Origin of the sequence: Rhizobium sp. Root491 (assembly GCF_001427205.1) — a bacterium.
In the GTDB taxonomy this organism is placed as follows: Bacteria; Pseudomonadota; Alphaproteobacteria; order Rhizobiales; family Rhizobiaceae; genus Agrobacterium; species Agrobacterium tumefaciens.
The window spans coordinates 782,810-839,684 of sequence record NZ_LMFF01000001.1 but is presented as its reverse complement, the minus strand read 5'-3'; the positions used below and the strand labels follow the sequence as shown (position 1 = coordinate 839,684).

At 59.4% G+C, this 56,875-nt stretch carries 54 protein-coding genes (1 of these 54 only partly in view); 31 read left to right on the top strand and 23 right to left on the bottom strand.

The features are described from left to right. The 12 genes from ASD46_RS04195 to ASD46_RS04140 form a co-directional block, all read left to right on the top strand. On the top strand, positions 1–142 hold the 3' portion of the coding sequence (locus ASD46_RS04195) for a DUF2007 domain-containing protein (protein ID WP_003515173.1). 89 nt of this gene lie to the left of the window's left edge; the window shows 142 of its 231 coding nt (coding positions 90–231); its start codon lies off the left edge, out of view; the stop codon is at positions 140–142. A 6-nt stretch (positions 143–148) separates the two neighbouring features. Further along, on the top strand, positions 149–949 hold the full coding sequence (locus ASD46_RS04190) for a tRNA1(Val) (adenine(37)-N6)-methyltransferase (RefSeq protein ID WP_025592531.1): 801 nt from the start codon (positions 149–151) through the stop codon (positions 947–949). An 87-nt stretch (positions 950–1,036) separates the two neighbouring features. After that, positions 1,037–1,906, top strand: coding sequence for a S49 family peptidase (locus ASD46_RS04185; RefSeq protein ID WP_025592532.1), 870 nt, complete (start codon positions 1,037–1,039; stop codon positions 1,904–1,906). 20 nt (positions 1,907–1,926) lie between these two features. Next, on the top strand, positions 1,927–2,121 hold the full coding sequence (locus ASD46_RS04180) for an NfeD family protein (RefSeq protein WP_003515179.1): 195 nt from the start codon (positions 1,927–1,929) through the stop codon (positions 2,119–2,121). 100 nt (positions 2,122–2,221) lie between these two features. After that, complete coding sequence (locus ASD46_RS04175; RefSeq protein ID WP_013635520.1) at positions 2,222–3,184, top strand: glycine--tRNA ligase subunit alpha; 963 nt, start codon at positions 2,222–2,224, stop codon at positions 3,182–3,184. Between the two features lie 78 nt (positions 3,185–3,262). Continuing rightward, entirely contained in the window at positions 3,263–3,814 is a 552-nt protein-coding gene (locus ASD46_RS04170) for a LemA family protein (protein ID WP_025592535.1), read from the top strand. An 84-nt stretch (positions 3,815–3,898) separates the two neighbouring features. Further along, entirely contained in the window at positions 3,899–5,176 is a 1,278-nt protein-coding gene (gene aroA, locus ASD46_RS04165) for a 3-phosphoshikimate 1-carboxyvinyltransferase (RefSeq protein WP_025592537.1), read from the top strand. A gap of 23 nt (positions 5,177–5,199) precedes the next feature. Continuing rightward, the gene (locus ASD46_RS04160) at positions 5,200–7,137 is read left to right on the top strand and encodes a DUF2207 domain-containing protein (protein WP_060641857.1); all 1,938 of its coding nucleotides are present in this window, start codon (positions 5,200–5,202) and stop codon (positions 7,135–7,137) included. 98 nt (positions 7,138–7,235) lie between these two features. Beyond that, positions 7,236–9,389 (top strand): glycine--tRNA ligase subunit beta, encoded by a 2,154-nt coding sequence (glyS, locus tag ASD46_RS04155; protein WP_060641856.1) that lies wholly within the window; start codon positions 7,236–7,238, stop codon positions 9,387–9,389. Between the two features lie 41 nt (positions 9,390–9,430). Beyond that, positions 9,431–9,775 carry a type II toxin-antitoxin system RelE/ParE family toxin gene (locus ASD46_RS04150; RefSeq protein WP_025592539.1) on the top strand — a complete coding sequence of 115 codons (345 nt, stop codon included), beginning with the start codon at positions 9,431–9,433 and terminating at the stop codon, positions 9,773–9,775. Between the two features lies 1 nt (position 9,776). Beyond that, positions 9,777–10,091, top strand: coding sequence for a DNA-binding protein (locus tag ASD46_RS04145; protein WP_003515190.1), 315 nt, complete (start codon positions 9,777–9,779; stop codon positions 10,089–10,091). Then, positions 10,091–10,576, top strand: a complete 486-nt coding sequence (locus tag ASD46_RS04140; RefSeq protein ID WP_025592541.1) for a DUF523 domain-containing protein — start codon at positions 10,091–10,093, stop codon at positions 10,574–10,576. Before ASD46_RS04145 ends, ASD46_RS04140 begins: the two co-directional genes overlap by 1 nt. Positions 10,577–10,635: 59 nt before the next feature. Here ASD46_RS04140 and ASD46_RS04135 read toward each other — a convergent pair whose 3' ends face one another. The 3 genes from ASD46_RS04135 to purD all read right to left on the bottom strand — a co-directional run bounded on the left by ASD46_RS04135 (position 10,636) and on the right by purD (position 14,728). After that, positions 10,636–12,459, bottom strand: coding sequence for a methyl-accepting chemotaxis protein (locus ASD46_RS04135; RefSeq protein ID WP_060641855.1), 1,824 nt, complete (start codon positions 12,457–12,459; stop codon positions 10,636–10,638). Between the two features lie 327 nt (positions 12,460–12,786). Next, complete coding sequence (locus tag ASD46_RS04130) at positions 12,787–13,299, bottom strand: plant virulence effector HPE1-like domain-containing protein (protein ID WP_035197896.1); 513 nt, start codon at positions 13,297–13,299, stop codon at positions 12,787–12,789. Between the two features lie 157 nt (positions 13,300–13,456). Further along, positions 13,457–14,728: a phosphoribosylamine--glycine ligase gene (gene purD / locus ASD46_RS04125; protein WP_003515194.1), complete on the bottom strand. Its 1,272-nt coding sequence runs from the start codon at positions 14,726–14,728 to the stop codon at positions 13,457–13,459. Between the two features lie 201 nt (positions 14,729–14,929). Here purD and ASD46_RS04120 point away from each other — a divergent pair, with 201 nt between their 5' ends. From ASD46_RS04120 to ubiA, 4 genes are all read left to right on the top strand, one after another. Further along, positions 14,930–17,254 carry a Tex family protein gene (locus tag ASD46_RS04120; protein WP_025592547.1) on the top strand — a complete coding sequence of 775 codons (2,325 nt, stop codon included), beginning with the start codon at positions 14,930–14,932 and terminating at the stop codon, positions 17,252–17,254. A 167-nt stretch (positions 17,255–17,421) separates the two neighbouring features. After that, complete coding sequence (locus tag ASD46_RS04115) at positions 17,422–18,678, top strand: SAM-dependent methyltransferase (protein ID WP_003515197.1); 1,257 nt, start codon at positions 17,422–17,424, stop codon at positions 18,676–18,678. Between the two features lie 233 nt (positions 18,679–18,911). Beyond that, entirely contained in the window at positions 18,912–19,712 is an 801-nt protein-coding gene (locus ASD46_RS04110; RefSeq protein ID WP_003515199.1) for a MipA/OmpV family protein, read from the top strand. Positions 19,713–19,832: 120 nt separating this feature from the next. After that, positions 19,833–20,786, top strand: coding sequence for a 4-hydroxybenzoate octaprenyltransferase (gene ubiA / locus ASD46_RS04105; protein WP_025592552.1), 954 nt, complete (start codon positions 19,833–19,835; stop codon positions 20,784–20,786). A gap of 77 nt (positions 20,787–20,863) precedes the next feature. On the opposite strand, the gene ASD46_RS04100 is transcribed toward ubiA, so the two are convergent. Next, entirely contained in the window at positions 20,864–21,430 is a 567-nt protein-coding gene (locus ASD46_RS04100) for a DUF6101 family protein (protein ID WP_003515202.1), read from the bottom strand. 366 nt (positions 21,431–21,796) lie between these two features. Between ASD46_RS04100 and ASD46_RS04095 the strand changes: the two genes are divergently transcribed. Further along, positions 21,797–24,235 carry a DUF1217 domain-containing protein gene (locus tag ASD46_RS04095; protein WP_025592554.1) on the top strand — a complete coding sequence of 813 codons (2,439 nt, stop codon included), beginning with the start codon at positions 21,797–21,799 and terminating at the stop codon, positions 24,233–24,235. Positions 24,236–24,315: 80 nt separating this feature from the next. On the opposite strand, the gene ASD46_RS04090 is transcribed toward ASD46_RS04095, so the two are convergent. Further along, on the bottom strand, positions 24,316–25,266 hold the full coding sequence (locus ASD46_RS04090) for a LysR substrate-binding domain-containing protein (RefSeq protein ID WP_003515204.1): 951 nt from the start codon (positions 25,264–25,266) through the stop codon (positions 24,316–24,318). Positions 25,267–25,470: 204 nt separating this feature from the next. Here ASD46_RS04090 and ASD46_RS04085 point away from each other — a divergent pair, with 204 nt between their 5' ends. Then, positions 25,471–25,764: a DUF1127 domain-containing protein gene (locus ASD46_RS04085; RefSeq protein ID WP_060641854.1), complete on the top strand. Its 294-nt coding sequence runs from the start codon at positions 25,471–25,473 to the stop codon at positions 25,762–25,764. A gap of 207 nt (positions 25,765–25,971) precedes the next feature. Here the strand turns inward: ASD46_RS04085 and ASD46_RS04080 are convergent, their stop codons facing one another. The 7 genes from ASD46_RS04080 to ASD46_RS04050 form a co-directional block, all read right to left on the bottom strand. After that, positions 25,972–27,345: a glutamate--cysteine ligase gene (locus tag ASD46_RS04080; protein WP_025592557.1), complete on the bottom strand. Its 1,374-nt coding sequence runs from the start codon at positions 27,343–27,345 to the stop codon at positions 25,972–25,974. A 173-nt stretch (positions 27,346–27,518) separates the two neighbouring features. Then, positions 27,519–28,256: a 16S rRNA (uracil(1498)-N(3))-methyltransferase gene (locus ASD46_RS04075; protein ID WP_025592559.1), complete on the bottom strand. Its 738-nt coding sequence runs from the start codon at positions 28,254–28,256 to the stop codon at positions 27,519–27,521. A gap of 20 nt (positions 28,257–28,276) precedes the next feature. After that, entirely contained in the window at positions 28,277–29,782 is a 1,506-nt protein-coding gene (locus tag ASD46_RS04070; protein ID WP_025592560.1) for an inorganic phosphate transporter, read from the bottom strand. A gap of 161 nt (positions 29,783–29,943) precedes the next feature. Beyond that, positions 29,944–30,384 (bottom strand): NUDIX hydrolase, encoded by a 441-nt coding sequence (locus tag ASD46_RS04065; protein WP_013635535.1) that lies wholly within the window; start codon positions 30,382–30,384, stop codon positions 29,944–29,946. A 274-nt stretch (positions 30,385–30,658) separates the two neighbouring features. Continuing rightward, the gene (locus tag ASD46_RS04060) at positions 30,659–31,429 is read right to left on the bottom strand and encodes an HAD-IIB family hydrolase (RefSeq protein WP_025592562.1); all 771 of its coding nucleotides are present in this window, start codon (positions 31,427–31,429) and stop codon (positions 30,659–30,661) included. Then, positions 31,426–32,772 carry a glycosyltransferase family 4 protein gene (locus ASD46_RS04055; protein ID WP_004432251.1) on the bottom strand — a complete coding sequence of 449 codons (1,347 nt, stop codon included), beginning with the start codon at positions 32,770–32,772 and terminating at the stop codon, positions 31,426–31,428. The genes ASD46_RS04060 and ASD46_RS04055 overlap by 4 nt, the downstream gene beginning before the upstream one ends. Before the next feature lie 102 nt (positions 32,773–32,874). After that, positions 32,875–33,648 carry a FadR/GntR family transcriptional regulator gene (locus tag ASD46_RS04050; protein ID WP_004432249.1) on the bottom strand — a complete coding sequence of 258 codons (774 nt, stop codon included), beginning with the start codon at positions 33,646–33,648 and terminating at the stop codon, positions 32,875–32,877. 290 nt (positions 33,649–33,938) lie between these two features. Here ASD46_RS04050 and ASD46_RS04045 point away from each other — a divergent pair, with 290 nt between their 5' ends. Next, positions 33,939–35,213, top strand: coding sequence for a DUF3422 family protein (locus tag ASD46_RS04045; RefSeq protein ID WP_025592566.1), 1,275 nt, complete (start codon positions 33,939–33,941; stop codon positions 35,211–35,213). A gap of 9 nt (positions 35,214–35,222) precedes the next feature. On the opposite strand, the gene ASD46_RS04040 is transcribed toward ASD46_RS04045, so the two are convergent. Continuing rightward, entirely contained in the window at positions 35,223–36,122 is a 900-nt protein-coding gene (locus ASD46_RS04040) for a LysR family transcriptional regulator (RefSeq protein ID WP_004432244.1), read from the bottom strand. Between the two features lie 98 nt (positions 36,123–36,220). Here ASD46_RS04040 and ASD46_RS04035 point away from each other — a divergent pair, with 98 nt between their 5' ends. The 3 genes from ASD46_RS04035 (at position 36,221) to glcF (ending at position 40,268) form a co-directional block, all read left to right on the top strand. Continuing rightward, entirely contained in the window at positions 36,221–37,669 is a 1,449-nt protein-coding gene (locus ASD46_RS04035) for an FAD-binding oxidoreductase (RefSeq protein WP_414889907.1), read from the top strand. Between the two features lie 91 nt (positions 37,670–37,760). After that, positions 37,761–38,963 (top strand): glycolate oxidase subunit GlcE, encoded by a 1,203-nt coding sequence (gene glcE / locus ASD46_RS04030; RefSeq protein ID WP_013635540.1) that lies wholly within the window; start codon positions 37,761–37,763, stop codon positions 38,961–38,963. A 3-nt stretch (positions 38,964–38,966) separates the two neighbouring features. After that, entirely contained in the window at positions 38,967–40,268 is a 1,302-nt protein-coding gene (glcF, locus tag ASD46_RS04025; protein WP_025592572.1) for a glycolate oxidase subunit GlcF, read from the top strand. 150 nt (positions 40,269–40,418) lie between these two features. Here glcF and ASD46_RS04020 read toward each other — a convergent pair whose 3' ends face one another. Continuing rightward, the gene (locus ASD46_RS04020; RefSeq protein ID WP_013635541.1) at positions 40,419–41,078 is read right to left on the bottom strand and encodes an outer membrane beta-barrel protein; all 660 of its coding nucleotides are present in this window, start codon (positions 41,076–41,078) and stop codon (positions 40,419–40,421) included. 263 nt (positions 41,079–41,341) lie between these two features. Then, positions 41,342–42,115: a L,D-transpeptidase gene (locus tag ASD46_RS04015; RefSeq protein ID WP_025592574.1), complete on the bottom strand. Its 774-nt coding sequence runs from the start codon at positions 42,113–42,115 to the stop codon at positions 41,342–41,344. Positions 42,116–42,352: 237 nt separating this feature from the next. On the opposite strand from ASD46_RS04015, the gene ASD46_RS04010 reads away from it, so the two are divergent. Further along, positions 42,353–42,982 carry a DNA-3-methyladenine glycosylase I gene (locus ASD46_RS04010; protein ID WP_025592575.1) on the top strand — a complete coding sequence of 210 codons (630 nt, stop codon included), beginning with the start codon at positions 42,353–42,355 and terminating at the stop codon, positions 42,980–42,982. Then, the gene (locus ASD46_RS04005) at positions 42,979–43,422 is read left to right on the top strand and encodes a hypothetical protein (protein WP_025592576.1); all 444 of its coding nucleotides are present in this window, start codon (positions 42,979–42,981) and stop codon (positions 43,420–43,422) included. Before ASD46_RS04010 ends, ASD46_RS04005 begins: the two co-directional genes overlap by 4 nt. A 15-nt stretch (positions 43,423–43,437) precedes the next feature. On the opposite strand, the gene ASD46_RS04000 is transcribed toward ASD46_RS04005, so the two are convergent. Beyond that, on the bottom strand, positions 43,438–44,481 hold the full coding sequence (locus ASD46_RS04000) for a YeiH family protein (RefSeq protein ID WP_060641853.1): 1,044 nt from the start codon (positions 44,479–44,481) through the stop codon (positions 43,438–43,440). A gap of 82 nt (positions 44,482–44,563) precedes the next feature. Here ASD46_RS04000 and ASD46_RS03995 point away from each other — a divergent pair, with 82 nt between their 5' ends. Then, positions 44,564–45,481, top strand: a complete 918-nt coding sequence (locus ASD46_RS03995; RefSeq protein ID WP_004432220.1) for a LysR substrate-binding domain-containing protein — start codon at positions 44,564–44,566, stop codon at positions 45,479–45,481. A 51-nt stretch (positions 45,482–45,532) separates the two neighbouring features. On the opposite strand, the gene ASD46_RS03990 is transcribed toward ASD46_RS03995, so the two are convergent. Genes ASD46_RS03990 through ASD46_RS03980 form a run of 3 tightly spaced genes read right to left on the bottom strand, consistent with a single transcriptional unit; the run spans position 45,533 to position 46,790 of the window. Further along, on the bottom strand, positions 45,533–46,297 hold the full coding sequence (locus ASD46_RS03990; protein ID WP_060641852.1) for a hypothetical protein: 765 nt from the start codon (positions 46,295–46,297) through the stop codon (positions 45,533–45,535). A 6-nt stretch (positions 46,298–46,303) separates the two neighbouring features. Beyond that, complete coding sequence (locus ASD46_RS03985; RefSeq protein WP_019564243.1) at positions 46,304–46,573, bottom strand: type II toxin-antitoxin system RelE family toxin; 270 nt, start codon at positions 46,571–46,573, stop codon at positions 46,304–46,306. Next, entirely contained in the window at positions 46,557–46,790 is a 234-nt protein-coding gene (locus ASD46_RS03980; RefSeq protein WP_004432214.1) for a DUF6290 family protein, read from the bottom strand. The genes ASD46_RS03985 and ASD46_RS03980 overlap by 17 nt, the downstream gene beginning before the upstream one ends. Positions 46,791–46,946: 156 nt before the next feature. On the opposite strand from ASD46_RS03980, the gene hisS reads away from it, so the two are divergent. Genes hisS through hisG form a run of 4 tightly spaced genes read left to right on the top strand, consistent with a single transcriptional unit; the run spans position 46,947 to position 50,676 of the window. Next, positions 46,947–48,470, top strand: coding sequence for a histidine--tRNA ligase (gene hisS / locus ASD46_RS03975; protein WP_025592581.1), 1,524 nt, complete (start codon positions 46,947–46,949; stop codon positions 48,468–48,470). Between the two features lie 4 nt (positions 48,471–48,474). Next, a complete protein-coding gene (locus ASD46_RS03970; protein WP_026330619.1) occupies positions 48,475–48,843 on the top strand; it encodes a VOC family protein in 369 nt (122 codons plus the stop codon). Between the two features lie 16 nt (positions 48,844–48,859). After that, positions 48,860–49,987 carry an ATP phosphoribosyltransferase regulatory subunit gene (locus ASD46_RS03965; RefSeq protein WP_060641851.1) on the top strand — a complete coding sequence of 376 codons (1,128 nt, stop codon included), beginning with the start codon at positions 48,860–48,862 and terminating at the stop codon, positions 49,985–49,987. After that, the gene (gene hisG / locus ASD46_RS03960) at positions 49,984–50,676 is read left to right on the top strand and encodes an ATP phosphoribosyltransferase (RefSeq protein ID WP_025592586.1); all 693 of its coding nucleotides are present in this window, start codon (positions 49,984–49,986) and stop codon (positions 50,674–50,676) included. The genes ASD46_RS03965 and hisG overlap by 4 nt, the downstream gene beginning before the upstream one ends. Before the next feature lie 62 nt (positions 50,677–50,738). On the opposite strand, the gene ASD46_RS03955 is transcribed toward hisG, so the two are convergent. The 4 genes from ASD46_RS03955 to groES form a co-directional block, all read right to left on the bottom strand. Further along, positions 50,739–51,185, bottom strand: coding sequence for a DoxX family protein (locus ASD46_RS03955; protein WP_013635551.1), 447 nt, complete (start codon positions 51,183–51,185; stop codon positions 50,739–50,741). Positions 51,186–51,445: 260 nt separating this feature from the next. Further along, complete coding sequence (locus tag ASD46_RS03950) at positions 51,446–51,880, bottom strand: hypothetical protein (protein ID WP_025592588.1); 435 nt, start codon at positions 51,878–51,880, stop codon at positions 51,446–51,448. Between the two features lie 740 nt (positions 51,881–52,620). After that, entirely contained in the window at positions 52,621–54,255 is a 1,635-nt protein-coding gene (gene groL, locus ASD46_RS03945; protein WP_004432205.1) for a chaperonin GroEL, read from the bottom strand. A 74-nt stretch (positions 54,256–54,329) separates the two neighbouring features. Next, on the bottom strand, positions 54,330–54,626 hold the full coding sequence (gene groES / locus ASD46_RS03940; RefSeq protein WP_003494080.1) for a co-chaperone GroES: 297 nt from the start codon (positions 54,624–54,626) through the stop codon (positions 54,330–54,332). A 369-nt stretch (positions 54,627–54,995) separates the two neighbouring features. On the opposite strand from groES, the gene ASD46_RS03935 reads away from it, so the two are divergent. Both ASD46_RS03935 and ASD46_RS03930 read left to right on the top strand, forming a co-directional pair. Then, positions 54,996–55,844: a TIGR01459 family HAD-type hydrolase gene (locus tag ASD46_RS03935; protein ID WP_060641850.1), complete on the top strand. Its 849-nt coding sequence runs from the start codon at positions 54,996–54,998 to the stop codon at positions 55,842–55,844. A gap of 43 nt (positions 55,845–55,887) precedes the next feature. Continuing rightward, on the top strand, positions 55,888–56,868 hold the full coding sequence (locus tag ASD46_RS03930; RefSeq protein ID WP_004432194.1) for a bifunctional riboflavin kinase/FAD synthetase: 981 nt from the start codon (positions 55,888–55,890) through the stop codon (positions 56,866–56,868). The last annotated feature ends 7 nt before the right edge of the window (positions 56,869–56,875 follow it).

The following is a 56,875-nucleotide window of genomic DNA, read 5'->3' as shown; positions in this document are numbered from 1 at the left end:
CGATCAGGCAATGAGCATTCTGGAAGGTTCGCTCGGTCTTTTGCCCCGCCGGTTCCTGGTGGAGGAAGACCGCGCCGGTGAGGCCCGCCGCATTCTCGTGGATGCCGGTCTGGGCGACGAATTGCGCAACGAAGAGGCGTAAACGAACGTGGGCGGTGAGATTTCGGAAACTTTGGATGCGTTTCACCGGGGCCGTTTTCACATTCTCCAGCCCAAGGGCAGGGGGCACCGCGCCGGCATGGACGCCATGCTTCTTGCCTCGATGGTGGCGGACGAGCGCGCCTGCCGTATAGCCGATCTCGGCGCGGGCGCGGGCGCGGCAGGTTTCGCGGTCGCCACGCGGCTTGAAAAGGCCGAAGTGACCCTGTTCGAACGTTCGCCGGAAATGGTGGAATTTGCCCGCCGCAGCCTGGCATTGCCGCAAAATGCCGCTTTTTCCGCCCGTATCAGCGTGTGTGAGGCCGACGTGACGCTGCGTGGCAAGGCGCGCGTCGAGGCCGGTCTGCCGGACGGGCATTTTCACCACGTCATCATGAACCCGCCCTATAATGATGCAGGTGACCGCCGCACGCCCGATGCGCTGAAGGCTGAGGCCCACGCCATGACAGAGGGCCTGTTCGAGGACTGGATCAGGACCGCAGGTGCTATCACGGTTCCAGGCGGGCAGCTTTCCCTTATTGCACGGCCGCAATCGGTGGCGGAGATCATTGCCGCGTGTGGCAGCCGTTTCGGCGGCATCGAGATCACACTCATCCACCCACGCCCCGGCGAGGACGCGGTGCGCATGCTCGTAACGGCGATCAAGGGGTCGCGGGCGCGGCTGTCGTTCCGGGCGCCGCTCGTCATGCACGAGACCGGCAGCCATGCCTTCACGCCCATCGTGGATGACCTGAATAATGGCCGCACCGCCTATCGCCGTAATGTAAAGGCAATCGGGCCTGGCCTATAAATTCGCCGTTCCTCCGGCCGCAAACCATTGTGTTTTGCAGGGCAATACATACATCCGTGACGAACAGGCAAATGCTGCGAGGAGTGAATTGTGGGTTTTCTGAAGTATCTGGTGCCGAAACGCTTTCGCAAAAAAGAACTCGTCATCCCGGTTGTGCGCATGCATGGCGCCATCATGGCTGGCGGCAACCAGTTCCGCCCCGCTCTCAATCTTGCCTCCTATGCACCGCTGCTGGAAAAGGCCTTTGCCATCAAGGACGCGCCAGCCGTCGCCATTTCCGTGAATTCTCCCGGTGGCTCGCCGGTGCAGGCGCGAATGATCTATAATCGCATCCGCCAGCTTGCCGAGGAAAAGGACAAGAAGGTCCTGATCTTCGTTGAGGATGTGGCGGCCTCCGGTGGCTACATGATCGCGCTTGCCGGCGACGAGATCATCGCCGACCCCACCTCCATCGTCGGTTCGATCGGCGTCGTTTCCGGTGGTTTCGGTTTCCCCGAAATGTTGAAGAAGATCGGGGTGGAGCGCCGCGTCTATACCGCCGGCGAGAACAAGGTCATCCTCGATCCCTTCCAGCCGGAAAAAGAGGGCGACATCGAATATCTGAAGTCGCTTCAGGTCGAAATCCACAATGTTTTCATCGATATGGTCAAGATGCGCCGCGGTGCAAAATTGAAGGGCGATGAGACGGTCTTCTCCGGCCTGTTCTGGACCGGTATGCGTGGCCTGGATCTCGGCCTGATCGACGGCTTGGGCGACATGAGGGAAGTTCTGCGCCGCCGTTACGGGACGAAGGTCAAGCTTCAGCTCGTCACCGGCGGGCGCTCGCTGTTCGGCAAAAAAGTGCCGGGCGTGAATGCGGCACTCGGCCTCAATGCCGAAAGGCTTGCGGCAGGCGCCGTCTCGGGACTTGCGGAAGTTGCCGAAGAAAAGGCATTGTGGTCGCGTTTCGGTCTATGATGTCGCAGGAATAGGGCCTTATGGCGCAGCTTATTACAATTGTTCTTCTGGTGGTGGGATCCGTCATCCTCTACCGCCGCTTCGTTCGCGATGCGGAAAAGCTTTCGGCAAAATCGAAGCAGCGCGAAAAGGAACGCGAAACCGGCGCCATCGGCACGCTGATCAAGGATCCCGAAACCGGCGAATACCGCGTGAAGCGTGAGGATGAGACGTAAGCCGGTGTCTCCACGCATAAATCCTTGACCCCTTCGCCATGCCGTGGCACCAGTCCGCATCCGAAGTAAGTCAGTGCTTACTTATCCTCACAACGCCGCGATGACTGCAATGACCGATATTCCAGACCATATGAACCCCAAGCGTTCCTTTCAGGCGCTGATCCTGACGCTGCACAATTACTGGGCCGACAAAGGCTGCGCGGTGTTGCAGCCCTATGATATGGAAGTGGGCGCTGGTACGTTTCATCCGGCAACGACGCTGCGCGCGCTGGGCCCGAAGCCGTGGAAGGCTGCCTATGTGCAACCCTCGCGCCGGCCTTCTGATGGTCGCTACGGTGAAAACCCCAACCGTTTGCAGCATTATTACCAGTATCAGGTCATTCTGAAGCCCAACCCTTCCAACCTTCAGGAACTCTATCTCGGTTCGCTGAAGGCCATCGGTCTCGATCCGCTGCTGCATGATGTGCGCTTCGTTGAAGACGACTGGGAAAGCCCGACGCTCGGCGCCTGGGGTCTCGGCTGGGAGTGCTGGTGCGACGGTATGGAAGTGTCGCAATTCACCTACTTCCAGCAGGTCTGCGGCATCGAATGCTCGCCGGTCGCTGGCGAACTGACCTACGGTCTGGAGCGTCTGGCCATGTATGTTCAGGGCGTCGACAATGTCTACGACCTCAACTTCAACGGCCGCGAGGGTGAAGAGAAGATCTCCTATGGTGACGTCTTCCTGCAGGCCGAGCAGGAATACTCCCGCCATAATTTCGAATTTGCCGACACCGGCATGCTGCATCGCCATTTCATCGACGCGGAAAAGGAATGCCTGGCGCTTCTCGCCGCGGGCGCGCCGGGTGATGATGATAATCAGCGCCTGCATAAATGCGTGTTCCCGGCCTATGACCAGTGCATCAAGGCAAGCCATGTCTTCAACCTGTTGGATGCGCGCGGCGTGATCTCGGTGACGGAACGCCAGAGCTATATCCTGCGCGTGCGCACGCTGGCAAAAGCCTGCGGCGAAGCCTTCCTGCTCACGGATGCGGGCGGGTTGAACTGGAACAGGGCCGCCTGAACCTTTATGTAAGGCGGGGCAACAGTCTAACGTGCGGGTGCCGTTGCGGCGCTCGCGCCTCTTGAGGAGGGGTCGGGAATGTTCATCACGCTGGCAATCATCGCGGCAATCGCGCTCTATGTCGTCTTCATCTATAACGGCCTCGTCAAGGCGAGGCAGATGAAGGAGGAGGCGTGGTCGGGCATCGACGTGCAGTTGAAACGCCGCGCCGATCTCATTCCCAATCTCATCGAGACCGTGAAGGGCTACGCGGCGCATGAAAAAAGCACCTTCGAAGAGGTGATTGCCATGCGCAACCGGGCCCAAGCCGTGCCGGCTGGCGATGTCGAAGGCCGCGCCCAGGCGGAAGGCATGCTGTCGCAGGCGCTCGGTAAGCTCTTTGCGCTCGCTGAAGCCTATCCTGATCTGAAAGCCAACACGAACTTTCTGGAATTGCAGCGCTCGCTGGAAACAATCGAGGGCGAACTGCAGATGTCGCGCCGTTATTACAATGGCGCCGCGCGCGATCTGAACGTCAGGGTGGAAAGCTTTCCATCCAATCTGATCGCCGGCCAGTTCGGTTTTGCCAAGGCACCTTATTTCGAGATCGACAACCCGGCCGACCGCGCCGTGCCGACCGTGAAATTCTAAGGCCACCGTTCCCAGGGTCCAAATCCTCCCGCCGACATTCCTGTATTCCGGCTCTCTGCCGCATTCTTTGACAAGACGACGATCATGATCGAACTGACCATCACCCCGCCCGGCCACCCGCTTTCCGGCAAGGTAGAGCCACCCGGCTCCAAATCCATCACCAACCGCGCGCTTCTGCTGGCTGGCCTCGCCAAGGGAAAAAGCCGCCTAACCGGCGCGTTGAAGAGCGATGATACGCTCTATATGGCCGAAGCCCTGCGCGCCATGGGCGTTAAGGTGACAGAACCTGACGCCACGACCTTCGTGGTGGAGGGTACAGGCGTGCTTCAACAGCCGGAAAAGCCGCTTTTTCTTGGCAATGCCGGCACAGCCACTCGGTTCCTGACTGCGGCTGCAGCACTGGTGGATGGCGCCGTCATCATCGATGGCGACGAGCACATGCGCAAACGCCCGATCATGCCGCTGGTGGAAGCGCTGCGCGCCCTCGGCGTCGAAGCGGATGCGCCGACCGGCTGCCCGCCAGTTACCGTGCGGGGCAAGGGCATGGGTTTCCCGAAGGGCAGCGTCACCATCGATGCCAACCTCTCCAGTCAGTATGTGTCGGCACTTCTGATGGCGGCCGCCTGCGGCGACAAGCCTGTCGATATCATCCTCAAGGGCGAGGAAATCGGCGCGAAGGGTTATATCGACCTCACCACATCAGCCATGGAAGCTTTCGGTGCGAAGATTGAGCGAGTTAGCAACGCCATCTGGCGCGTGCATCCGACAGGTTACACGGCAACCGATTTCCACATCGAACCGGATGCATCCGCCGCCACGTATCTGTGGGGCGCGGAACTTCTGACCGGCGGTGCGATCGACATCGGCACGCCCGCCGACAAGTTCACCCAGCCGGATGCCAAGGCCTATGAGGTCATGGCGCAGTTTCCGCATCTGCCCGCTGAAATCGACGGTTCGCAGATGCAGGACGCCATTCCGACCATCGCCGTTCTCGCCGCGTTCAACGAAACGCCAGTACGTTTCGTCGGCATTGCCAATCTGCGTGTGAAGGAATGCGACCGCATCCGCGCCGTCTCGCTCGGCCTCAACGAAATCCGCAACGGTCTGTCACATGAGGAAGGCGACGACCTGATCGTGCATGCCGACCCGGCGCTGGCCGGTCAGACGGTCGATGCCTCCATCGATACTTTTGCCGATCACCGCATCGCCATGAGCTTTGCGCTGGCGGCGCTGAAGATCGGCGGCATCGCCATCCAGAACCCGGCCTGCGTTGGCAAGACGTATCCGGGCTACTGGAAGGCGCTCGCCTCGCTCGGCGTCGACTATAACGAAAAGGAAAGTGCTGCCGAGCCGCAGCACTGAAACCGGCTGGAGGAGACCGCCCCGTGAAGACCATCGCCGCAAGACTTCTCGCGCTGCTTGTCTTCCTGGGCGCGACCTGCCCGGCCTTTGCGGAAGAATTCATCCGCTCCTATCATTCCGTCGTCGAGGTTGCGAAGAGTGGCGAACTGACGGTGACGGAAACCATCACCGCCCGTGCCGAAGGCCAGAACATCAAGCGTGGCATCTTCCGCGATTTCCCGCTTTATGCGCTGGATGCGAATAACCGACGCACCAAGGTGGATTTTAACGTCGTATCGGTGGAGCGAGACGGCGCGCCGGAGAGCTGGCGCACCGAGAATATCGATGGCGGCATCCGCATTTATACCGGCAGCGCCGACCGTTTTCTTCCGACCGGCGAGCATATCTTCCAGATCACCTACACCACCGCCCGGCAGATCCGTTATTTCAGCGACTATGACGAACTCACCTGGAATGTCACCGGCAATGGCTGGCAGTTTCCGATGGGTGAGATTTCCGCCACCATCACTTTGCCACAGGGCGTGAAGGCCACCGATACTGCCGTTTTCACCGGTCCACTCGGTGCCAAGGGCAAGGATGCGCGCATTTTGAGCGAAGGCAACGAGGTGTTTTTTGCCTCTACCCGCCCGTTTTCAGTGGGCGAGGGCATGACAGTTGCCGTGAAGTTACCGAAGGGCGCCATTGCCGCCCCCGACTCCTCCCAGGAGGCAGGTTGGTGGCTACGTGACAATCTTGCCATCCTGCTTTCGGGCGGCGGGCTTTTCGCAGTGCTGCTCTATTATCTGCGAGCATGGTTCGCGGTCGGCCGTGATCCGGCCAGGGGCGTAGTCGTGCCGCGCTGGGATGCACCGGAGGGGCTTTCGCCGGCTCTGGTCAATTACGTTGATAACAGGGGTTTTTCCGGCGCAGGCTGGACAGCGCTGTCCGCCTCCGCCCTTGATCTGGCGGTCAAGCGTTATGTCGTTCTGGAGGATCTGAAGAACTCCATCGTCATCCGCCGCACGCAAAAGCAGGCTGGGGCGGAGTTGCCGAGCGGGCAGAAGACGCTGTTGTCCTCCATCGGTGGTCCGGGCGAGACGCTCACCATCGACAAGGCGCATGGAACGGAAGTCGAAAAAGTCGGCAAGCAGTTTCGCGCGGCGATAGAGAAAGAGCACCGCGGCAAATATTATCGCAGCAACGCCGGTTACATCGTTTTCGGCATCTTCTTCAGCGTCGCCATCATCGTCGCGACGCTGGTGTTCGGTGATCTCGATGAAAGCGCCATTGCCGCCGTGCTGGTCTTCGGCTTTTTCGCCTTCTTCTTCAGCATCCTGTCGATCGGCATCGGCCGACAGTTCTCGCGTGGCGCGTCGTTGAGCAAGCGCATCGGCGGCATCGTCATGCTGGCCTTTGCCGGTTTTGTGGCTTTTTCGGTCATTGGCGGCATTGCCACACAGATCCTGCTGGATGTGACGCATGACACCAAGTCGCTGGCGCTGGCCGCCATTGGCGGCATCGTGCTTACCAACGCGCTGTTCCTGTTCCTGATGGGTGCGCCGACGCCGCTCGGCCGCAAGCTGATGGACGGCATCGAGGGCCTCAGAACCTATCTGACGCTGGCGGAAAAGGACCGGATGAATATGGCGGATGCCCCCGCCATGTCGCCGCAGCATTTTGAGACATTGCTGCCCTATGCGGTCGCGCTCGGCGTGGAAAAACCCTGGAGCCGTACCTTCGAGACCTGGCTCGCGACAGCCGCCGCTGGTGCCGCCGCGGCAAGTTATGCGCCCGGCTGGTATTTGGGCAGCAATTACGGCAGCTTCGGAGACCGGATTGGTGGGTTCTCCACTTCCATGGCGAATACAATCGCTTCCACCATTCCACAGCCTGTCAGCTCATCTTCCTCCAGCTTTTCAGGTGGCGGTGGCGGTGGTTCTTCCGGTTCGGGCGGCGGCGGCGGTGGTGGTGGCGGCTGGTAACGTCCACCGGCGGTAATTTAACCGATAGCTGATGACTTTTGCCGCTGGTCTTGCTAAGTCCGCGACACTCTTTTGCAACAGATTAAAGTCCTTATCCCATGCCCGATCTTCTGCTTGAACTTCGCTCCGAGGAAATCCCCGCACGCATGCAGCGCAAGGCGGCGGGCGATCTGAAGAAACTCGTCACTGACGCCTTGGTGGAGAGAGGGCTGACCTATGAGGGTGCGCGCGAATATTGGACGCCGCGCCGCCTGACGCTGGATATTAGGGGCCTCAACGCCCGCTCCGCCGATGTGCGTGAGGAAAAGAAGGGTCCGCGCACCGATGCCAACGAAAAGGCGATTGAGGGCTTTCTGCGCGGCGCTGGCCTTAATGATGTCTCCGAGGCTCAGGTCGTTTCCGATCCGAAGAAAGGCGATTTCTACATCGCCATCATCAACAAGCCCGGCCGCCCGGCGGAAGAGATCATCGCCGAGTTGATGCCCGGCATCATCCGCTCCTTCCCCTGGCCGAAATCCATGCGCTCCGGCCCGGCCTCCATGCCGAAGGGTTCCAGCTATGCCGGCATCGAAGGCAAGGGCTCGGAGAGCCTGCGCTGGGTGCGCCCGCTGCAATCCATCGTCTGCCTGTTCGGCCCCGAACATGACGAAACCCAGGTCATTCCCTTTGTCATCGACGGCATCGTCGCTGGCAACGTTACCTATGGCCACCGTTTCCATGCGCCGGGTCCGATCACCGTGCGCCGTTTCGAGGATTATGTCTCGAGCCTTGAAAAGGCGAAGGTCATTCTCGATGCCGACCGCCGCAAGGATATCATCCTGCACGATGCCAAGGATCTGGCATTTGCCAACGGCCTTGAGCTGGTGGAAGACGAAGGCCTGCTGGAAGAAGTCTCCGGCCTTGTTGAATGGCCGCAGGTGCTGATGGGCACTTTCGAGGAGGATTACCTGCAAATCCCGGCGGAAATCATCCGGCTGACCATCAAGACCAACCAGAAGTGTTTTGTCACCCGCAATCAGGGTGCGGAAGAGGGTCTTTCCAACCGCTTCATCCTGATCTCGAACATCGAGGCAAGCGACGGCGGCAAGGAAATCATCCATGGCAACGGCAAGGTCGTCCGCGCCCGCCTGTCGGATGCCCGCCATTTCTGGAACCGTGACCAGGGCGATCTGCCTGATCTGGAGACGCTGAAGGATTCGGCTGCGAAATTTGGCCTCGATCTCAAGAAGCCGCTCGACCAGCGCATGGCCAAGCTCGATGCGCTGAACGTTACCTTCCATGCCAAGCTCGGCACTCAAGGGCAGCGTGTGGCCCGCATTCGCGAACTGGCCAAGGCTCTGGCCCCCGTCGTCGGTGCCGATGCTGCTCTGGTGGACCGCGCCGTGGTGCTGGCGAAAGCCGACCTGCGCACCGAAGCCGTCGGCGAATTCCCCGAGCTTCAGGGCCTGATGGGCCGAAAATACGCAACCTTGCAGGGCGAAAACGAAAGTGTCGCCGCGGCGATCGAGGATCACTACAAGCCGCAGGGTCCCTCCGACCGCCTGCCAGCCGACAAGGTGGCGATTACGGTTGCTCTCGCCGACAAACTCGACACGCTCGTCGGCTTCTGGGCCATCGATGAAAAGCCTACCGGTTCGAAGGATCCCTTCGCACTGCGCCGTGCGGCGCTGGGCGTGGTTCGTATTCTGCTTGAAAAGAACGTGCGCCTGCCGCTCTTGAGCGTCGCGAAGGATACTGACCTTCTCTCCTTCTTCCACGACCGCCTGAAAGTCTATCTGCGCGACCTCGGCGCCCGTTACGATCTGATCGACGCCGTCCTGACGCCGGAATCCGACGACCTGCTGATGATCGCCCGCCGTGTCGAGGCGCTGACCGCCTTCATCACCGGCGAAGATGGCCGGAACCTGCTGGCCGGTGCAAAGCGCGCCACCCAGCTTCTGGCCGCAGAGGAAAAGAAGGGCACCGTGGTTGCGAACAGCGTTTCAGAAGAACTGCTGAAGCTCGACGCCGAAAAGGCGCTTTACGCGGCGATCAAGACCGCTTCCGCCGATGCCGCAAAGGCCGTCGAGACGGAAGATTTCCGCTCCGCCATGCAGGCGCTCTCGACGCTTCGCGCGCCCGTCGACAAGTTTTTCGAGGATGTTCTCGTCAACGATGAGGACGCGGCCATCCGCGCAAACCGTCTGGCGCTGTTGAAGGCCATTCGTGAAGCCACCGGAACGGTTGCGGATTTCTCGAAGATTACCGGCTGAGACAGGCTTGCCAATGGTAATGTTTATGTTACCATTGGCCCATGAAGGTCGTTGAATATCTGGACCCGAACGGATCGAGCCCATTTGGGCGATGGTTCGTAAAGATCGAGGCGCTTGCCGCGTCGAAGGTAACGATTGCCGTGACCCGGATGGGGCAGGGCAATCTCTCCAACGTAAAATCCGTTGGCTCCGGTGTTCTCGAATACCGGATCGATTATGGTCCCGGATATCGTGTCTATTTCGGTCGTGACGGCGATGAGCTGGTGATCCTGCTGATTGGCGGAACCAAGGCCCGGCAGCAGAACGACATCGAAGCGGCCAAGGCCTTCTGGCAGGATTATAAATCCAGAAAGGGCGCCCGAAAGGGTGCCGGGACGGGTGAGTGACATGGCGCTAACGCGGGAATTCAAACAGACAGTCAAGGCGAGGGCGGAAAAAGACCCAGCCTTCCGGGCGGCTCTCTTGTCGGATGCTGTGGAACTGTTGCTGGAGGGAGATGTCGAAACCGGCAAGTCGGTATTGCGAGATTTCATCAACGCCACGATCGGTTTCGAGACTTTATCCAAACACGTGGATGTGCCTGCGAAAAGCCTGATGCGCATGTTCGGCCCGAAGGGAAATCCCCGGGCCGATAATCTGTTTAGTGTCATTCAAGCGCTTCAGAAGAACTCGGGTATACATCTCGCTGTCGCAGCGGCCTGATGATCACCAAAATCCTAATCAGCGCCTGTCTCCTCGGCCAGGCGGTCCGCTATGACGGCAAGGGCAAACCTCTCGTCCACCCGGCGATAGACCGCTGGCGGGATGAAGGCAGGCTGGTGGCGATCTGTCCGGAAATGGCGGGCGGCATGTCCGTGCCGCGCCCGCCGGCAGAAATCGAGAAGGGAGCTTCCGGTCTCGATGTGATGGAAGGCCGCGCCCGGGTGCTGGAAGTAACCGGCGGCGATGTCACGGCGGAATTTATTGCCGGTGCGGAAAAGGCGTTGGCCCTTGCTAAAGCCAATGGCTGCACGCACGCGCTGTTGATCGACGGCAGCCCGTCCTGCGGATCGGTCGCGATCTATGACGGCTCGTTCTCCGGCATCAAACATGCGGGCAATGGCGTGACGGCGGCGCTGCTTGAAAGAGCGGGAATTACGGTCTTTTCGCCTGCCGATATCGACCGGCTGGATACTCTGACACGTTGAAACAAAAAAACGCCGGAGTTCCCTCCGGCGTTTTCGTTTATCCATCACCTCAGCGTCTATCACCCCGCCATGCGCATCTGCTCTGCCATGCCGTGGGGTTGGTTGCCGGAGGAGACGCGGAAGCCGCGGATGAGGTTCAGTAGCTCTTCGGTATCGACGGCCAGCGCTTCCGCCGAAGCCGTGGTCTCTTCCGCCATCGCCGCATTGTGCTGGGTGGCGACGTCGAGCTGGTTGAGCGATGTGGAGATAGAGCGCAGCGTCGTGTCCTGTTCGGCCGCCGAATGGGCGATCTTGCCGACGATCTCGTTGGCGGATTTGATCTGGTCCGAGATGCGTTTCAGCGCGTCACCGGCTTCGCCGACAAGACGCACGCCGTTTTCCACCTGGTTGGAAGAGCGGGCGATCTGGTCCTTGATCTCCTTGGCGGCGGCGGCAGATTTCTGCGCCAGTTCGCGCACTTCCTGTGCCACCACGGCAAAGCCCTTGCCCGCTTCCCCGGCACGCGCCGCTTCCACACCCGCATTCAGTGCCAGAAGATTGGTCTGGAAAGCGATGTCGTCGATCACGCCGATGATGTTCGAAATCTGATCGGAAGATTGTTCGATGCCGCTCATCGCCGCAATCGCTTCTTCCACCACCCGGTCGCTGCGCATCGCTTCGGAACTGACTGTCGTGACGCGCTTGGCGGCGTCGGCTGCACCTTCAGCCGTCTGGCGCACCGCAACCGTCAACTCGTCGAGCGCGGCAGAGGTTTCCTCGAGATTTGCCGCCTGGCGTTCGGTGCGCTGCGAAAGCTCGTTGGAGGCCTTGCGGATTTCTTCCTTCGAGCCGCCGATATCGATGCTCTTGGAATTCACCTTGGCCATGGCGGCGTCGAGATGGGTCAATGCCTCGTTGAAGTTGTCGCGCAGCGCGGCGTAACGGTTGCCGAGATCGGCGCAACGCACGGTCAGATCACCGCCGGCGAGTTTTTCCAGCGCCTCGCCAATGGTGGTGACGACACGCGCCTGCAATGCGGCCTCGTCGCGCTGCATGTCGAGGTTGTTCTGGCGCTCGGCGTTGAGCTGCTGCTGCTGTTCTTCCTCCCGGCGCTGCATGGCGTGGCGCTCCCGCACCTTGTCCTGAAGCGAGGCCGTGGCCTTCGCCATCATGCCCACCTCGTTGGTCAGCCCGGTATGGGGTATGGTGAGCGAGACGTTCTCATTGGCGACTTCACCCAGCGCCCTGTGAATGTCGCCGAGCGGCTTCGAGATCCCCCGGATAACGTAGAAGGCGGCGGCAAGTGCCAGCACGAAGATGGCGGCACCGATGGACAGCGCCCTCATCACCTCGCCACGAACCTGGGCATTCAGATCATCGATGTAAACGCCGGTCACGACCACCACCTGCCATGGCTCGAAAGCAAGGGCGTAGGAGCTTTTGGCGTAGTCATTACCTTCCATGCCGGGCTTCGGACCGTAGAAATCCGTCTGGCCGCCGCCGTTGCGGCCAAGCCGTACGAGCTCGTCACGATACTGGAAGCCCTTGCTGTCCGGCTTGCCCTTGTAGTTCTCGCCGACACGCTTCGCGTCGGGATGGAATTTCATCGTCACGTCGTAGTCGTAACCGAACAGATAGCCATCCGGGGTGAACCGCATGGCGCTGACGGTGGCGAAGGCCTGCTTCATGGCGTCTTCGCGTGAAAGTGTCCCGGCCTTTTCCTTGTCGTGGAAGGATTGCAGGATGGAAATGGCGGATTGCACCTGTGTCCGCAGCATGCCGTAGCGTTCTTCATAGATCGCGTCGGTGGCGGATTTCAGCTGGTAAAACGTTGCTGCTGCGAAGGCGGCCATAAGGGCCACCACGAGCACGATCAGCTGACGGGAAATGGAAAGATTCTTCATGGGCGCTCACAAGCTTTTGCGTCGCGAGCCGGAAAAAGCCGCGCGCTGCCGAAGTTTCGAAAATGGGAAGGCGCCTGATGCGCTGTGATCAGCCTGAAAGCGAAAGTCCGCTCCAAGCCCTCATGTCGTGCTGCATCGCACTATGAGGTCACTTAGCGGCAAAAAATTTGAATAAATATTTAATTAGCAAAAGCTTTATGAGCGTGCTTGGCAGAATAATGGATGCATAATTTATTATTCACCGGATGGTTGCCGTGCACTTCGAAAAATGCAGCGATGACGCGATTATTTGACTTTTGTCATCAAAGACGCCGCCGACACTGTCGGTCAATTGCCGCGCAATTTGAAATCCTGGAAATCGGGTGCCGCCATTGCTGATGCGCTTGACGGTGCCGTGGCATTGGCCGCCGAAATTGTCTTCGTCGCTGCCGTGGTCGCGGTCATGTCTATGCCTGCTGGCGTGGCTGCCGTTTCCTGGGGGGGAGTGCCAGCTTCACCCTCATCATAGGTGGCAATTGCGGTGCCGGGAGTTTCCTGCGGCATCCACGCGGGGTTGGTGCTGACGAAGGTGACGGGCGCGCCGCCAAGCCAGGCTTCGGTGCGTACCAGCGTGCGCTTACCCTCGATTTCACGCATTTCCGTGTGCTGCGTGCCCGGCTCGATGGAGGGGATGGCAAAGCCCTCGGGGGCAGGGTTGTCCTTCACGGGCTGGCAGCGGGCGCAGTCGAGGCGAACGAAGCTGCCATTGCCGGTGTGGGTGCCGTTTACATATTCGATGGAAGACGCCATCGCAGACCCGCCGGTCAGCGCGACAACCGCTGTCAAAAGAAGACGACGCATCGAAAAACCCCCGAAATGACGGCGCAGCCTCACGATCGAGACAGAATGCGCCCTTCAATGTTCGGCAGATATTATCGGTCTTTCGTTTCCATCAGGTCAGCAAACTTGGTAAAAATTGAGCGAAATCTGCGCTCGGGCCGCTGTATGCCTTGAATGGTCAGACTTTTTCGCGTGCCACGGCCTGCCAGCCGATATCGCGACGGCAGAAGCCGTTTTCCCATTCCACCTTGGCCGCCAGCGCATAGGCGCGCGCCTGCGCTTCCGTCACGTTCTTGCCAAAGGCGGTGACGTTCAGCACGCGTCCGCCCGTCGCCACCAGTCTGCCGTCCTTCAGCGCCGTCCCGGCATGGAACACCTTTGCCTCTTCGCTGGCATCGGGAATATGGGCAATGGGCGTGTTCTTGTCGTAGGCACCGGGGTAACCCTTGGAAGCTAGAACAACCGTCAGCGCCGCATCGTCGCGCCATTCCGCTTCTACCTTGTCCAGCGTGCCGGTAGCAGTGGCGTAGAGGATCGGCAGCAGGTCGCTCTTGAGGCGCATCATCAGCACCTGACATTCCGGATCGCCGAAACGCACATTGTATTCGATCAGCTCGGGGCCTTTGGCGGTGATCATCAGACCGGCGAAAAATACGCCGGAGAAGGGATTGCCGTCTTTCGCCATGCCAGAAATCGTCGGTTCGATGATTTCTTTCATGGTGCGCTCCACCATGGCTGGTGTCATCACCGGGGCGGGGGAATAGGCGCCCATGCCGCCGGTGTTGGGGCCGGTGTCGCCATCACCCACGCGCTTGTGGTCCTGGGCTGTTGCCAACGCCAGCGCGGTTTTGCCATCGGAAAGGCAGAAGAAACTGGCTTCCTCACCGTCGAGGAAAGCTTCCACCACAACCTCGGCGCCGGCAGCGCCAAAAGCGCCGTCGAAACAGTCGTCGATGGCGGCAAGCGCTTCCGCCTCGCTCATGGCAACCGTTACGCCCTTGCCGGCGGCAAGCCCGTCGGCCTTGATGACGATGGGTGCGCCCTGTTCACGGACATATTGCTTTGCGGGTTCGGCGGTCTTGAAACGCTGATAAGCCCCGGTTGGAATATCGTAACGGGCGCATAGATCCTTCGTGAACCCCTTGGAACCCTCAAGCTGAGCGGCTGCTTTCGAAGGCCCGAAGGTGGCAATATCAGCCGCACGCAGATCATCTGCCAGACCGGCAACCAGCGGCGCTTCCGGTCCGACGACGACGAAGTCGATCGCCTTTTCCCTGGCAAAGGCGATAACGGCGGCGTGGTCTTCCACGTCAAGCGAAACGAGTGTCGCATGGTCGGCGATGCCGGGATTGCCGGGAGCGGCATAAAGTTCATCGAGCAGGGGAGACTGGGCGATTTTCCACGCCAGCGCATGTTCGCGTCCGCCGGAACCGATCAACAGAACTTTCATGGTCAACACCCCTGCAAATTCGCCTTTAACCTTGTTTGAGGGGCGTTAAGGGCAGGGGGGCGAAAGGTCAAGGAGAAAGCGCCGCAAATGCCCGTCTTTCCCTCGAACTCAGCCTTTCCTGTGGAATCGTTGCCGCCTCTTGTTGTCACGCCACAATCAGACATTATGTTCGCCGCTCCAGATGTGACATCAGAGAACCCCATGACCGCAGATAATGCCCGCCTCGCCACGCTCATCGCCTCCGAAATCAACGCCCGCGCCGATCAGGTGAAGGCGGCAGTGGCGTTGCTGGACGAGGGAGCGACCGTGCCCTTCATCGCCCGTTACCGCAAGGAAGCGACGGGAGGGCTGGATGATACCCAGCTTCGAACGCTTGCCGAACGCCTCGTCTATCTGCGTGAACTCAATGCGCGCCGCGCCTCCATTGTTGATACCATCAACGGTCAAGGCAAGATGACGGACGCCCTGATGGTCAAGATCATGCAGGCGGGCACCAAGGCGGAGCTGGAAGACCTTTATCTGCCCTACAAGCCGAAGCGCCGCACCCGCGCCGAAATCGCCCGCGAGCGCGGTCTCGGTCCGCTGGCCGAAGCGATCTGGGCAAACCGCGCAGCCGATCCGGCAAAGCTTGGCGAGGCCTATGTGCAGGGCGAGGTGGCGGATGTGAAGGCAGCGCTTGAAGGCGCGCGTGACATCGTGGCGGAAACCATGACGGAAAACGCCGATCTTCTTGGACGCCTGCGCGACTATATGCGCCAGAACGCCATTTTCCGCGCCAAGGTGGTCGACGGCAAGCAGGCGGCAGGCGAAAAATTCTCCGATTATTTCGATCATTTCGAGCGCTGGGCGACAGTGCCGGGACACCGCGCGCTGGCCATGCTGCGCGGCTGGAACGAGGAAATTCTGACGCTGACCATCGATGTCGATGCGGATGATCCCTCTCCGGTCAAACCCGCGCAGCGTACCGTCGCGGCCGCCTTCGATATCCGCAATGCCGGCCCCGCCGATCAATGGTTGATGGAAGTGGCAGGCTGGACCTGGCGGGTGAAGCTCTCCATGTCGCTTTCGCTCGATCTCATGCGCGAATTGCGCGAACGTGCGGAAGAAGAGGCGATCAATGTTTTCGCCCGCAATCTCAAGGATTTGCTGCTGGCCGCACCGGCGGGCTCACGCGCCACCATGGGGCTCGATCCGGGCATCCGCACCGGCGTCAAGGTGGCCGTGGTGGATGGCACCGGCAAGCTGCTCGACACCACGACGGTCTATCCCTTCCAGCCGAGGAACGACGTGCGCGGCGCGCAGGCGGAACTGGCCATGCTCATCCGCAAGCACAATGTCGAGCTGATCGCCATCGGCAACGGCACGGGCAGCCGTGAGACGGAAAAGCTGGTCGCCGATCTGCTGACACAGATGCCGGCTTTGGCTTCCGGCGCAAAGCCCACCAAGGTCATCGTTTCGGAGGCGGGCGCGTCAGTCTATTCCGCGTCGGAACGGGCGGCGGCGGAATTCCCCAATCTCGACGTGTCCCTGCGTGGCGCGGTGTCCATCGCCCGCCGCCTTCAGGACCCGCTGGCCGAACTGGTGAAGATCGAGCCGAAATCCATCGGCGTCGGGCAGTATCAGCACGATGTCGATCAGGGCCGTCTTAGCCGTTCACTCGACGCGGTCGTGGAAGATGCGGTGAATGCCGTCGGTGTCGATCTCAATACCGCCTCCTCGCCGCTTCTGGCGCGCGTTTCCGGCCTCGGTGCTTCGATTGCCGATGCCATCGTCGCACACCGCGACCAGACCGGCCCCTTTGCCAGCCGCAAGGAGCTGTTGAAGGTGCCGCGCCTTGGCCAGCGCACCTTCGAGCAATGCGCCGGCTTCCTGCGTATTCCCAACGGCAAGGAACCGCTGGATTCGTCCTCCGTGCACCCCGAAGCCTATGGCGTTGCGAAAAAGATCGTTGCCGCCTGCGGTCGCGACCTGCGCACGCTGATGGGTGACAGCGCCACGCTGAAGGGGCTGGATCCGAAGCGCTTCATCGACGAACAATTTGGCCTGCCCACCGTCAAGGACATCATCGCCGAACTGGAAAAGCCCGGCCGAGACCCGCGCCCAAGCTTCAAGACGGCGACCTTTGCTGACGGCGTGGACGAGATCACCGATCTGAAACCGGGCATGTTGCTGGAAGGTACTGTCACCAATGTCGCCGCCTTCGGCGCTTTCGTGGATATCGGTGTGCATCAGGACGGGCTCGTGCATGTCTCGCAGCTGGCCGACCGTTTCGTGAAAGACCCGCATGAGGTCGTGAAAGCGGGTGATGTCGTCAAGGTCCGTGTCGTGGAAGTGGATGTGAAGCGCAAGCGTATTGCCCTCACCATGCGTAAGGACGGCGGCGAGGCGGCACCCCAGCCAATGCGCGAAAAGGGCAATGCGGGCGCCATGCGCCACGCGAATTCCAAACCGCAGGGACACAACGAAGGGTCGCAATCCGGTGGTGCTCTTGCTGCGGCTCTGGCCGAAGCGATGAAGCGACGCTGACCTCCGGTTGAAATGATTTCTATGGAAAAGCCCTGCCGGAAACCCCGGTGGGGGTTTTTGCTTGATGAAATCGTTCAATTTTTTTGAAATAAGACTATCTTGAAACTTGTGCCGAAAGGAATACGGTCAGAAAAATTGATAAGTGAGACTTAGCAATTGGGGGTGCCATGGCGTCGTCTCTGCATGTTCTTCTCGAAAAGATAATCAAGAACGGTAATCTTGTCGTCAATAGCCCGGGTGGTAGCCGTACATTTGGTAACGGTACCGGAACAAGGGTGGTTCTGAATTTCACCGACGAAGCTGCCATGCAGGAGATCGCTGCCGATCCTGCGCTGAAACTCGCCGAAATTTATATGGAAGGCCGTATGCAGGTCGTCGAGGGCGACATCTACGACTTTCTGGCGCTGGTTAAAAGCAACACGCTAAGCGAGGCGCTGTCCTTCGGCATGGTGTGGCGTGGTATGGCCCGCATCATCGCCGCCCGCATCAGGATGCATCTGCCGGTAAACCACAACAAGAGCAACGTCGCCCATCACTACGATCTGAGCGCCAAGCTGTTCGACATCTTCCTTGATGAGGACTGGCAATATTCCTGCGCCTATTTCAATCCGCCGGGCATCAGCCTTTATGAGGCGCAGGTCGCCAAGAAGCGGCACATCGCCGCCAAGCTGATGACGGAGCCGGGCCAGAGCGTGCTGGAGATCGGGTCCGGCTGGGGCGGCATGGCGATGTATATTGCCGAAAGTGCAGGTGCCGATGTGACCGGCATCACGCTCAGCGAGGAGCAACTGCGCGTTTCCCGCGACCGTGCAGCAAAACGTGGGCTTGCCGGCAATGTTCGTTTCGAATTGCAGGACTACCGTTACCTGCCTGCCTCGAAGAAATTCGACCGTATCGTCTCTGTCGGCATGTTCGAACATGTCGGGCCGACCCATTACCGCGATTATTTCGACAAGGTGGCGGAGGTTCTGGACGACAAGGGCGTGATGGTGCTGCATTCCATCGGCCAGCCCAGTCCGGCACTGGCGACCAATCCCTTCATCGAAAAATATATTTTCCCCGGTGGTTACATCCCCTCGCTTGCCGAGGTGCTGCCGGCCATCCAGAAGTCGGGGCTGCTGGTGAAGGATATCGAAATCCTGCCCATGCATTATGCGCATACGCTGCGGCACTGGCGCGAACGTTTCGTGGCGCGCAAGGCAGAGGCGGTAGCACTTTATGACGAACGTTTCTTCCGCATGTGGGAATTTTATCTGGCGGGGTCCGAAATGGCCTTTACCCACGAAAATTTCCATATTTTCCAGATCCAGCTCGCCAAGGATCGCGACGCCGTTCCGCATAATCGCGATTACATTGCCCGCAACGAGGAAAAGCTGCTGGAGTTCGAAAAGACGCGGCCGCCGCTTGAGAAGGTTATGTTCTAAGGCTTGCGCCTTCTCCGCCGTATGCCGGACCTGATCCGGCCTCCAGTCGGCCCAAGTCCTCGGACTGAAAGAAGGCTTCCTGCCGCGCAGACGCGCGACGGCTGAATTCCGGCTCAGGGCCGGAATGACGGAAGAGCTAATCGCCGCCCTCTCGCGCTGGTTAATGGAATGGAAACGGAATCCCTCTAATTCTACGATTACCTGTTTGTATTGCGTTTCCTGGGGTTATTTTCATGTTCAAGCCATCAGCGGCCGTCGCCGCTTGTGTTTTATCGCTTTTTGCCGTCGGTAACGCCCATGCCGATGGCTGGTTTTCCGGCGACTGGTATTTGAAGCTCGGCGGTTCGGGTTTTTCTGCGCCGAAATATCAGGGCGACAACAAGAACGAATTCGGCTTTTCGCCCATCATTTCTCTCGGCCGTCAGGGTCAGGGCGCGCGTTTCACGTCGCGCAACGACAGCGCCTCGATCTCGCTGCTGGACAATGGCCCGATCAGCATGGGTCTTGCGGGAAAGCTGGTGTCTCCGCGTGACCAGAAGGATTCGGCCGATCTGAAAGGCATGACCCGCATCAAGCGCGGCGGCGAGCTTGGCGGTTTCGCCGAGGCTTATCCCACCGACTGGCTGCGTATTCGCGGCGAAGCCCGTCAGGGCATCCGCAGCCATAGCGGCGTGGTCGCCGACCTCTCGGCCGACGTCTTCACCGATATCGCCCCCGGTATTCAGATTTCCGCCGGCCCGCGCGCCACATGGGTCAGCAGCAAATACAATGAACGCTATTACGGCGTGAGCGCCGCGCAGACAGCGGCCGGCGCGCCATCGCCCTACAGCCCCGGCGGCGGCCTGCATTCCGCCGGCGTCGGCGCCGCCATCACCTGGAAAGTCACGGAAGCCGCTGAAGTTGGTTCCTTCGCCGAATATCGCCGCCTGACGGGCGATGCCGCCGACAGCTCGCTGGTGCGGGAGCGCGGCTCCAAGAACCAGTTCGTCGTCGGCGTCCAGGCAAGCTACAAATTCGGCTTCACGCTGCCCTGAGGCGCGGCGAATATGCCCACCCTAAGCCCCGCCGCGAAAGCGTTGCGGGGCTTTTTTGTGTCTACGGCCAAGTGCTGAAATCGATTCCGATTCGCCCGCCGATGCTGTAGAACCATCCCCATGGTTCACCACAGCGATTTGTCAGACCGCGTCTCCGACGCACCATCCAACAACTGGGTCTATCGGATTTTGCCGAGACCCCTCTGGCCCTATGCGCAGCTGGCAAGATGGGACCGCCCCATCGGCTGGCAATTGCTGATGTGGCCGTGTTTCTGGTCCGCAGCACTCGCGGCCAATGCCGCGGTAGCAAGCGGCGGTTTTTCCTGGGGCACGCTGATCTGGCATCTGGCGCTGTTTTTCATCGGATCGGTGGCGATGCGCGGTGCAGGCTGCACCTATAACGATCTTGCGGACCACAAGATCGACATGGCCGTGGCGCGCACGCGCTCGCGGCCGCTGCCATCTGGTCGCGTGAGCAGGGCGCAGGCGAAGGTCTTCATCGTGTTGCAGGCGCTCGCCGGACTCGTGGTGCTGTTGCAGTTCAACGGATTTGCGATTGCCACCGGCATATTCTCGCTGGTCTTCGTGGCAATCTATCCCTTCGCCAAGCGCTTCACCAACTGGCCGCAATTTTTTCTCGGCCTTGCCTTTTCCTGGGGTGCGCTGATGGGCTGGGCCGGGCAGTTCGGGTCCATCGCCTGGCCCGCTGTCCTGCTTTATGTCGGCTCCATCGCCTGGACGATCGGTTATGATACAATCTACGCCCATCAAGACAAGGAAGACGACACGGCAGTGGGCATCGGTTCAACTGCGCTGCTGTTTGGAGACAACACACATCGCTGGCTGGTTTTTCTTTATGGCACAGCCCTTGTCATGATCGCCCTGTCCTTCTGGGGAGCGGGCGTTAACCTGATCGCCTATAGCGGCCTTGCCGCCGCCGCCATCATGCTTTTCCGGCAGGTCTGGGTGCTCGATATCGACGACGTGGTGCAATGCCTTGTGCTGTTTAAATCCAACAACCGCGTCGGCGTGCTGATTTTCGCCGGCCTCATTCTGCCGCTTCTGTTGGCGTGAGGTTGTTGAAAGGTAGATGCAAAAAAGCCCGGCCGCGATATCCGCGCCGGGCTTTTTATTGTTTTGTCTGAAGATTATCAGCTGCGGGCGATGATTTCCTTGCCCTCGATCTTCATGCTCATGCCGAGAGAACCGGTGGAGCGGCGCACGAGGAAGCGCGGGCGACGATCCGCGAAATAGGAGTGCCGGCGACGGGGGCGGCTGTTCTTGGTGCGCACCTTGCCGAGATGTTCTTCCAGCGGACGGGCGACGCCATCGGCCTCCACCATCAGCATCGGAATACGATAGGCCTCGGACCAGCTGCGCCAGTCGGCGGCGATGTCGCAAAGATCATGGGCGACGAGAAGCGGAACGCAAAGTTCCGGATCGTCGTGGTGAAGCTCCAGCGTCACCGTCACCTGTCCATCACCATGGTCGATGGCGCGGGCGGCAACGCCCTTGAAAGCGCGGGCTGGCAGGGCGAAGGACAAAGGCAGGCCGGAAGAGGACAGGACCTTTCGCAGAACGGCGCCCCGTTCATCGAGCGTGACGGCAACATCGGTTGCGCCATTGCCCCTGCCATAGGTGACCTGTTGCGGAAAACGTGCCGGGTCGAGTCTGAGTGTGGCGACGGCCCAGTCGGGCTTCAGAACGGTCTTGGTCATGTTTATTCTACCCTTGTTTTACCTGAGAGCCGGTTTCCGGTCTTCTCATCGGGACTTTTCGTCCTCTGATGTCAGGAGAATATCCGCCGCATGTTCGAGACTGCTTAAAAATCGCGGTTAAGAAAACTTTGCATTCCCAAATGGTTAGCAAAACCCACCGTGGCATGGTTTCGCTGAGGTAAAGCCGATTGAGACAATGCGATTTTTCTCAGTCCCGAAACTGTGCTCTTTCAAGCTCCGGGCAAGGCGCGTCATGCACAGTCGCGCCAAGGCCTGCCGTGCGTCCGGATGGAGGCGTGGTGGGCGAATTCAAAACCGGAGCCGGCCGTATCCAGCGTGATGCGCGGTGCTCCATGGGGCATTCGCATGGTATCGACTTTTCTGAGCTACGACCTCATCAACCGCGATATGAAGGCAAGCATTTCACGCGTGTCGCAGCAGGGGATCGTCGAGCGGCAGACGAAATATTACAAGGAAAACATCGGCAATGTAAAAAGCGTCGACGAGTTCCTCAATAACTACCAGCTCTATTCCTATGCCATGGATGCCTTCGGTCTCGGCGAGATGACCTACGCCAAGGCCTTCATGAAGAAGGTGCTGGAAAGCGACCTGAACGACCAGAACAGCTTTGCCAACAAGCTGACCGATGAACGTTATCGCGAATTTGCCGCATCCTTCAACTTCACGCAGTCCACCACCACGGTGCAGACGGAGGCGCAGCTCGATAAGATGATCGGGCTTTACGACACCTCGATCACCAACCTCGATGACAGCCTGTCCGAAGAAACCCGTTATTATAAGGCGATCATCGGAACGGTCACGAACGTCGACCAGCTGCTTCAGAACGATAGAACCCGCGCCTACATCTTCGAGGTCTTCAGCATTGATGAGAAGACCTACAGCTATTCCCACATCAAGGGATTGATGACGAGCGATATCGATGACCCGAACAGCTATCTGAACCAGAAGTTCGGCGCGGCCTATTCCGCTGCCGTGGAAAAGCTTACGACCAAGGGCAATATCGAGTTGCATGGGGATGTGACGGATCGGATAAAGGCCATCGATACCGCGCTGGCTGATACCACGCTGACCGCCGAACAGCGAACCGCCCTTGAAACAGAGAAAACCACCCGGCAGGATCAGCTCACCCAGCTTGAAGCCGTGCTGCCGCCGAAGGACCAGTGGGCGGCGACCCTTGCCTCCATCACGGCGGAGCAGACCCAGCTCTCGAATACCGTCTCGCAATATAATACGATGGCACAGATGGCCCAGGCTTTCGAATTTGCCAATGACGGTACCGTTGCGGCCGGCCAGGCGCAGACCGCCGACAACGTCAAGATCCTGACCCAGGCCTATGTCGGCAGTGCCCCGCGTGTAACCCCGACCGTTGCCACCTTGAACAGGGATTATTTCGAATCGAAGATCGGTTCGATCAAGACCGTCGATGAGTTGATGGCAGACCCGCGTCTGGTGAATTACATCAAGGTCGCATTCGACCTGAATGACTTGACCATAGTCAATGCGACGATCGAGAACATTTTGACCAGCGATCTCAGCGATCCCAACAACTATATCGCCAAGTTCGGCAATGGCGACAAACGTTACATCGCATTGCGTGAAGCGTTCAATTTCAAGGCGGATGGAACGCTGCCGGACGGTACGGCACCACAGACGACGACCCAGACCGTTACCACGACCAACGGGTACATGAACCATTATAACGACAAGGACGAGGCCGCTGACGAAAACGCTTTGAAGCTGTTCAAGAGCGATATTGCCAACGTCAAATCCGTTGCGGACTTCCTGGAAAGCAGCGCGGTTTACACCTATGCGCTCAAGGCGGTCGGCCTCGATCCGACGAAGGTGAATATTGCGGACGTTCGTAGAGCCCTGACCAGCGACCTGCTGGACAAGAAGAGCTACGTTTATGCGCTGAAAGACGACCGTTACGTCAAACTCGCGGAACTCTTCAACTTCAAGTCTGACGGATCGCCAGGTTCTCCGGTTCTTGCGCAGTCCGAACTTGAAATTCAGAGCATGTCGGTCGACTACATCAAGAAGAAATCAGCCTTCGGAACAGACCAGGAAAAGGAAGCCGCCAAGAAGGAGGCGGAATTTTTCCGTTCGGAGCTACAGAAGGTCAAGACGCTCAGCGATTTTCTGGGGAATGATCGCCTGACGAAATTCGCGATGGAATCGCTTGGCATCGACCCGACGAAGGTCACCAAGGACCAGCTGCAAAAAATGTTCACGTCCAATCTGGATGACAAGGACAGCTATCTCAACAAGGAGATGGACCCGGCTTTTCGCCGTCTCGTCACCGCGTTCAATTTCGATACGGATGGTAATATCCTGCGCGAGGATCGAAGCTCCATCCAGACTCGTCGCGGCCTCTACGAGACGCTGGACAATTATCTGACGCAGACGCTGGAGACGCAGGCAGGTGAAGAAAATGCGGGCGTGCGTCTGGCGCTCTATTTCAAGCGAATGGCGGCGGGAACAACGTCCTATTACTCCATTCTTGCCGACACCGCGATCCAGAACTTCATCACGACCACCTTTGGCATTCCCGATGAACTCGGCAATGCCGGGGTCGATACGCAGGTGGCGATGATGAAGAAATATTTCGACATCGAGGACTTTCAGGACCCCGATAAGGTCAAGAAGCTGATCGCCCGTTTTACCATCATGTACGACGACAAGCAGAACACCACCAACCCGATCATGATGCTGTTCAACGGCAGCGGCTCGGTGGGCATCAGCGGCGACACGCTGCTGGCTGTCGCATCGCTGCGTGCGCGGTAGGCTGGAAAGCGAAGACGGACGATGGAAAGGCCGAGCTTACCCGGTTAAGGCGTCTCACACGACCGCATTTGCGGACCCATTCACCAGCCCGGCAGCATGTGCCCGGCGCGCAGGCGCGGCATCTTCGGGTAGGTCTTCACATCGTTATCCAGCTCATCGGCGACGTTCATCGGAGAGATGTTGTCGAGGCAGGCGGTGATGTGGTCTGTAATGGCGTTCACCAGCGAGGGCGACAGGCCGGGCCGTTTCATCAGGCCGATCTGGACCGGCGGCAGCGGTGGGAAACCGTCCGAGGCGGTCAAAACCTTCATGCCGGTACGCAGCGCCGATTCCGGCAGCACGGAAACCGCCATGCCTGCCAGCACGGCGGCGGCAACCACGGTGGAAGACCAGCTGGTGAACAGCACCTGATAATCCCGCCCGTCGGCATCGAGCGCCGAGCAGGCAAGTTGGCGCCAGTGACAGTCGCGCCGGCCGACGGCCAGCGGCACTGGCGCATCATCCTTCAGCGGATGGTTCGCGGAGGTGACCCAGCAGAGCGGCTCGGTGCGCACGACATCGGAGGAGCGGGCGCGGGGATTGTGGGTGACGAGTGCTATATCCAGCTCGCCGCGCGCCATTTTTTCGGCAAGGCTCACCGAAGGTTCGCAGACGATGTAAAGCTCGACATTCGGATGCGTCTTGGCGAAACGCCCGATGATCTCTGGCATGTAGCGGTCGGCATAGTCGTCCGGGGTGCCGATACGCAACGTGCCCTCGAGCCTGTTGTCATCGAAGGCCGCAATCGCCTCGTTGTTAAGGCGAATGATGCGGCGGGCATAATTCATCAGTTTCTCGCCCTCGGCCGTCAGGCGGTTGCCGCGCCCGTCCTTTGCAAAGAGCTGTTTGCCGATCCGCTCCTCAAGTCGCCGCATCTGCATGGATACGGCGGATTGCGTCTTGAAAACGCGCTCAGCGGCCTTGGTAAAGCTGCCGGTATCGACAATGGCGATGAAGGTGTGCAGCTGGTCTATGTCGAGAGGTGCGGACATTGATACTCATCCATCAGAATGATTGATGTCTCACATTAGAAACATTCGTTGGACTGATCAATAGTCTTGCGACATTTTGACACCCAGCAAATCAATCTCAACCCCGGGGCGGGCACATCGTCAGGCCCCCAACCCAAGGCAGCTTCCCGCGCACGGTGCGTCGGGAGCGGTGCCGCATCGTGCCGTTACGGAAGGATCATTGTTATGCGCACGGCAGAACGGAAAATGGAACTGGAATTCGCAACCCGCCAGCAGAGCGACACCCTGCGTCGCATCGCTTTCGGTGTTGCTTCCACCGTGAAAACGTTTGTGCAGCGCATCTACAATCGAATCGTCGCAAATGGTCTCACGGAGCTTGACGATCGCCTGCTCGCCGATATCGGGCTGGCGCGCTCGGATGTGACCAACGCGCTCAATACCGGCTTGCTCGAAGATCCGACCGCCCATCTGACCCGCGCCGCACGCACGCGCTCAGTCACGCGGTTCAAGACGCTCTAGGCTTGTGTTCGTGCAATTCCGGCGTACCTCCAGACGCCGGGATTGCTTGCGAACCGATAAGGTTTTCCCCGCAGGGTGATTTGCCAATAACCCTGCCTTTGCCCGGTGTCAGGCCCCTCGGCCGCACCGGGTTTTTTTATGGCAACGCCTTGCCTGTTTTGCGCATTGTCTGGACGTAAAGCCGCTGCGCAGTTTCAGCGGAATGTTTTAATACTGATATTCATCGAATACTGGCAGCACCGATCCACCCCAGCGGCCGTTATAGAGCGCAAGCAGGTCTTCGGCGAGCGTGGTCTTCTTGGCAAGAACCTCGTCCAGCGAGGACAGGAACACGGTTTCGTCCTGGCCTTCGCCGTTCAGCCGGTTGCGGTTCTTGAGGCCGGTGCGGGAAATGTCGAGCACCTCGCGGGCGAAACCGAGAAGCGGCTTGCCGGCGATCTCCGCCGCCAGCCCCTTGGCCGGCACGGTATTGCGAAGGGCGATGACCTCATCGAAACTCCAGTCGGCTGTCAGCGCATCGGCTGCGTCAAGCGCTTCCTGATTATAGAGAAGGCCGACCCAGAAAGCGGGCAGGGCACAGATGCGTCTCCATGGGCCGCCATCGGCACCACGCATTTCCAGAAAGCGCTTCAGGCGCACATCGGGGAACAGCGTGGAGAGATGGTTCGTCCAGTCACCCATGGTCGGTTCCCATTCAGCGATTTCACCCTTTAACGCCCCGTTCATGAACTGGCGGAAGGTGACATGGGTGCAATCGTGATACTTGCCGTCGCGCACGATGAAATACATCGGCACATCCAGCGCCCATTCGACATAATCCTTGAAGCCGAAATCGTCATTCAAGGTGAAGGGCAGCACGCCGGAGCGGCGATTGTCGGTATCGCGCCAGATATCGCCGCGCCAGGAAAGCAGGCCGTTCGGCTTGCCTTCGGTAAAGGGCGAGGAAGCAAACAATGCGGTTGCCAGCGACTGGAGCTTCATGGAAACGCGCATCTTCTGGCGCATATCCGCTTCGGAAGAGAAGTCGAGGTTAACCTGAATGGTGCAGGTACGGTACATCATGTCGAGACCCTTGGTCCCGACCTTCGGCATGTAGCGCGTCATGATCGCGTAGCGCGATTTCGGCATGCGCGGTGTTTCGTCATAGCTCCACAGCGGGCTGCCGCCAATGCCGAGAAAACGGATACCCATCGGCTCCGCCACTTCGCGCAGGGTCGCCAGATGCTGGTTGGATTCCTTGCAGGTCTGATGCAGGTTCTCGAGCGGGGCACCTGATAGTTCGAACTGGCCGCCCGGCTCGATGGAAATGGCGCCCATGCCGTGCTGTTCGCCAAGTCCGATGATGTTTTCACCATCCATGATCGGCTCCCAGCCGAGCTTTTCCTGCATGCCCTTCAGCAGAGCGGAAATGCTGGCCTCGCCGAAATAGGGAACCGGCCGGTTGCCCTCGCGGAAAAAGGCGAATTTCTCGTGCTCGGTGCCAATGCGGAAGTCGGCTTCAGCTCTGCAACCGCCGGCCAGATAATCTGTAAGCTCCGTGACGGAGGAGAGGGGTGTCTGGTCGGTCGTATCGCGTGCCATGGCTTACCTTGTTATGACGTCTCTGTTGCGGCGAGGCATATGTGTGGCAGATAGAGCCGGATCGTATCCGGAGGCAAATGAATTTCTTTTAAAGATGCATGAAGCGCAATGGTTCAGCGCATGTCGCGTAAAACTGTGCAGCGGTTTTGCGATAAAGACATGTGCCAGATAGGTCAATTCCAGTCGCCGATCGATGCCTGAATGACCGCAAGGGCTGCGACCGCAGCCGTATCGGCCCTGAGGATACGCGGCCCAAGCGGGATGGGGGTGACGAAGGCAAGGCTGCGCAGCAGCTCTCTTTCCTCTTCGGAAAACCCGCCTTCCGGGCCGACCAGAAGAGCGATTTTGCGTTCCTTGATGGATTGCAGGACAGGCAGCGGATTTTGGCCCGCGTCGCCCTCGTCGCAATAGATGATCCGTCGATCCTGGGGCCAGGTCTCGAGCATGTCTTTCAGTTTCACCGGCTCGGCCACGTCAGGCAACGACAGGATGCCGCATTGCTCGGCGGCCTCGATGGCATTGGCGCGCAGTTTTTCGGTATTGTGGATCTTCCCCTGCACATGCTGGGTCATGACCGGCTGCAAAAGACCGGCCCCCATCTCGACCGCCTTCTGCACCAGATAATCCATGCGTCCGACTTTCAGCGGCGCAAACAGGTAGTGCAGATCCGATGCCGGCGGCTGGGGCCGTGTCTGTTCCAGAGGGATAAGGATGATCTTCTTGCGGCTCGGAAAGGAGAGTCTCGCCTTCCATTCGCCGTCGCGGCCGTTGAACAGCAGGATTTCCGCGCCATCGGTCATGCGCAGCACATTGGCGAGATAATTGAACTGTTCGGTCGTCGCTTCCTGCGCCGCGCCCGCGACAAGCGGGGTTTCGACGAACAGGCGTTGCATCCGGAAATTTGCGCGCATGGGACTTTTCTGTTTCAGCGTCAGAGAAAGAGGAAGGACATAAGCCAATATAACAGTGCTGCAAGCGTAGCACTTGCGGGAACGGTTACCAGCCAGGCGGCGATGATGGTCATGAAGTGGGATCGCCGGACGAGATAACGGCGGCGTATCTCGGAAGGATTGTCCAGATATCGATCGGCCCGGCGGATTTGACTGGTGCCGGCCTGGACGAGTTCCTGCCGCCGTCGAGACGCCTGCGTGTACCATTCGCGGAAGAAGCCGACGCCAAACACGGCGCCGATCGCCGTATGGGTGGTGCTGACCGGCAGGCCGAAGCGTGATGCGACGAGAACCGTCAGAGCCGTAGCCACGGAAACGCAGAAAGCGCGCATCGGGTTGAGCTTGGTGATCTGTTCACCGACAAGGCGGATGAGGCGCGGGCCATAGAGAAGAATACCGCAGGAAAGCCCGAATGCGCCGACCAGCATCACCCAGAGCGGCGCGCGGGCGGACGTCTCCACTGCCTCGTCGTGCAGCGCACGAACGATTGCCACCACCGGGCCGATGGCGTTCGAAACGTCATTTGCCCCATGCGCAAAGGACATGAGGCCAGCCGCAAGAACGAGCGGCCACTGAAACAGCGTTCGAAGCGACTGGTTGCGGTTTTCCAATCCCACCGATTGTTTGCGGATGATCGGCACGCACAGCCGCCAGGCGACGAGGCCGGTCAAAAGCCCGATGCCGCTTGCATGGCCAAGCGAGACATGCACGATCTGCCTCAGCCCCACCCAGATGAGATAAGCGGTGAAGACCCCGGTCATGATGCCGATCAGAACAGGAACCCAACGCTTCGCGGCGTCGATCTTGTCCTCCCGGTAGATGATGAATTCCTTGATGAAGGCAAGGAGGGCGATGGCGATGGCCGCGCTTATAAAGGGCGCTAGAACCCAGGCAAAGGCGATGCTGCCAAGCGACAGCCAGTCGACTGCCCGGATGCCATAGGCCGCCATTCCAGCCCCCGCAACGCCGCCAACCACCGTATGGGTGGTGGAAATCGGCGCTTTCGTCCAGGTCGAGATATTGACGAGAAGACCGGCGGCGAGAAGGGCAGACAACATAGCCCAGGAAAACACGGTGCGGTCGGGAATGGTCTGGATGTTGATGATGCCGCTGGAAATGGTCTCGACGACGTTGCCGCCGGTGATCAAGGCACCCGCGATTTCGCAGATGGCGGCGATGATGAGTGCCGCTGCAAGCGGCATCGCCTTGGCGCCGACCGCCGGGCCGACATTGTTTGTCACATCGTTCGCGCCGATGTTGATTGCCATATAGGCGCCGATGGCAACGGCTGCGATGATGATGACGGCGCCCGCCGTGCCCGTGACGAAGGCGCCCGCAAATATCGCCGCCAGAACAACGAACATCACCCCCGCACCAAGGCCGGCAAGCTGCTGCGTGACGTGCAGCGTCGCCTCTTCGACACGGGTGATCTTCTCGAGATCCTTGTCGAGCGTCGGCTTCATGTTCGGTGGCGGCTTTATTGCCATTCAGACCTCGTTCGCCAGCATTCCCATTCGTCCGGCAATGTCGCGGGCTGAAGGCAATTTACAGAAAGACTGTTACATCTCGCACATCTTTCCAAAATGAAAGACAGTAAAAGCCATGTTGGAAAAACAAACTGCAGATTGCCACTATTCGGGCGTCGACGCTATTTCGAAAGCGCCATCCGCTTGTCGAAAGTGAGCATGAGCGCTTTCAGTTCCGGCTCGTTGACCCGTTTGGCGGCCTCTTCGGGAGTGACCCATTCAAGCCGTCTGGAATCCTTCTCGGGAAAGCTGTCTTGCAGCTCCGCCACTTCGAGCAGATGTACCTGAACCTTGCACAGCACATTGATGCCGCTGTTCAGCTTTTTCTCATACTCATAAAAGCCGAACGGGGCCTTATCCACCCTGCCTTTGACACCGGCTTCCTCGTAGGCTTCCTGTTCGGCAACGGCATGCGCCTTCTTGTTGGCCATGGGCCAGCCTTTGGGAATGACCCAGCGCCCCGTATCCCTGCTTGTCAGCAAAAGGACTTCCGGCTCATGATGTTTTTTGGACGATCGATAGCACAGCGCTGCATATTGCTGTCGCGGCGGTCTGCGCAACATCAAGCCTACATCTGTCGCCAATCGATTCAAAATCTTCAATCCGTGTGGATCCTTCTTCGCCTGTTAGTCGTAACTGCTAATATAGATATCCTTTATGTCCCGCCAATCCCCTCTCACGCATAACCCACGATTGTCTTCATGCCGTTGAAGATCGTAGGCAGCAGGGGATGTGGCAGGGGTGCGAACGAAGGCTTTGCCCGGTACGTAACCGTCAGCGACCGATCGCGGAAATACTGCATTTTTTCTGTTTTACGCTATTCAGAACGCAAAACCGCTATGAATTATTGCCGGAACTGCGTTGGCCAGTGTGCAATCCCCAATTCTGGAGACCTTCGATCACACCGTCAGCTTCGGTCGCGCGCGAGAGGAAAAAACGGCTGTCATGGTTCGCCAGCGAAAGAAGCTCCGGCAAGGCATTGCCAACGATCACACCGCGAATACCATTCAACTCGAACATCGCCCGATCATTGCCAGTATCGCCCGCAACCACTGATTCGTCGAGACCAATGTGCAGTTGTCCACATAACCACGCCAATGCCGCACCCTTGTCCGCGGCCTTGGGTAATATGTCGAGGTCGCGGTTGCTGGAATAGACGATCCGGGCATCGATATCCGCCGCAACGAGCGTGTCTTCGATATCACTGAGCGTCTTCTCATCCGCACCATGCAGGAACCAGCTGGATTTGAGGCCATGCTGATAGCGTTCCGCCTGCATGGTCACACCCGGCAGGCCGGCCATGACATCGGCGATCTTTTGCCGGTCGAAACCCGTACCGAGCGAATGCGTATAGGCGCTTTCAAGCTCGCCCCGCTCTCTTGCGTGCAGCATGGTGCCGACCCCGCCGATAATGTAGTCGGGCCTCGGCAAGGGAACGTCTTCCAAGAGGGCGAGCTGGTCATCGACCAGCCTGCCGCTATTGAAGACCAGAACCGGGCGAAGATCGTCCGGCAGCGAATGCCAGAAATCGCGGAACCGGCGCGTAGCGGCGTTATCGCCGACGACGGTTCCGTCGAGATCGGTGGAAAACAGGCGAAGCGGTTTCAATCGCCGTCGTTCCATGGCTCTGCCCAATCGGATTCTTCCAGAACCGGCATCAGCGGCCTGCCTTCCACCAGCGCCAGCAATTGCTGCGCGATTCCCGTCCAGGTGAACAGGCTGCGCGCCTTGTGCGCCCCCATGCGGGAAAGCCGCCCATACAGCCGCTCGTGCTTGAACGGCTTCATCATGGTGATGCCAAGGTCTTCCTTATCGAAAGGATCGGCAAACAGCGCGTGGCGGCCGTAGCTGACGGCGCGGAACAGCCCGCCGTGGATGGTTACCACGGTCGGAGTTCCGCTCGCCATCGCCTCGATTGCGGTCATGCCGAATGGCTCGTAACGGCTCGACAGAACGAAAAGATCGGCTGCCCGGTAGATATCAGGCAAATCCTCGTCCTCGACGTAGCCGGAAAACGCCACCTTGTCCTCCAGCCCGAGCGATTTGACCCGCTCTTTCAGCTGATTGAGAATGGTGGTTTCCTGCTCGTCCATATTCTCGCCGCCGACGGCCAGATGAAGGCGGGCTTCAGGTTCGCGCGCCGCGAGAACCGAGAAGCCGTCGATCAAAAGGTCGTAACCCTTGTTGGTGGCAAGGCGTCCAAGCGCCAGCACCACCTTGCCCTCGAAACCGAAACGCTGCCGGATCATTTGCCGCGTCGCATCAGAGACGGGGAAGAAGCGGTTGTCGTCATAACCCGGCGGGATCATGTGGATGTGCTTGCGCTTCAGACCGTAATCCTCGATCAGGACGTCGAGTTGCACCGGCGTCGTCGCAATCACCATGTCGCAACTGCGATAGATGATGAGTTCGTGCTGGATACGTTCCTTGAAATTGAACTCAAGTTCGAAGGTATCGGCCTTTTCCGGGTAATCGGTTTCCATCTGGCGTTTTTTCCAGAGGCCGAGCGAATGCGGCGTGTGCAGATGCGGGACTTTCAGCGCCTCGGAAAGCCGCTGCCCGGCAACGCCCGCATCCCAGTAGTGGCTGTTGATGAAAGAGTAGTTGAGGTTGTTTTTCTTGATGAAGCGCAACGCGTTTTCGCACCATTCCATCAGGTGGCGGTGCAGATATTCCTTGGGAATGAAATCGCGCCCGCCGCAGGGAATGCGCACCACGCGGACGCGCTCGTCAACCTCGTCGAATTCCGGCTGGTCTTCGAAGCGGCGGGTATAGAGATCAACGGTGTAACCGAGCTGGCCGAGTTTGCGTGCAAGCTCAAGCACATAAACCACTTGTCCCCCGGTGTCCGCTGCGCCGAGTGGCGGGTGCGCGGCGACATAGCCATGCGTCGATATGAGAGCTATCCTTGGATAGCGTTCAGTTTCGCTCGTGGTCGTCATGGGTCCCATCTTGGTAAATTTTTCCAATTAACCCCAGAAAAAGACCAAAGAGGACAAAAGGTTCCATAAAATCTGAAGAAAAGCGATGCCGCATTTCGTCTGAAGCTGTTTTCAGGCGTTGCGCTGCTGTTGTCGCAGGCGTGAAATCCGGTCCCATTCCCTTGCCTGATGCGCCTTTGATGTGGTGTCCACGATGAAATCGATATGGGTTTCCGCCGCAGCCCTTGCCCCTGCCGCATTACCGCCCGCAATGGCCTCGTGGATGGCGATATGCTGTCTCAACACCTCGTCATGCGCACCTGCGACACTGAATATGAGATGGCGGTTATAGAAGATGTCGTCGCTCAAGAGCCGGTAGCAGGACCGCAATGTGTGCATCAGCACGATATTATGTGCCGCCTCGCCGATGGCGTTGTGAAATTCCACATCGCTTGCAAGTTCTTCTTCGAAGCGGCCAGCCTCATGGGCCTCCCGCATTTTTTCGACGATAGCCGCAAGGTTGCGCCTGTCCGGTTCAGTCGCCCGCTGTGCCGCAAGTTCGGCGGTCATGCCTTCGATATATCGGCGATATTCCAGAAAATCCCGCGTTGCGCGGCTGTGGCGTGTGATCAGCGCGCTCAAGGGATCGGAAAATACCGGACCGACAATATCCGCCACGTAAGTCCCACCGCCGTGCCGGCTGGTGAGAAGGCCGCGCGTTTCGAGTTCCTTCAGCGCTTCCCGCAGGATTGGCCGCGATACATCGAGCTTCTGCGCCAGTTCACGCTCGCCGGGCAGCCGGTCGCCATCCCGCAATATGCCGTCGAGGATGAGCTCCTCGAAACGTAAGATCACCTCCTGCGATGTGCGGCTGTGCTCTATTCGGGCGAACAGTGTTTCGTCCATCGCAACATTCTCCGGCGAAATCTCGCCCCGTATTCGATGAGGCAAATTATCAGCGAAGCATCGCACTGGTCAAATATTCTGTCCAGTTCTGCCGTAAGCTCTGCGCCATGCCTGCGGCAACACGGCACCTGCCTTTTTAAACTGGCTTTTGTTAAAGCACCCGCACAGGGTGGTAATGGCGGGTTTTCTCCGTCAGGTGCATCAAAACAATTACATATGCTTCGATTGCGGTGTCGTCATCGCGATGGATGTTCTAGATAACCGGCGAAACAGGCGGGGACGATATCGCAATGGCCAAGGGTAGATTTGCTTTCGCAAGCGCGCCGGAAAGATCGCTGGCTCTCGGCGAGGTTCATGCGCGGCCGACCGTGCTTCTCGCGCCGTCGCGCATCATCGTCCAGCTTGCCTTTATGATGGATGGCGGTTCTGCCGTGCATCACTCGGTCATTGCGGAAATGTCGCGCAGCCGGGGTGTCGCGCCGCCGGAACGCGATGCCCGCCACCATGCCATGCCCTGGGGGCAGGGCACGCTGCGCTGGGAGCGGCATACCGAATTCTCGACATGGTTCTGGGATGGCCCCGCGCCGGAAAAATTCGGCGGCGATATTGTCGGCGATCCGTTCGGCGACGGTTTTTCACCACCCGGCTCCCTGATATCAGGCATACGGCTGGAAATCCGTCCAGATGGCGCAACGGCCCCCAACGCGGAGACCATGTTCGAGCCGACGAGCCTCTGTTACAGCGACGTGCGCGACGGGCAGGCGGCGATCCTCACCGATTTCCGTCAGGATCGCGACGGGTTGACGCAGATATTGGTGATCGACCGTGGCTTGAGCGATTACAGCCGCGGTGCGCTGGTGCAGCGGTTGCTGGATATCGAGACCTATCGCACGCTCGCCATGCTCGGACTGCCGATGGCGCAGACGCTGTCGCCGGAAATCCGTCGCATCGAAGATGGCCTGACGGGAATCACCCAGCGCATGAAAAACGGCGCGCGCGACGAAGCCGATGCGCTGCTGGCGGAGATGACCCGGCTTGCGGCGGAACTGGAAGCCAATGCCGCGCTCAGCCTCTATCGTTTTGGCGCCAGCCGCGCCTATGACGGCATCGTGCATGAACGTATTCGCGCGCTTGCGGAAACGCCGGTTCAGGGGCACGAGACCATGGGCAGCTTTCTGGAAAGGCGTCTGGCGCCCGCCATGCGCACCTGCCAGTCGGTCGAGGAGCGGCAGGCCAACCTGTCGCGCAAGCTCTATCGCGCCACGGCACTCGTCAGAAGCTGGATCGACGTGGAACTGGAACGGCAGAACACGGTGCTCCTGAACACCATGAACAAGCGCGCCGCCATGCAGCTTCGCCTGCAGCAGACGGTGGAAGGCCTGTCCGTCGCCGCCATCTCCTATTACGTCGTCGGATTGATCGGTTATCTCACCAAGGCGATCAGCCACGACGTGCTGCCGGTTGATCCCGCCGTGGTCACCGGTCTTTCCGTTCCCTTTGCCGTGCTCGGCGTCTGGTGGGTGGTGCGCCGCATTCGCCGCTCCCATGTCGAGGGCGGGCACTGAATACCGGCGTCAATCATGCTCCCAATAGGGTGAGGGGCCGTAAAGTCCGGCGAGATAGTCGATGAACAGCCGCACCTTCGCGGGCAGGAACTGGCGGCTTGGATAGACCGCCGACAGCGTGACGTTTCGCGATCCCTCATAGCTGGGTAGAACCTGCACCAGCCGGCCGGCGCGCAATTCGTGGCCGATATCCCAGGTGGAGCGCAACGCAATTCCCAATCCCGATATCACCGCCTCGCGGATCACTTCGCTGGAATTTGTGACCAGCATGCCTTCCGGGCGGATGCTGAGCGCCCCGCCCGGTCCTTCCAGTCGCCAGATATCGTTGTTATGGGCCGGCAGGCAACGGTGCTTCTTAAGGTCCTCGATCGTCGCCGGCATGCCGTGGGCAGTGACATATTCCGCCGAGGCGCATAGCACGCGGCGCACCGGCGCCAGCCGGCGGGCGACGAGGCTTGAGGAATTGAGATCGGCGATGCGGATCGCCAGATCGTAACCGCCTTCGATGATATCGATGAATTCGTCGCTGAGCACCAGATTGACCGACAGGTCCGGGTGGCGCTCCATGAACGTCTTCAGATGCGGCGCAATATGCATGCGACCGAAGGAGGTGGGAGCTGAGATTTTCAGCGTGCCGTTGACGGTGTTGGCGCGCCCAGACACGAAATCCTCGGCATCCTCCAGCCCTTCCAGCACGGCAAGTACCCGTTCGTAAAAGCCTTGGCCCGCTTCGGTCAGTGAGATCTGCCTTGTCGTGCGCTGGAACAGCCGTGCGCCGAGCTTTTCTTCCAGCCGCTTGATACGCTTGGAAATAACAGCGGGCGAATAACCAAGCTCCTTGGCGGCAAGCGACATGCTGCCGGAGGCGGCAACGGTTGCGAAGACCTCCAGATCGCCCAGATTTGTCACAGTTGCCTCCCGATTATTTCCAGAACGGAAAAAATCCTTAGCATTTGATTGCGCTCCTTCAAAGTGGTAAAGAAACAATACCACTTGGCAAGACGTGCATGGAGGAGGGGGCGGTGACGCAGCCGATCAAGTTTCTGGAGCCGCGTGCGGCGGTTTTATCGAGCCGTGACCGCATTATATCCGATCTGAAGGATATCCTGGCCGAGGACTGTCTCGTGCACGAGCCGCGTGAGCTCGTGCCTTTCGAGACCGACGCTTTCGTCTCCTACCGCCGCCTGCCGCTGGCCGTCGCCTTGCCGAAGACCACCGAAGAGGTCGCAGCGGTACTGAAATATTGTCACCGTTACGGCATTCCTGTCGTGCCGCGCGGCGCGGGCACCTCGCTTTCCGGCGGCGCCATTCCGCAGGAAGATGCGGTGGTGATCGGCCTTTCGAAGATGTCCGCGATCCTCGAACTCGATTTTTACAATCGCACGGCAAGGGTACAGGCGGGCGTCACCAATCTCTCCATTTCCGATGCGGCCGGTGCGGAAGGCTTCTTTTATGCGCCGGACCCAAGCTCGCAGCTTGCCTGCACCATCGGCGGCAATGTCGGCATGAATTCCGGCGGTGCGCACTGCCTGAAATACGGTGTCACCACCAATAATCTGCTCGGCGTAAAAATGGTGCTTGTCGATGGCACGGTGCTGGAGCTGGGCGGCAAGCATCTTGACGCCGCCGGTTACGATCTTCTCGCCCTCATTTGCGGTTCGGAAGGCCAACTCGGCATCGTCACCGAGGCGACGGTCCGGCTCATTGCCAAGCCGGAGGGCGCGCGCCCGGTACTGTTTGGTTTCGAAACTTCCGAAGAAGCTGGCTCCTGCGTAGCCGATATCATCGGCGCGAGCATCATTCCTGTCGCCATCGAATTCATGGACAAGCCGGCAATCGAGATTTGCGAGGCCTTCGCCAAGGCCGGATATCCGCTGGATGTCGGCGCGCTGCTGATTGTCGAGGTCGAAGGCTCGGAGGCGGAAATGGACGCCATGCTGGCCGATATTGTCGCCATTGCGAAAAAACACGGCGTGAAGACGGTCAGGGAATGCCAGTCGGCCATGGAGGCCGCGGCGATCTGGAAGGGCCGGAAATCCGCTTTCGGCGCAACGGGCCGCATCGCGGACTATATCTGCATGGATGGCACGGTGCCGCTTTCCCAGCTTTCCTATGTGCTGAAAAAAACAAGCGAAATCACCGACCGCCTCGGCCTTCGCGTTGCTAATGTCTTTCATGCGGGCGATGGCAACATGCATCCGCTGATCCTGTTCAACGCCAACGATCCGGAAGACGCCGCCAGGGCCGAAGAGGCGGGCAATGAAATCCTGAAGCTCTGCGTCGATGCGGGCGGTTGCCTCACCGGCGAACACGGTGTCGGCATCGAAAAACGCGACCTGATGCGGCACCAATATGCCGAGGCTGATCTTGCCCAGCAGATGGCGGTTCGCGCTGCTTTTGACGAGGGTTGGTTGATGAACCCTTCCAAGGTGTTTCCGCTGGAGGGGAGGGGATGATGTACTTTAGGTTTGTAGCCTTGGTGGGTGCGGCTCACCCCTCCGTGCCCGGCAGGGCAGAGGAGGGTATCTCTTGCTCGGAGCGCACCCCATGCTGACCCCCTATGCAGAAACCCAGGTCGCCGACATCATCCGCGACCACACAACCCGAAAAACTCCGCTGAAAATCATCGGCGGCAACACCCGCTCCGGTTTCGGCAATGCGGTCGAGGCAGATGAAACGCTTTCCTCCCGCGCAATGTCTGGCATCATCGCCTACAACCCCGCAGAAATGGTCATGACGGTCAAAGCAGGCACACCGCTCGCCACCGTCGAGGCCGCCCTTGCGGAAAACCGGCAGATGATGGCCTTCGAGCCGATGGACCACCGCCCGATCATGGGAACCACAGGCGAGCCGACCATCGGCGGCGTCTTTGCTGCCAATGTTTCCGGCCCGCGCCGTTATGTGGCTGGTGCGGCGCGTGACAGCCTGCTCGGCATCCGTTTCGTCAATGGAAAGGCGGAAGTCATCAAGGCGGGTGGCCGGGTAATGAAGAATGTCACCGGGCTAGATCTTTCGAAGCTTCTGGCGGGTTCACACGGCACGCTCGGTTTTCTCACGGAAGTAACCTTCCGCGTGTTGCCGAAACCGCCAGCGGAAAAAACCGTGGTTGTCTCCGGTCTGGACGACGAGGCCGCGACGCGGATCATGGCGGCAGCGATGGCGATGAGCGTCGAGGTTTCCGGTGCGGCCCATCTGCCGGAAAGCGTTCGCTCCCATTTCATTGCAGGCGCGCTGCCGGAAGGTCCGGCGACAATCCTGCGGCTGGAAGGGCTCGGGGCTTCCGTCGAGGCGCGCGCGGCGAAACTCCTTTCCGTCATGGATCGGGTTGGCCCATGGGCGCTGCTGGAAGGCGAGGAGAGTGCTGTTTTATGGCGGCAGGTGCGGAATGTCGCGCCCTATGCCGGGCAAGATGCCAAACCGCTCTGGAAAGTCTCGGTCGCGCCGAGCGAAGGCCACAGGCTGGTTGCTGCCTTGCGCATGGAAGCGGGCATCGATGCCTTTTATGACTGGCAGGGTGGTCTCATCTGGATGCAGATGGAGGCGGACCCCGAAGCGGAATTGCTGCGCGGTGCCATCCGCGCGCTCGGCGGCGGGCACGCCACCTTGATACGGGCGAGCGACGCGGTGCGCGCCACCGTGCCGGCATTCGAACCGCGCCCGGCGGCGGAGGCCATATTGTCTGCGCGCATCAGGGAAAAGCTCGATCCGGCGGGCATCTTCAATCCTGGCAAGATGGGAAGGGCCGTCTGAACCATGCAAACATCCTTCACGCCCGAGCAACTGGCTGATCCGCATGTGGCGGAATCCGAAAAAATCCTGCGCAAATGTGTGCATTGCGGCTTCTGCACCGCCACCTGTCCCACCTATGTCACGCTTGGCAATGAGCTGGACAGTCCGCGCGGCCGCATCTACCTCATCAAGGACATGCTGGAAAATAGCCGCCCGGCGGACCGCGAAGTCGTCACCCATATCGACCGCTGCCTGTCCTGCCTTGCCTGCACCACCACCTGTCCGTCCGGCGTCGACTACATGCATCTGGTCGATCACGCCCGCGCCCATATCGAACAAACCTATAAACGTCCCTTCATGGACCGCCTGACCCGCAATCTTCTGGCTGCGGTTCTGCCTTATCCCGGTCGCTTCCGGCTGGCCTTGCATCTGGCACGGATCACGCGACCCTTCGCCGGTGTGCTCGCGAAGTTTCCCGCGCTGAAACCGCTGCAATCCATGCTCGCTCTCGCCCCGGCTTCCGTGCCCGCCGTTTCAGCTTCTGCCCGTCCGGGTGAACGGTCAGCCGAAGGTGAAAAGCGTGGACGTGTCGCCATTCTTATCGGCTGCGCCCAGCCGGTGCTTGACCCTGGTATCAACGAGGCGACGCTGCGTCTTCTGGCGCGGCTTGGCGTGGAGGTTGTCGTGCCTAAGGGGGAAGGCTGCTGCGGATCGCTGGTGCATCATATGGGGCGCGAGGCTGAGGCGCTCGCCGCCGCCCGCCGCAATGTCGATGTATGGATGCGTGAAATGGAAAATGGCGGCCTCGATGCCGTCATCATCACCGCATCCGGCTGCGGCACGACCATCAAGGACTACGGCCATATGCTGCGGCTTGATCCGGCCTATGCGGACAAAGCCGCACGGGTATCGGCACTCGCGAAGGACATCACCGAATATCTTGCCACGCTCGACCTGCCACAAAAGGAAAGCCAGGGCCTGACGGTTGCCTATCATTCGGCCTGCTCCATGCAGCATGGCCAGAAGATCACCATGGCGCCGAAGCAATTGCTGAAAGCGGCTGGTTTTACCGTCCGCGATCCGGCGGAAGGGCACCTCTGCTGCGGGTCGGCCGGAACCTACAACATCATGCAGCCGGAGATCTCAGGAAAGCTGAAGGCGCGCAAGGTGAGGAACATCGAGGCCACACGCGCGGATGTCATTGCCACCGGCAATATCGGCTGCATCACGCAGATCGCGACTGGCACGGAAATGCCGATCCTGCACACGGTCGAGCTGCTGGACTGGGCTTATGGCGGACCGAAACCCGCGAGGCTTTTGGCTTAGAGCGCCGTTCGCTTGTAAGGGCCATGGGACCCGACACAAGGTTCGGGCCGGTGCGTCGTTCGCTCTGCTCATCCTGTGACAAGCACAGGAGTGGGGTTTGAGGGTAGCTTGGCACCCTGTCGGAGAGCGCCCTCTATTTCCATCCCAGCTTTAGAACTTGTAGGCCACGCCGAAGTTCACCGCATTGGTCATGATATCGGTTTTCAGCTTGCCGCCATTGTCGATATCCACGTCGATAAAGGAGTAGGTGCCTTTATATTCCACGAAGGTCGACCAGTTGTCGGTTATGCGGTAGCTAAGGCCGGCCTGCGCCTGCAGGGTTGCGCCACCGAACTGGTATTCGAAGGTTTTGCCGGAAGCCCGGGTAACCTCCACATGCGGCACGTTGATGCCAACGCCCGCGCCCACGTAAGGCGTCAGGCGCCAGGTCTCCAGCGGGAAACGATAGAGCGCGTTCAGCGTCAAAAGGTTCAGGCCGTCGGTGAACTCGAAATGCGACCAGCCGGAACGCGCCAGCGTCTGGTCGTCGGCATAGACCTTGTCATGGGTGTAATCGAGCGAGATGCCGAGATTGTTGAGCTGGCCTTCCTCGAACCAGTAGGTGCCGCGCACCCCCCAATAGGCAGGGCTCGAAAATGACTTGCCTTCCCACCCCGCCCGGAAGTCCGTTCCGTCCGAAACCGTGACATCGCTGTGCGGGGCGCTTTGCCAGCCGCCGTAACCGGAAAATTCAAATTCCCCCGCGATTGCGGAAGAGAAGGAAACGCCGCTGAGCAGCAGGGCGCAAAGAATGGAAACGTGGCGCAGCATGGGGAGAATCCAGTTTGGTGTTGAGGACACACCAAACCGCTTTTTAGTAACATTTAAATGACAGAAACGAAAAACGGGCGGTCAGTTGACCACCCGTTTCAAGGCCGTTCCATCATCCCCCTGAGAGAGGTCCGGCGCCTGGCGTCCCCCGCCAAGTCTCCTTCAATCAATCTAGTAGCGATTGTACCGCTGCGGGGCATCAATTCAAGCGCGATCTGCCGTGGTGTCGGCTGCAAGTCCGCGTATTAGCGGCACCGTTGCCGTCATATCACAATGACGGTTGTTCCGACGTTCACACGCTCGTAAAGATCGGTGACATCCTCGTTGCGCATGCGGATGCAGCCTGAGGAATTGTTGCTGCCGATCGTCCAGGGCTGGTTGGTACCGTGGATGCGGTAAAGCGTGGAGCCGAGATACATGGCGCGCGCGCCCATCGGATTGGCAGGGCCGCCTTCCATGAAAGCCGGAAGGTAGTGTCCCTTCGTCGCTTCGCGGCTGATCATTTCTTTCGGGGGCGTCCAGCTCGGCCATTCCGCCTTGCGGGTCACCTTGTGTGTTCCGGCCCATTCGAAACCGGGCTTGCCGACACCGACCCCGTAACGACGGGCCTTGCCACCCGCCATGACGAGATAGAGGAAGCGGTTCGGCGTATCGATGACGATGGTGCCGGGCTTCTGAGTGGTCTGGTAGCTCACGATCTGGGGCAGGAATTGCGGGGCGATCTGCGTGCGCACCGGCGCATTCGGGCGAACGGCGGCGTTCTGTACCCGGGCCGGGCGCTGCGAGGTGACGCCGGAGCTTGGGCGCTGTGGCATGGCGGCCTGGCGCTGCTGGAAGAAAGGCTGGCGGGCTGCTGGCGCGCGCGGGTAAACCACAGGCCGCACATTGCCGCCACCAAGCTGCGTTACCCAGGGTGCGGAAAGGTCTGGACTGACGACGACAGGCGGGCGCTCCCGGTAACGCTCACCGGCTGCGGCGGCCGGGGCGGCGAAGGTGGAAACGAGGCTCAGCGCCAGAAAAACGGACTTCATCGTCATCGGGTGGACTCTCTCTGCGGTATGTCGCAACAATAGCAATTGCGGGATCATTCGCCCGCCTTGCCGGCTACGTTCGCACCTTGACGCCAGCGAATCGTAAATGGCTGTTCATTAAAAAGCGCTTGATTAGAAAAAGCTGGATTTAAGGTTAGCGACCCGTTTTGAAACGTGGTGAATGAGTGGTAAGTGCGCGCATCACGCCGGTCACGGGCGGGAGCGAAAAAGGGTGGTTGCGGTATGAACGAGGCGGGACTTGAAACGGGCGCGGATGGCCGCGTGCGGTGTTTCTGGCAGCAGGGACTTGAGGATTACAGCCGCTACCATGACAGAGAATGGGGTTATCCCGTCACCGACGATCGCCGCCTGTTCGAGAAGATATGTCTCGAGGGCTTCCAGTCCGGCCTCTCTTGGCTGACGGTGTTGCGCAAGCGCGAGGCTTTCCGTCTTGCCTTTGCCAATTTCGAATTCGAAAAAGTGGCGCAGTTCGGTGAAGCCGACATTGAGCGCTGTGTTGCGGACAAGGGCATCATCCGCCATCGAGGCAAGATCGTGTCGACCATCAACAATGCCCGTCGCGCCCTAGCGCTCCGGGACGAATTCGGTTCGCTTGCCCATTATTTCTGGGGGTTCGAGCCTTCCGCCGCAGAAAGGCCGCAAAGGCTGGACTATGCGACGTTAAGGGCCAACCCCACCAGCGACGCGTCCATTCGTCTTTCCAGGGATTTGAAAAAGCGCGGCTGGACCTTCGTCGGCCCGACGACCGTCTATGCATTCATGCAGGCCATGGGTATGGTCAACGATCATATCGAAGGCTGTCATTGCCGTGAGCCGATCGAGGCCATGCGGCGGGAGTTTGTACGTCCATGAAAGCAAAGTCCCTTCTTCTGGCTTTTGCCATGGCCGTGGCGGCCGTGCCGCATCCATCCCTTGCGGAAAGCCGCAACGTCGACGGCATCTGGCTGGACGACGGCGAAAGGCTCAAGGAAGTTGCCCTGCCGCCCACCGGGCCGTTGAAACTAGATGGCTGGACACGGCGCGGCCGTGGCGATGTCTACCGCCTGAAGGTCAAGGCCGGGCAGACGATGAAGGTCGAGCTTACCTCTTCCAGCGAATTCGTCCTGATGGCGATCTTTGATTTTTCGACGCCGGATCAGGACGCGATCTTTTTCAACGACTCCGAAGGTAAAATCGCCACGTTGACGCCGAAGGCGGATACCGAATGGCTGATCCGCCCGACGCTTATCCTGGGATCACCGCGTCGCGGGCTCGGCGCGCATTATATCCTGACGGTCAGCACTCAGAAATAACGGCCCGCCGCACCTTCAGGCCGTTTGCGTCAGCGCGATCAGGCCGAAGCTCAAGATTCCAAGCAGCACGAGCGAGAGGCTGGCGGCGACGATGACCTTGCCCCCGGCATGGCGAAGGCTGCGAATGTCGACCGACAGACCAAGTGCCGCCATCGACATGATGGTGAGGATGTTGGAGAGCGAGGCGAGGGAGCCTAGCAGAACCTCGGGAATAAGGCCGAAGGAACGGGCCATTATCATCAGCACGAAGCAGATGATGAACCACGGAACCATCTGCTGCAACTTCAGCCGGCCCTTGCCGGACTGGCCGTGGATGACGGAGAGGGCAGCAATGACCGGCCCCAGCATCAGGACGCGTATGAGCTTGACGATTGTCCCGGTCTGCACCGCAACGGCGCCGAGCGGGGCGGTGGCGGCTAGCACCTGCGGTACGGCATAGACCGTCAGGCCCGCGAAGATGCCATACTGGGTGGCATCAAGACCGAGAAGCTGCGGCAGAAACGGCATTAGCAGAACGGCGGCGACACCGAGAACGGCTGTAAAAGCAATCGATGCGGCGACATCTTCTGGCTTGGCGCCAATGGCGGGCGCTGCCGCCGCGATCGCCGAATTGCCGCAGATGGAATTGCCGCAGGCGATAAGGGTTGCGAGTTTGGGTGGCAGCCCCAGCATCCGCCCGGCGGCATAGCTGAAGATCAGCGACAGGGCGACGATGACAGCGATGCCGCCGATCAGCAAACCGCCGGCGCCTTTGAGAATGGCAAGGCTCAAGGATGCGCCAAGAAGCGCCACCGCTATCTCGAGCAGGGTCTTGGCACTGAACTTGATGCCGGCCGAAGCAACCGCTGGCAGCGACACGAGCGAACGCAAAAGTGTACCGATCAGAATAGCCAGCACCAGATCGCCGAGCCATGCATGTCCGGCAAGCCGCACCTGAAAGCGTTCCGCCAGAATGGCAGCGCAACTGACCGCCGCGCAAAGCAGAATGCCCGGCAGAAGCGGGGTCAGCGAACGAAAAGAAGACTGGAAGGGATGAGTGAGGGTGCGATGCTGTGCCATGGCCAGACAATGCCGGAATGGCCTGTTTTATTCTATCAAATAATATGGCATATATTATTCGATAAAATCGAATGAAAAAGCCATGACCTTCGAACAACTCCGCATTTTCATCGCCGTCGCCGAACGCGAGCACCTGACAAGGGCCGCGCAGGCGATCGGTCTGACCGCCTCGGCCGTCAGTTCCGCTATCAAGAACCTCGAGGCATTTTACAATGTCGAGCTGTTCCATCGCGTCGGCCGCAATATCGAATTGACCGAAAGCGGCCGGGTGTTTCTGGGTGAGGCCAGGGCGACGCTGGCGCGTGTGCGCAGCGCCGAACTGATTCTTTCCGAAATGGGCGGTCTGACGCGCGGCGAAATCACCGTCTGCGCCAGCCAGACCATTGCCAGCTACTGGCTGCCGCCGATCCTCATGCAATTCAAGAAGCTTTATCCGGGTGTGACGCTGAAACTCGATATCGGCAATACGAAAACGGTAACGCAGGCCGTGCTCGATGGGCTGGCTGAGGTCGGCTTCATCGAGGGCAAGATCGACGAGCCGGCGCTGATGGTGCAGCCCGTGGTATCCGACAAGCTTCTGGTCGTCACCGGCTCCGCCCACCCCTTCGCCGACGGCCGTTATCTCACCGCCCTCGATATTCTATACGGAACGTCCTGGGTGTTGCGCGAACAGGGTTCCGGCACCCGCTCCGCCTTCGAGGCGGCGGTGCGGCAGATGGGTGTCGACCCGGCAGATCTTTCCGTGATGCTGGAACTGCCATCCAACGAGGCCGTGGTGATGGCGGCACGCTCCGGCGGCGCGGCGACAGCGGTTTCCGCTTCCGTCGCCTCCCTCTTCTTACGCCAGGGATTGTTGGTACGTGCCGGCATCGATCTGCCCGCCCGCAATTTTGCTCTGTTGCGCCACAAGGAACGTCACACCAGCCGTGCCGCCATGGAACTGGAACGCCTCAGCCGTGCCGCCTCGGAGGACTACAAGGCCGGTCTTGCCGGTTTGTAGGTCGAAAGGCCGCGCGGCATTATCGGGATCGCGGTGCGCGGGCAGAGCCTATCACGTCAGCTCATGCGCAACGACGTGATGAACGATTCGATAGTCCCTGCTTTCCTCTCCCAACGGAGCGAGTGGCCATTCCCATGCGGCGGCCGGCGCGGACAGATCAACGCCATGCAGCAAGTCCTCATGCTGGTGCAGGCTGCCGTCTTTGCCGATAACGTCAAAGGATGTGTCCGTTACCAGGCACGCCTTGCAGGGAAGGGCGGCCAGCGCATCCAGATGCGTCTGAATGAGCCTCGGCAAAAGGTCATCAGGCGCGCCGGCAATCTTCTCCCGCTCCAGCCGATGCCGCGCGCCGGTGCCGATCTGTGACAGGAGGTTGGCCGAGACGACGAAATCCAGATAGGGCACCCGCCGCAGGAACTCGAGCGGTTCCGGTTCTTTACCGGCAGCGATATCGTCAAAACCGGAAAGATCGCGGTTGACGATGCGCACATTCTTTTTGGAATTGAAGCGCAGTTTCGCCTGCACGCTGGCAAGATGCACCAGATCGACCAGAACCACGGTATCGAACATCGCCACCAGCGCATCGTATGGCACGTCGCGCAGCAGACCCGACCCGAGCACCACCGCCGTCCGTCTCTGTTTGAGTTTTCTCACCGATTGCAGCACAAATTGCTGGCTGTTGTTTTCATGCTCCGCCCATGCTGTTGCGCAGCGATTGGCGCGCGCCCATAGATTGACGGAATAGCGGATATGCGGCCGGAATGGGTTCGGCGTGGCCGCACGCGTGGCGGCATATTGCAGGGCTTCGAGGATCATTGATGCCTAACGGTAAATTTCGCGGCGATGGCCAATTTCCACCACCAGCACGACAAGCTTGTTGTCCTGTATATCGCAGATGATACGGTAATCGCCTACCCGGTAACGCCAGAAGCTGCCGAGTTCTGAGCCTTGCAGGGCGGCACCTGTCTGGCGGGGATTGTCGTCCTGGACGACCCGGTCCGCCAGAAAAGAAACGATGCGGTTCGCGTCCTGCTTTGCCAACTTTCCAAGCTGTTTGACGGCTCGGTGCTGAAATTCAATTTTCCAGGTCAAGATCGCGCATCACTTCTTCCAGATTATAGGTGCGCTCTTTATTGGCAATGCGCTGTCGCGTTGCCTCTTCGGCTAGATAGAGATCTTCCATATCCTCAATATGTTTCTCAATCGCTTCGCGGATATAGTAAGCGGACGTACGGCCCGTGCGCTCGGAAAGCGCTTTCAGCCGTTCATAGGTCTCGTCCGGCAGGCGGATGGCAGTCTGTTTGCTCATTGCTAGCGCCCTTTTCGACTAAAATGGGATACATGCATCCCATATAGCATTGTTTGCCCCGTGCGGCCAATAGAACCAGAGGCTTTGCGGCTTGCCGCACCGGGCTTCATCATCTAATACACCGGCATAATTTCAGGAAAATATCGGATTGGCATCATGAGCGAAAAAGCAAAAAAGCCTCAGAAACTGAAAGCCCGCCTGCCGCGCGGCTTCGTGGACCGTTCTGCTGCCGATATCCATGCCACCAATGAAATGATCGACAAGATCCGCAAGGTCTACGAGCTTTACGGCTTCGATCCGGTGGAAACACCGCTGTTTGAATATACCGATGCGCTCGGCAAATTCCTGCCTGATAGCGACCGTCCGAACGAGGGCGTATTTTCGCTGCAGGATGACGACGACCAGTGGATGAGCCTGCGTTACGATCTCACTGCACCGCTTGCCCGCCATGTCGCGGAAAATTTCAACGAAATCCAGCTGCCCTACCGTACCTATCGCGCCGGTTATGTGTTTCGCAATGAAAAGCCCGGCCCCGGCCGCTTCCGCCAGTTCATGCAGTTCGATGCCGATACGGTCGGTGCTGCCGGTGTGCAGGCCGATGCCGAAATGTGCATGATGATGGCCGATACGCTGGAAGCGCTTGGCATTGCGCGCGGTGATTATGTCATCCGCGTCAACAACCGCAAGGTGCTGGACGGCGTCATGGAGGCCATCGGCCTTGGTGGCGAGGAAAATGCCGGTCGTCGCCTGAACGTGCTGCGCGCCATCGACAAGCTCGACAAGTTCGGCCCTGATGGCGTGAAGCTGCTGCTCGGTCCTGGCCGTAAGGATGAGTCCGGCGATTTCACCAAGGGTGCGGGTCTCGGTGAAGAGCAGATCGAAAAGGTTCTGTTTTTCGTCGGCATCAAGGATTATGCGGAAAGCGCCGATGATCTCGCACAACTGGTTGCGGGCACATCCAAAGGCGCGGAAGGCGTCGATGAACTGAACATCATCGGCTCTCTGGTTTCCGGTGCCGGTTACGATGCGACGCGTATCAAGATCGATCCCTCCGTCGTGCGCGGTCTCGAATATTACACCGGCCCTGTCTATGAGGCCGAACTGACCTTCGACGTCACCAACGAAAAGGGCGAAAAGGTCGTATTCGGCTCGGTCGGCGGTGGCGGCCGTTATGATGGTCTCGTCTCTCGCTTCATGGGTCAGCCAGTTCCGGCAACAGGCTTCTCCATCGGCGTTTCCCGTCTGATGACGGCCTTGAAGAACCTCGGCAAACTCGGTCAGGTCAAGCCGCTCGCCCCGGTTCTCATCACCGTCATGGATGGCGATGTGGACAGCATGGGCCGTTACCAGCGCTTCACGCAGGCGCTGCGTGCCGAGGGCATCCGCGCCGAAATGTACCAGGGCAACTGGAAGAAATTCGGCAATCAGCTGAAATATGCCGACCGTCTCGGCTCCCCCATCGCCATCATCCAGGGTGGTGACGAGCGCGCCGAAGGCGTGGTGCAGATCAAGGACCTGATCGAAGGCAAGCGCCTGTCGGGTGAAATCGAGGACAATGCCAGCTGGCGCGAAGCGCGGGTGGCACAGATCACCGCGCCAGAAGCCGAACTGGTGGCGAAGGTTCGCGAGATTCTGGAGCATCATGCAGAGGACGTTCGCCGCGCCGTTGAAGGGCGCTGAGGCGATGGCGATCCTCGCGCTCGATCACCTTCAACTGGCGATGCCCGTCGGCCGGGAAGACGAGGCGCGCGCCTTTTATGGCGACCTGCTCGGCTTTGCGGAGCAGGCAAAACCCGCCAATCTGGCGGCGCGCGGCGGATGTTGGTTCTCATCTGGACCGATAAAACTCCACCTCGGCATCGATCAGGATTTCAGACCTGCCAGGAAAGCCCATCCTGCCTTTCTGGTAGACGATCTCAGTATCTTGCGAAAAACACTTGAAACTGCAGGCTACCATGTGGTTGAGGATGAGCCGCTCGAAGGATATCACCGGTTTTATGTCCTCGATCCCTTCGGAAACCGCATCGAAATGATGCAGCCGCTCGAACCGTGACGAAAAGTACCGTTCCATGCCCCTGATCGACATGCCGGAATTTTCCGGAGAGCTACTGGAAGAATTCGCCGCGCGCCGCACAAGTCGTGTGAACACGCCTGTCATCCAGCCTGCCGAACCGTTTCTGGATATGGCGGGCGAGGATTTGCGCCGGCGTATTTTCATGACGGAGAGCGAGACAGGTGAAAGCCTTTGTCTGCGCCCGGAATTCACTATTCCCGTTTGCCTGCGCCATATCGAGACGGCGACGGGTACGCCGAAGCGTTACTCCTATCTGGGCGAGGTCTTCCGCCAGCGCCGGGAGGGTGCGAACGAGTTTTATCAGGCCGGCATCGAGGATCTTGGCGATACCGATATCGCCGCCGCCGATGCCCGCGCCGTGAGTGATGCAACCGCCATCCTGAAACGCCTTCTGCCTGGCCGTTCGCTCGCCGTCACGCTGGGCGACCAGCAGGTGTTCGAGGCGGTCGTGGCAGCGCTCGGCCTGCCGCTCGGTTGGCAGAAACGGCTGGTGCAGGCTTTCGGCGATATGGCGCAGCTCGACGCGCTGCTGGAAAGCCTCGTGCACCCCAAGCCCATGACCGGCCTTGACGCGCGGGTCGCTGGACTTCTGGCAACGGGCGAAGAGGCGGTGCTGGTCGATTATCTCGACACGGTAATGCAGGAAACCGGCTATTCCACCAATGCCAGCCGCTCGCCGCAGGAAATCGCCCGCCGTCTGCGGGAAAAGCTGGCGCTTGCCGCCACGCGTCTGCCGGATGAGAGTTTCGAACTGCTCAAGCAGTTCCTGGCCCTGCAGGCGCCCTTGCCGCAGGCCTCGCAAGTTCTGGCCGATTTTGCCGCAAAGGCTAAGCTGAAACTGGACGGTGCGCTTTCCGCTTTCGATAAGCGTGTCGCGGCCCTTGCGAATGCCGGGGTCGATCTCGAAACAGTCAGCTACGGCGCGGCCTTCGGCCGTCCGCTCGATTATTATACTGGCCTCGTTTTCGAGGTGATGGAAGAAGGTAGCGATAGCGTTTTGGCCGGTGGTGGCCGTTTTGACCGGCTGCTGACGCTGCTTGGCGCGCAGGAAAAAATACCGGCCGTGGGCTTTTCCCTCTGGCTGGATCGCATCGAAACGGTGCGCGGGAGCGATAAGCCATGATCACCATTGCCTTGCCCTCCAAGGGCCGGATGAAGGAAGACGCCTCCGCCGTTCTGGAACGCGCCGGGCTGAAGGTCGCAGCTGTCGGTAACGACCGGTCCTATCGCGGCCGCATCGAAGGGCGCGACGATATCGAGATTGCCTATCTCTCAGCCTCCGAGATCGCCCGCGAAATTGGTGCTGGCAGCGTGGATTTCGGCGTGACGGGTGAAGACCTGGTGCGAGAGGGGCTGACCAACGCCGATGCGCAGGTGGAATTCTGCGCCCGCCTCGGTTTCGGCCATGCCGATGTCGTTGTCGCCGTGCCGGAAATCTGGCTGGATGTGGACAGCATGGCCGATCTCGGCGATGTGGCCTCGGAATTCCGTGCCCGTCATGGTCGCCGTTTGGCAATCGCAACCAAATACTGGCGGCTGACGCAGCAGTTCTTTTCGCGCCAGCATGGCATTCAGCTTTACCGTATTGTCGAAAGCCTTGGCGCCACCGAAGGTGCGCCGGCGGCAGGGCAGGCGGATATCATCGTCGATATCACCTCCACCGGCTCGACGCTGAAAGCTAACCACCTGAAAATCCTCTCCGACGGCATCGTCGTCCGCTCGGAAGCCTGTTTCGTGCGCGCCCGCAAGCCGGAGCACAAAGGTGATCCGGCGGTTCAGGAGATCGCGGCGCGAATAAAAGCGGCTGTCTGAAAGCATAAAAGAAAAAGCCGCCGGATCGCTCCGGCGGCTTTTTTCTTGGTCAGCCTATGGGCTCAGGCGCGGGCGGTAACGAAGCCGCGCTTTGCGTCGACGGAATAGGCGCCTGCACCGAAGGTTGCGAGCAGGATATAGGCGCCGGCAAGGGTGATGTTCTTCATCAGCATGATGCCGTTCAGCGTGTTGATCCAGCCGAGAGCAGGCTCAGGCCAGCCGGGAACGGCAACGGTGCCGCTGTGGAATACGAGGCCGGTGAACACGCAGAATGCTGCAAGCGCCCATGCGGCGATCTTCGTCTGGAAACCGGCGAGAATGGCAAGACCGGCAACGAGTTCGAACAGGCCGGCAAGATAGGCAAGCGCGGTTGCGGCAGGCATGCCGGCGCCCGAGATCATGCCGGCAGTGCCAGCCGGATCGGTGAGTTTGCCGAAGCCGGAATAGATGAAGATGAAGGAAAGCAGAATGCGGGCGATGAGAACGAGAGCGTTCTGGCTGCTGGACATGGAGTATCTCCGGTAAGTGATCGGCGTGTCGCCGGTTAAACTGCAAGGTGATGTCTGGAGATATCAATGACCGAAAATCATGCATCTATAAAGATGAACAATAGAAGACAAATTGTCTTCATTTTGTGAACGACCAACAATCTCGTCTAATAACATTGAGCGCGCATCCCCGTTTGAACGGGACCATTCGACTCGATCTATCTAATTGTTTTAGCAAATTTCCTGACATAAAGCCGCTGCGCAGTTTTACTGGAAACGCGCTAGGCGGCGAAGCGCATATCCTCGAAACGCGGAAACAGGAAGAGCCCCGAAATGCGCCCTTGCTGGCCGATCTCGAAACCCGAGGATTCGCCCATGCAAATAAGCGGCTGCCGCATTGCCGGCAGGGTGAACAGGCCGGTGGAAAAGCAGAAGCGTGAGGGTGCGGCAGAAGCCTGTTCGAAAATTTCGAGCACGCGGTCGTGGTGACCCCGATCGTAACAGCGAATCAGGCTGAGCAGGCCGCACTCACCCTGCGGCAGCCCATGCATGAAAGATGCATGTTCGCCAAGCTTGATGACGCCGCTCGAAAGATCGCCGCTCCATTCCTCCGAAATAAAGAAATGCGAGAGGGTCTGAGTATCCGGCATGGTTGTCGCGGCCGCAGGCAGAGCATCGTTGCGTCTTGATATTTCGAACAAATCGCGCCCCCGCATGAACATCGTACCAGCGCTGCAATCTCAAGCGTCGCTGCCAAGTTGATTTTTCATCGCCATCCGCATTCGAGCGTGCTTGCCAAGCATCGAACCCCTTCAATGCTTGCATCCCGCCGCGGCACCCTCACGGGCGCTGACTTATAGTTTATTTTCTTCTACCCACAACAACCTGTCAGAGAGAAAATCAAAAATAATATGTATTCCTTCATCGTAATCGCGAAATATATGAAAAAAAGACAACTAAATGTCGTGCTTATAAACTGGAGAGGGCGAAAATCCGCCCCATCGGCAATTGTGATTCGCCTCTATCGGCACCCGATTATTGCACACGCTGCCAAAAACAAGCCGACTAAAGTTATCGCTGTTTCAAAAAGAGACAATATTTTTTAAGCCCGATCCCGGCAAGTGAAGATATCGCGCCAGCTCTCACAAGGGGCATGGGCGGCAACGAAAAAAGGGTGATCCGAAGACCGCCCTTTCGTATTCAAATGGCAGGACTGATTGGAAGTCCATGCCGCCCGTCTGGCGCGCTTGCGACGCCAGATCACCAAAAGGCATGAGCGGCAACGAAAAAAGGGCGATCCGAAGACCGCCCTTTCGTATTCCAGTGACAGGACTGATTGGAAGTTCAATGCCGCCCGTCTGTCGCGCTTGCGACGCCAGATCACCAAAAGGCATGGGCGGCAACGAAAAAAGGGCGATCCGAAGACCGCCCTTTCGTATTCCAGTGACAGGACTGATTAGAAGTCCATGCCGCCCATGCCGCCGCCAGGCATCTGGGGCATTGCCGATTCCTTCTTAGGAAGTTCGGCGATCATGGCTTCGGTGGTGATCAGCAGCGAAGCAACCGAAGCTGCGTTCTGCAGAGCCGTGCGAACAACCTTGACCGGGTCGACGATGCCGAGCTGGATCAGGTCGCCATATTCGCCGGTCTGGGCGTTGTAGCCGTAGTTGTCTTCGTTCCGGTCGAGGATCTTGCCAACAACGATGGAAGCTTCGTCACCTGCGTTTTCTGCAATCTGGCGAACCAGAGACTGCAGAGCCTTGCGGACGATGTTGATGCCGGCTTCCTGGTCGTCGTTCTCACCCTTGACGGTGATCTTCGTGGAAGAACGCAGCAGGGCAACGCCGCCGCCCGGTACGATGCCTTCCTGAACAGCAGCGCGCGTCGCGTTGAGAGCGTCGTCGATGCGGTCCTTCTTTTCCTTCACTTCAACTTCCGTCGAACCGCCAACGCGGATCACGGCAACGCCGCCAGCGAGCTTGGCAAGACGTTCCTGCAGCTTTTCGCGGTCGTAGTCGGAAGTGGTTTCTTCGATCTGCGCCTTGATCTGGGCAACACGGCCTTCGATGTCGGACTTCTGGCCAGCACCGTCAACGATCGTGGTGTTTTCCTTGGAGATCGAAACCTTCTTCGACTTGCCGAGCATGTCGAGGGTAACGCTTTCGAGCTTGATGCCCAGATCTTCGGAAATGACGGTACCACCGGTCAGGATGGCGATGTCTTCCAGCATGGCCTTGCGGCGATCGCCGAAGCCAGGAGCCTTGACGGCAGCGATCTTGAGGCCGCCACGCAGCTTGTTGACGACGAGCGTTGCAAGGGCTTCGCCTTCTACGTCTTCAGCGATGATGACGAGCGGCTTGCCGGTCTGAACGACAGCTTCGAGAACAGGCAGCATGGCCTGGAGGTTCGAAAGCTTCTTTTCGTGCAGAAGGATGTATGCGTCTTCGAGGTCCGCAACCATCTTTTCCGGGTTGGTCACGAAGTAAGGCGACAGGTAGCCGCGGTCGAACTGCATGCCTTCGACGACTTCGAGTTCGGTTTCAGCGGTCTTGGCTTCTTCAACGGTGATGACGCCTTCGTTGCCGACGCGCTGCATTGCTTCAGCAATGTCGAGACCGATCTGACGCTCGCCGTTTGCAGAGATCGTGCCGACCTGTGCAACTTCTTCCGAAGTGTTGATCTTCTTGGCCTTGGCCTGAAGGTCCTTGACGACTTCAGCAACGGCCAGATCGATACCGCGCTTGAGGTCCATCGGGTTCATGCCGGCAGCAACTGCCTTTGCACCTTCGCGAACGATGGCCTGGGCCAGAACCGTTGCGGTGGTGGTGCCGTCACCGGCGATGTCGTTGGTCTTGGAGGCAACTTCGCGAACGAGCTGTGCGCCCATGTTCTCGAACTTGTCTTCGAGTTCGATTTCCTTGGCGACCGAAACGCCGTCCTTGGTGATGCGCGGTGCGCCGAAGGACTTGTCGATAACGACGTTACGACCCTTCGGGCCGAGGGTAACCTTCACTGCATCAGCGAGAATGTCGACGCCCTTGAGCATCTTTTCGCGCGCTGTGCGGCCGAATTTGACTTCTTTGGCTGCCATTTTCAAAACTCCTGGTTTCGAATGGCCGGACGGGGTCCGGCTTGAAATTTAAGGAAACGATGGGTGCGGCGAAATCAGCCGATGATACCCATGATGTCGGCTTCCTTCATGATCAGAAGGTCTTCGCCGTCGAGCTTGACTTCGGTGCCCGACCACTTGCCGAACAGGACGCGATCGCCAACCTTGACGTCGAGAGCGACGACCTTGCCGGCCTCATCGCGAGCGCCGGAACCGACGGCGACGATTTCGCCTTCCTGCGGCTTTTCCTTGGCGGTATCGGGAATGATGATGCCGCCCTTGGTCTTTGCTTCGGACTCAACGCGACGAACGACGACGCGATCATGAAGCGGGCGGAAATTGGTGCTTGTCATTGCCTAATCCCTCGATCAAATGACTTCAGGAACCTTTTGCAGGTTCACGTGATGGGTGTTAGCACTCCTCTTGTTGGAGTGCCAGCAAAGCCGAGATAAGGAGGCGTCCCCCCGGAGTCAAGAACGCACTGCCGGAAAAATTTCACGGCCTATGGTTACCAGCGTTCCATGACAGAAAATTTCCACGCTCTGACGGGCGCGGACAAATCGCTCTTTTTCAGGCAACCTTCGTTTTCGGCGTAGAGGGGTTTTATGTTCGGATGGTGGCCGGTGGTCTGGAGGCGGGCCTGGCACCGCTTTTTTCCTTGCCATCGGCGTCGTGCTTTGCCATGTGACGCACACCCTTTTTTCGCACCCGGAAAGCATATCATGGCCCATCGCATTCTCACCCTCGGCGAAATCACTGATGGGTTCGACGTTGTTCTTTCGGATGTCTGGGGCGTGCTGCATAATGGTGTCAGCGCTTTCCCGGATGCGGCGGTTGCGCTGCACGACGCGCGCAAGGCCGGCAAGACCGTGGTGCTCATCACCAATTCGCCGCGTCCGGCCCCCGGTGTCATCGCCCAGCTTCGCGTTCTCGGCGTGCCGGATGAGGCCTATGACCGCATCATCACATCGGGCGACGTCACCCGCGGCCTGTTCGCGGAAGGCCCGAGAAAAGTCTTTCTGCTCGGCCCCGAGCGGGACATGCCGCTGCTGGAAGGTCTCGATGTCGAACGGGTCGGCGAGGTGGAAGCGGAATCCGTCGTCTGCACCGGTTTCTTCGATGACGAGACGGAAACGCCGGAAGATTATACGGAAATGCTGAAAGGCTTCATCGCCCGCAAGGCGCCGATGATCTGCGCCAACCCCGATCTGGTGGTAGAGCGCGGCGAGCGCATCATTCCCTGCGCCGGCGCCATGGCCGCATATTACGAACAGCTTGGCGGCGAAGTCCGTATTGCCGGCAAACCGCACGCGCCGATCTATGAAGCCTGCCTTGCGGCGGCGAAAGAAGTGCGCGGCGATTTCCCGAAGGATCGCGTGCTCGCCATCGGCGATGGCATGCCGACGGATGTGAAGGGCGCAATTGCGAGCGGCCTCAACCTTCTTTATATCAGCGGCGGCATTCACGCTGCCGAATATACGTTGAATGGCCAGACGGACGAGGCGCTTCTGAACGCCTACCTGAAGGGGCAGGGCGCGGCTCCCGGCTGGTGGATGCCCCGCCTTGCCTAGGAAACGTCTGGCGTAAGCCGGCGTAAACAATGGATCGACTGCAATGACCGTCTTTCATCGCAATGAAAAAAAGGAGCCGCTGCCTGAAGGCTTGCGCGGCGGCGTCATCGCGATCGGCAATTTCGACGGTGTGCATCGCGGCCACCGCGCCGTTCTGGACCGGGCGCTGGAACTGGCCGAGGCGCGTGGCGTTCCGGCACTGGTGCTGACCTTCGAACCGCATCCCCGTTCCGTCTTCCGCCCTGAAACGCCGGTCTTCCGCCTGACGCCTGCGCCGTTGAAGGCACGTATTCTCGAGGCCATCGGTTTCCGCTCGGTCATCGAATACCCCTTCGACCGCGAGTTTTCGCAGCGCTCGGCGGAAGAGTTCGTCAATTCCATTCTGGTCGACTGGCTGGGCGCCAGCGCCGTCGTCACCGGCTTTGATTTCCATTTCGGCAAGGGCCGCGAAGGTGGCCCGGCATTTCTGATGGCGGCCGGCAAGCGCAACGGCTTCGACGTGACGCTCGTGGATGCCTTTCGCGACGAGGGTGCGGATGTCGTCTCCTCTAGCCGTATCCGCTCGCTTCTGTGCGAAGGAGATGTGGCAGGTGCCGCCGGACAACTCGGGTATCGTTTCACGGTGGAAAGTGAAGTCATCGGCGGCCAGAAGCTGGGGCGAACTCTGGGTTACCCAACGGCCAACATGGCGCTTTCACCCGAAACGGAGCTGAAAGCCGGCATCTATGCTGTGCGGTTCCGCCGCCCCGACGGGGCGATTTACGATGGCGTTGCAAGCTTCGGTTACCGCCCGACGGTCACCGATAACGGTGCGGCCCTTCTGGAAACCTACGTCTTCGATTTTTCCGGTGATCTCTATGGTGAGGTCTGTTCGGTATCCTTCTTCGGGCACCTGCGTGACGAGCTGAAATTTGACGGCTTGGACCCGCTGGTCGCGCAGATCAGGCGGGATGAGGAAGAGGCGCGGGCGATGCTGTCAGGCGTGCGGCCGCTCAGTGAATTGGATGCGAAGATAGCATTTTGAGCGGGCA

Coding starts and splice junctions, on each gene's coding strand:
- ASD46_RS04115 (WP_003515197.1), top strand. CDS start 17,422: ATGGCGTCGTCTCTGCATGTTCTTCTCGAAAAGATAATCAAGAACGGT.
- ASD46_RS03935 (WP_060641850.1), top strand. CDS start 54,996: ATGGCCCATCGCATTCTCACCCTCGGCGAAATCACTGATGGGTTCGAC.
- ASD46_RS04065 (WP_013635535.1), bottom strand. CDS start 30,384: ATGTTGCGCAGACCGCCGCGACAGCAATATGCAGCGCTGTGCTATCGA.
- ASD46_RS04150 (WP_025592539.1), top strand. CDS start 9,431: ATGAAGGTCGTTGAATATCTGGACCCGAACGGATCGAGCCCATTTGGG.
- ASD46_RS04075 (WP_025592559.1), bottom strand. CDS start 28,256: ATGCGCGCAAATTTCCGGATGCAACGCCTGTTCGTCGAAACCCCGCTT.
- ASD46_RS04055 (WP_004432251.1), bottom strand. CDS start 32,772: ATGGGACCCATGACGACCACGAGCGAAACTGAACGCTATCCAAGGATA.
- hisG (WP_025592586.1), top strand. CDS start 49,984: ATGATCACCATTGCCTTGCCCTCCAAGGGCCGGATGAAGGAAGACGCC.
- ASD46_RS04120 (WP_025592547.1), top strand. CDS start 14,930: ATGACCGCAGATAATGCCCGCCTCGCCACGCTCATCGCCTCCGAAATC.
- glcF (WP_025592572.1), top strand. CDS start 38,967: ATGCAAACATCCTTCACGCCCGAGCAACTGGCTGATCCGCATGTGGCG.
- glcE (WP_013635540.1), top strand. CDS start 37,761: ATGCTGACCCCCTATGCAGAAACCCAGGTCGCCGACATCATCCGCGAC.
- ASD46_RS04035 (WP_414889907.1), top strand. CDS start 36,221: ATGGAGGAGGGGGCGGTGACGCAGCCGATCAAGTTTCTGGAGCCGCGT.
- ASD46_RS04015 (WP_025592574.1), bottom strand. CDS start 42,115: ATGACGATGAAGTCCGTTTTTCTGGCGCTGAGCCTCGTTTCCACCTTC.
- ASD46_RS04170 (WP_025592535.1), top strand. CDS start 3,263: ATGTTCATCACGCTGGCAATCATCGCGGCAATCGCGCTCTATGTCGTC.
- ASD46_RS04020 (WP_013635541.1), bottom strand. CDS start 41,078: ATGCTGCGCCACGTTTCCATTCTTTGCGCCCTGCTGCTCAGCGGCGTT.
- ASD46_RS04005 (WP_025592576.1), top strand. CDS start 42,979: ATGAAAGCAAAGTCCCTTCTTCTGGCTTTTGCCATGGCCGTGGCGGCC.
- ASD46_RS03995 (WP_004432220.1), top strand. CDS start 44,564: ATGACCTTCGAACAACTCCGCATTTTCATCGCCGTCGCCGAACGCGAG.
- ASD46_RS04175 (WP_013635520.1), top strand. CDS start 2,222: ATGACTGCAATGACCGATATTCCAGACCATATGAACCCCAAGCGTTCC.
- ASD46_RS04180 (WP_003515179.1), top strand. CDS start 1,927: ATGGCGCAGCTTATTACAATTGTTCTTCTGGTGGTGGGATCCGTCATC.
- ASD46_RS04145 (WP_003515190.1), top strand. CDS start 9,777: ATGGCGCTAACGCGGGAATTCAAACAGACAGTCAAGGCGAGGGCGGAA.
- ASD46_RS04130 (WP_035197896.1), bottom strand. CDS start 13,299: ATGCGTCGTCTTCTTTTGACAGCGGTTGTCGCGCTGACCGGCGGGTCT.
- ASD46_RS04080 (WP_025592557.1), bottom strand. CDS start 27,345: ATGGCACGCGATACGACCGACCAGACACCCCTCTCCTCCGTCACGGAG.
- ASD46_RS03950 (WP_025592588.1), bottom strand. CDS start 51,880: ATGCGGGGGCGCGATTTGTTCGAAATATCAAGACGCAACGATGCTCTG.
- ubiA (WP_025592552.1), top strand. CDS start 19,833: ATGGTTCACCACAGCGATTTGTCAGACCGCGTCTCCGACGCACCATCC.
- ASD46_RS03990 (WP_060641852.1), bottom strand. CDS start 46,297: ATGATCCTCGAAGCCCTGCAATATGCCGCCACGCGTGCGGCCACGCCG.
- ASD46_RS04010 (WP_025592575.1), top strand. CDS start 42,353: ATGAACGAGGCGGGACTTGAAACGGGCGCGGATGGCCGCGTGCGGTGT.
- ASD46_RS04000 (WP_060641853.1), bottom strand. CDS start 44,481: ATGGCACAGCATCGCACCCTCACTCATCCCTTCCAGTCTTCTTTTCGT.
- ASD46_RS04140 (WP_025592541.1), top strand. CDS start 10,091: ATGATCACCAAAATCCTAATCAGCGCCTGTCTCCTCGGCCAGGCGGTC.
- ASD46_RS03970 (WP_026330619.1), top strand. CDS start 48,475: ATGGCGATCCTCGCGCTCGATCACCTTCAACTGGCGATGCCCGTCGGC.
- purD (WP_003515194.1), bottom strand. CDS start 14,728: ATGAAAGTTCTGTTGATCGGTTCCGGCGGACGCGAACATGCGCTGGCG.
- groL (WP_004432205.1), bottom strand. CDS start 54,255: ATGGCAGCCAAAGAAGTCAAATTCGGCCGCACAGCGCGCGAAAAGATG.
- hisS (WP_025592581.1), top strand. CDS start 46,947: ATGAGCGAAAAAGCAAAAAAGCCTCAGAAACTGAAAGCCCGCCTGCCG.
- ASD46_RS04050 (WP_004432249.1), bottom strand. CDS start 33,648: ATGGACGAAACACTGTTCGCCCGAATAGAGCACAGCCGCACATCGCAG.
- aroA (WP_025592537.1), top strand. CDS start 3,899: ATGATCGAACTGACCATCACCCCGCCCGGCCACCCGCTTTCCGGCAAG.
- ASD46_RS03955 (WP_013635551.1), bottom strand. CDS start 51,185: ATGTCCAGCAGCCAGAACGCTCTCGTTCTCATCGCCCGCATTCTGCTT.
- ASD46_RS04135 (WP_060641855.1), bottom strand. CDS start 12,459: ATGAAGAATCTTTCCATTTCCCGTCAGCTGATCGTGCTCGTGGTGGCC.
- ASD46_RS04100 (WP_003515202.1), bottom strand. CDS start 21,430: ATGACCAAGACCGTTCTGAAGCCCGACTGGGCCGTCGCCACACTCAGA.
- ASD46_RS04070 (WP_025592560.1), bottom strand. CDS start 29,782: ATGGCAATAAAGCCGCCACCGAACATGAAGCCGACGCTCGACAAGGAT.
- ASD46_RS04095 (WP_025592554.1), top strand. CDS start 21,797: ATGGTATCGACTTTTCTGAGCTACGACCTCATCAACCGCGATATGAAG.
- ASD46_RS03930 (WP_004432194.1), top strand. CDS start 55,888: ATGACCGTCTTTCATCGCAATGAAAAAAAGGAGCCGCTGCCTGAAGGC.
- ASD46_RS04110 (WP_003515199.1), top strand. CDS start 18,912: ATGTTCAAGCCATCAGCGGCCGTCGCCGCTTGTGTTTTATCGCTTTTT.
- groES (WP_003494080.1), bottom strand. CDS start 54,626: ATGACAAGCACCAATTTCCGCCCGCTTCATGATCGCGTCGTCGTTCGT.
- ASD46_RS04090 (WP_003515204.1), bottom strand. CDS start 25,266: ATGTCCGCACCTCTCGACATAGACCAGCTGCACACCTTCATCGCCATT.
- ASD46_RS03980 (WP_004432214.1), bottom strand. CDS start 46,790: ATGAGCAAACAGACTGCCATCCGCCTGCCGGACGAGACCTATGAACGG.
- glyS (WP_060641856.1), top strand. CDS start 7,236: ATGCCCGATCTTCTGCTTGAACTTCGCTCCGAGGAAATCCCCGCACGC.
- ASD46_RS04085 (WP_060641854.1), top strand. CDS start 25,471: ATGCGCACGGCAGAACGGAAAATGGAACTGGAATTCGCAACCCGCCAG.
- ASD46_RS03965 (WP_060641851.1), top strand. CDS start 48,860: ATGCCCCTGATCGACATGCCGGAATTTTCCGGAGAGCTACTGGAAGAA.
- ASD46_RS04045 (WP_025592566.1), top strand. CDS start 33,939: ATGGCCAAGGGTAGATTTGCTTTCGCAAGCGCGCCGGAAAGATCGCTG.